Origin of the sequence: Bradyrhizobium sp. (assembly GCF_019242285.1) — a bacterium.
Taxonomy (GTDB): Bacteria; Pseudomonadota; Alphaproteobacteria; order Rhizobiales; family Xanthobacteraceae; genus Bradyrhizobium.
Map to the genome: position 1 here is coordinate 1 of NZ_JAFAVV010000539.1, position 42659 is coordinate 42659.

Sequence of the window (42659 nt, forward strand, 5' to 3'; positions counted from 1 at the left end):
AATCGCGAGGCACGCGAGCGCCTGCTCGCGTCGTTCGAGATCGTCAACGACCATTTCAAGCGGCTGTTCGTCGATCTGTTCGGCGGCGGCGAGGCCGCGCTGCACCTGATCGAGAGCGACGATCCGCTGGAGGCCGGGCTCGAGATCATCGCCAAGCCGCCGGGCAAGAAGCCGCAGACCCTGTCGCTGCTCTCCGGCGGCGAGCAGGCGCTGACGGCGCTGGCGCTGATCTTCGCGGTGTTCCTCACCAACCCGTCACCGATCTGCGTACTGGACGAGGTCGATGCGCCGCTCGACGACCACAATGTCGAGCGCTTCTGCAACCTCCTGCACGAGATGACCGGCTCGACCGAGACGCGCTTCATCATCATCACCCATAACCCGATCACGATGGCGCGGATGAACCGGCTGTTCGGTGTCACCATGGCCGAGCGCGGCGTCTCGCAGCTCGTCTCGGTCGCGCTCGACGAGGCGGTCAAGATTCTCGACCAGCACGTGGCGTGACGTTGCCTGTTGGAGGGTGACGACATGGTCGCCCCCTCCCTCCCCGCCGAGCTGAAGGCCTCGCTGGAGGCAAGCCTCGAGGGCATGTCCCGCAACGACGTGGCCGCGCGCGCCGACAAAATCTCCAAAAATTATCGCGAAGGTGGCGGCTCCAATGTCATCGCCTCCGAAGCCGACGCGCTGGCCTACGCGCTGGCGCGGATGCCCGCGACCTATGCCGCCGTCGCCGCGAGCCTGAATGCGCTGACCGGGGCGAGGCCCGACTTCGCGCCCGCGACGCTGCTCGACATCGGCGCCGGACCGGGCACCGCGAGCTTTGCCGCCGCGGAGGCGTTTCCCTCGCTCACCGCCTTCTCCCTGTTGGACGCCAACAGCCCGCTGCGCGCCCTTGCGCTGCAGCTCGCCCGGGGCCAGCCGCGCCTGGCGCAATCGCATTATGCGCAAGGCGACGCCTTCAAACTTGCTGCCGCGGCCGAGCCCGCCGACCTCGTCATCGCGAGCTACATGATCGGCGAATTGACCGCGACGGAACGAACCAGGCTCGCCACGCTCATCTGGGCCAGAACCCGTGACACGCTGGTCATCGTCGAGCCCGGCACACCTGCGGGCTACGCGCGGATCATCGCGCTCAGAACGCAATTGATCGCGGCCGGCGCGCATGTCGCCGCGCCCTGCCCGCATGACGGCCGCTGTCCACTCGTCCCGCCCGACTGGTGCCATTTCAGTCAGCGCCTGCCGCGCTCGCGCGCGCACCAGGCGATGAAAGGCGCGGACGTGCCGTTCGAGGACGAGCGCTTTGCCTATGTCGTGCTGACCCGCGCCCTGCCTGCTCTGCGTCGCTCGCGCGTGTTGGCCCAGCCAGCGGTCGGCAAAGCCGAGATCGCCGCAAAACTTTGCACCCCGGAGGGCCTGCTCTTCACAAAAGTTCCCCGCCGCGACAAAACAGGCTATGCCGCCGCTCGCCACTGGCGCTGGGGCGATGCCGTCCGAATGGGGCGTTGAACTCCGACCGTCTTGCGGCCGACCAAGGAAAGACCCACCTCGCGGGCGGCAGGCGCGTGCCCGCTCGAATGTCGCCTCACCAGGAGTTCGTCCATGTCCGGCTGGATCATCCTCGGCATCATCATCGTTCTCGTGATTGTCGCGTTCAGCGCCTACAACCGGCTGGTCGCGCTCGGCCAGCGCGTCAACCAGGCCTTTGCCGACATCGACGTCCAACTCAAGCAGCGCCACGACCTGGTCCCGAACCTGGTCGAGACGGTAAAGGGCTATGCCGCGCATGAGCGCGGTACGCTGGACGACGTCATCAAGGCCCGCGGCGCGGCGATGTCGGCGCAGGGACCGGCGCAAGTGTCTGCGGCCGAGAACCAGCTCTCCGGCGCGCTCGGCCGCCTGATCGCATTGTCGGAATCCTATCCGGACCTCAAGGCCAACACCAACTTCCAGCAATTGGCGGCCGAATTGTCCGATCTCGAGAACAAGATCGCAGCGAGCCGGCGCTTCTTCAACAACGCGGTCCAGGAATACAACACCGGCATCCAGCAGATGCCCGCCGCACTGTTCGCCGGCATGTTCGGCTTCACCCGGAAGGAATTCTTCGATCTCGGCGCAAGCCGCGCGGAGGTCGAGGCCGCCCCGGCCGTGAAATTTTAGCCTCCCGCGCTCCCGGTCGGGCAGTCCACCATGGCCGCGTACGGTCTCTACACCCACATCGCCGCGAACCGGACGCGTTCGATGGTGCTGCTGGGGGGCCTGTTCCTGTTGGTCTATGTCATCGTCTTCGCCGGCGCGCTGATCATCGAGGTGATCAGTTACAATGGCGCGTCGGCGGAATATTACCTGCGGGTCGCACTCAGCGACGTCATCCGCACGCTGCCTTTTTCCACCGGCGCCGCCGCGCTGTGGATCGTGATCGCCTATTTCTGGCACCAGCGGCTGATCGATGCCGTCACCGGCGGCCGCGACGTCACGCGGCAGGAGCAGCCCAGGCTCTACAATCTCCTGGAAAACCTCTGCATCTCGCGCGGCATCCCGATGCCGAAGCTGAAGATCGTCGACAGCGAGGCGCTGAACGCCTACGCGACCGGGCTCAATCAGAAACAATACGCCGTCACCGTCACCTCCGGGCTGCTCAACGCGCTGAACGACCAGGAGATCGAGGCGGTGCTCGGCCACGAGCTCACTCATATCCGCAATGGCGACGTGCAGATGATGGTGATCGCGGTCATCATCGCAGGCGTCGTCGGCTTCTTCGCCGAGCTGCTGTTCCGCATGTTTTCCAATTTCGGCTATTACGGCGGGAGCTGGGGCCGCGGTGGCTCCGGCAGCGGATCGTCCTCTTCCTCCTCGTCCTCCGACGGCAGCAGCGACCGCAAGAGCTCCGGTGGCGGCGCGATCCTCATCATCCTGCTCGCGGTCGCGCTGATCGCGCTGGCCTGGGCGCTGTCGCAACTGGTGCGGCTCGCCCTGTCCCGCTCGCGGGAGTTCCTGGCCGATGCCGGCTCGGTCGAGCTGACCAAGAACCCGGACGCCATGATCTCCGCGCTGCGCAAGATCGAGGGCCGCGGCGAGCTGCCCGGCGCGACCTCGGCGGTGATGGAATTGTGCGTCGACAATCCCCGCGAAGAATTCGCCGACATATTCGCGACCCACCCCTCGGTCGAGGCCAGGATCGACGCCCTGGTGAAATATGCCGGCGGTCGCTATCTGGGTCCGCTCGCGTTGCCGACCCCGGCCGATCAGCCGGGGACGATCCCAGGTCAGCCGGAAGACCCGCGAGCGCCGCCTCCGCTGCCCGCTCCCTGGACCCCTCAGGCCGGAGATGCCCAGGTCCCACAGGATACCTCCGAGGGCCCTTGGGGCACCCATCCGGCGGGCCCTTGGAACAGCCGTTAGGCAACATGGGCCGCCAGGAGCATCGGCGCCGGCTGGGGTTGAAGATACCCACATCAATGGCGATGACTGGACATCTAATAAATTGAATTCCCCCTTGTTTCTGCCATGTTCGCGCCCAAAGCAGGGTCCGGACATTCTTTCGCGGTCGCAACATGCGGCTGAACACGCGCTAAGGGGCTAACATGGCAAAGCCGGCAGTGATCGTGGTGGGTGCAGACAAGGGCGGGGTCGGCAAGACGACGGTGTCGCGCACCCTGCTCGATTATTTCAACGCCAATGGGGTCGCGACCCGCGCCTTCGACACCGAGCACCCGCGCGGCACCCTCAAGCGCTTCCATCCCGATATCACCGAGATCGTCGACATGACGGCGACCCCGGACCAGATGAAGATTTTTGATACCCTGAACACCGTCGCGCCGTCGGTTACCGTGATCGACGTCCGCGCCGGCCTGATGTCGCCCTCGCTCGCCGCGCTGCGCGACATCGGCTTCCTCGATGCCGCCCGCTCCGGCCAGATCACCTTCGCGGTGTTCCACATTCTCGGCTCCTCGATCGCATCGCTCGACGAGATCGCCGAGACCGCTAACTTCATGGTCGGCGCGAAATATTTCCTGGTGAAGAACTTCATCAACAACACGAGCTTCTTCGAGTGGGACCAGTCGACCTACAGCGCCTATTTCAACCGGATCAAGGACGCGACCGAGCTCACCATTCCGAAGCTCAACGAGATGGCGTTCGAGCAGGTCGAGGTCTCCTCGGTGCCGTTCCTGAAGTTCGTCGCCAACAAGGGCATCAACGACGAAGCCGCGAACTACTCCTTCGTGCTGCGGGGCTACGTCCGGCACTGGCTCGCCAATGTCTGGAGCGAGTACGACCGCATCAAGCTGACCGACATCGTCGGCTCGGCCAAGCCGGCGGTACGCGCGAGCGGCGAAAAATAATCTGGGACCCGGGCCGGAACGGTCTGGAAAGTCGGCCGAATTTCTCCTGATATAAGGGGAAATGGCCGTCACGCCCGTCTTCATCGTCTGCTCGCCCCGCCCCCATGTCGGGAAGACCGTCGTGGCGCGGCTGCTCAGCGAATTCCTGCTGTTGAAGAACGGCGACATCACCGCGTTCGACATCAACCTGCGCGAACCCTCGCTGCTCGACTATCTGCCCAACGTCACCGAGACCGCCGATATCAGCGACACCTACGGCAAGATGGCGCTGATGGACCGCGTCATCGTCGACGACGCCATGGCCAAGGTGATCGATCTCGGCTTCCACGCCTTCGAGGAGTTCTTCACGATGGTCGAGGAGATCGGCTTCATCAAGGAGGCGGCGCGGCGCCGCGTTGCGCCGCTGGTGCTGTTTCTGGCCGACATCGACCGCGTCTCGGCCCGCGCGCACCAGACGCTGCGCCGGATCATTCCTCCCGCCCAGCTCATCGTCGTCGACAACGAGCACGTGGTGCGCGGCGAATTGCCGGCGGCAATGGCGGAGGAGCGCGTGATACGGGTTCCGGCGCTGCCGACCTTCCTGAAGACCTATATCGACCGTCTGAGCTTCTCCTTCACCGACTACCTGCGGCAGGAGCCGGATTCGTCGACCGAGCTGCATCAGTGGATCCGCCGCAACTATTTTCACTTCCGCGAGCTCGAGCTGAACCTGATCCTGCAACGTTGATCCGCGATCAGTGCCCCTCGAAGGTCATCAGCGTCCGCACCGGCACCTCCATCGCACGCAGCTTGGCCGCGCCGCCGAGATCCGGCAGGTCGACGAGGAAACAGGCGGCCACCACATTGGCGCCGATCTGCCGCAACAGCTTGATCGCGCCCTCGGCGGTGCCGCCGGTTGCGATCAGATCGTCGACCAGGATCACCCGCTCGCCGGGGGGAACCGCGTCGACATGCATCTCCATCTCGTCGAGGCCGTATTCCAGCGAATAGGCGATCCGCACCGTCGTATGTGGCAGCTTGCCCTTCTTGCGGATCGGCACGAAGCCGGCCGAGAGCTGGTGGGCAATCGCGCCGCCCAGGATGAAGCCGCGCGCCTCGATGCCGGCGACCTTGTCGATCTTGGAGCCGGCCCAGGGATGCACCAGCTCGTCGACGGCGCGGCGGAAGGCGCGCGCGTCGGCGAGCAGCGTCGTGATGTCGCGGAACATGATGCCCGGCTTCGGATAGTCGGGAATCGCGCGGACGGTCGACTTCAGGTCGAGATCAAAGGTCATCGTTACGCTCGCTCTCTCCGTGTCGTCAGCTCAATTCGCCCCCAGCCGAAACGCGTTCTCGACGATGCGCAGGCCGACCTCTCCGGACAGCGACATCAGCGATTCCGGGTGGAACTGCACGCCGCCGACCGGCAGGCTCCTGTGCTCGATCGCCATCGCCACGCCATCCTCGGTCGACGCGGTGACGTCGAGCACCTCGGGCATGCCGTCGCGCTCGACGAACAGCGAGTGGTAGCGGCCGATCACGATCTCGTTCGGCAGGCTCCGCATCAACCGTCCGCCCTGGACCTGCACCCGCGACGGCCGGCCATGGGCGGGGTGGCCGAGCTGGCCGAGCTGGCCGCCAAAATATTCGCCGATCGCCTGCAACCCCAGGCAGACGCCGAACACCGGCAGGTTCTTCTCCAGCGCAGCACCGATGGTCTTCCTGATCGCAAAATCCTCCGGCCTGCCCGGTCCGGGCGACAGCACCAGAAGGTCCCATTTCCTCTTCGCGAGCATGTCGAGCGCATGCACGTAGCGGACCACGGTGACATCGGCGCCGACCTGGCGGAAATAGTCGGCCAGCATGTGCACGAAGCTGTCGTCGTGGTCGATCAGCAGCACCTGCTTGCCGCTGCCGGTGGCGTCGGGCGCGGTGCTCGACAACGGTTTTGGCGGATCGCCGCGCAGCGCCTGGAACAGCGCGGCCGCCTTGACCTGGCATTCGCGATCCTCGGCCGCCGGGTCTGAATCAAACAGGCAGGTGGCGCCGACGCGCACTTCGGCGAGGCCGTCCTTCATGCGGATGGTGCGGATGGTCAGCCCGGTGTTGATGCTGCCGTCAAAGTTCACGCAGCCGATCGCGCCGGCATACCAGCGCCGCGGCGAGCGCTCATGGTCCTCGACGAACTGCATCGCCCAGAGTTTCGGCGCGCCCGTCACCGTCACCGCCCAGGCATGGGTGAGGAACGCGTCGAGCGCGTCATAGCCCGGCCGCAGCATGCCCTCGACATGATCGACGGTGTGAAACAGTTTCGAGTAGGTCTCGATCTGCCGGCGCGCGAGCACCTTGATGGTGCCGGGGACGCAGACCCGCGCCTTGTCGTTGCGATCGACGTCGGTGCACATGTTGAGCTCGAACTCGTCCTTCTCCGAGTTGAGGAGCTGGCGGATCTGCTCGGCGTCGCCGATAGCGTCGACGCCGCGCGCGATGGTGCCGGAGATCGGGCAGGTCTCCACACGCCGACCGTCGGAGCGCACGAACATCTCGGGCGAGGCCGAGACCAGGAATTCGCCGTCGCCGAGATTCATCAGCGCGCCATAGGGCGACGGGTTGATCCGGCACAGGCGCTGGAACACTTCTGCCGGCGAGCGCTCGCACGGCTCGGCGAACAGCTGGCCCGGCACCGCCTCGAACAGGTCGCCGCGTGCGAACGCCGCGCGCGCGGTTTCCACCGTCGCCTGGTATTCGCCGGGCGCATGGTCGGCGAAGCCCTGCCGCGGCGTGTTCGCATAGACGCTGTCCGCGCCGTCGCGCGGCAAGCCCTCGGTCGATCGGCCCTTCCAGGCGAAGTCGTAGCTCACGACCACGCCGCGGCCGGTGGCGCGGTCATAGGCGAGCAGCCGGTCCGGCACGTAGAGCACGATGTCGCGCTGGTCGGCTTCGCGCGCGCGCTTCTGCACGATGTCCTCGATCTGAAACACGAGGTCGTAGGCGAAGGCGCCATAGAGGCCAAGCAGCGCGTCGTCGCCCATCGCGAAGGCCGCGACCAGATCGCGCACCAGCGACATGATGCTGGCGCGCCGGGTGCGCTGGTCCTCCTCCACGGGCGCCTCCCCGCGCAGGATGTGGCCGGCGAGCCGCGTCGCCGACTTTTCGGTGATGACGGCGCAGGGCTCGGAGAGCGTGTCGGCGAGGAAGGCGATCAGCACCTCGCCGCGCGCGTTCAGCGCGGTGAGCTGGAAATTCACACCGGCGCTTTCCAGCACCAGCGGCGGATCGGCAAAGCCGAGATCGAAGCTCTCGTAGCGGCCTGGCACCGTGGTGCCCGAGGACAGCACGACGCCGCGCCGGCGGTCGAGCAGGTCGATCAGGGTGTCGAGCCGGCTGGCGCCGCCGGTGAATGGCTCGACTGCGCGTGTGATCGCAAGGCCGGCGCGCGTCCGGGTGTCGCTCTTGGCGGGAAGCGAGAAGACGGTCCTGTTCATGTCGTTCCTCTTGGGCTCCTCTTACGGGACTTGCCGAGGGAACGCCACACAGGACAAACGGAAGGCCGCCGCGCTGCGATGGCGGCCCTTCGACGATTTGAATTGGGAAAATCGCACCGGCCACCTGTTAGGAGGTGGGCCACCAACGACGGGCTGGGGGTGAGGGGGTGCGCATGGGTTGCGTACAGACCATGACAACCGTGCGGCGTCAAGGGCGCCGGCGCCATGGACGAGGAGGAAAATCGGCGTAGGATTTGGGCAACCGGCGGATCGACCCAAAAGCCAAGGAAGCAACAAGGAACAACGAGGAAAACACCAGGGAGAACCACCATGCTGCGGGCACTGGGATATGCCGGGTTCGGATCGGACGCGCTGGAGGACTGGCAGCAGTTCGGCACCTCGCTGGTCGGCTGGCAGGCGGTCGAGCGCGGCAATTCGCTGCTCGCCTTCCGGATGGACGACCGCAAGCAGCGCGTCGTAATCGACCGCGGAATGGGCGACGGCACGCGCTTCTTCGGCTGGGAGGTCGAGGACGCCGCTGCGCTGGATGCGCTCGCGGCTAAACTCGAGGCGGCGAAGGTGAGGGTCGCGGCCGAGCCGCAGACGCAGGCCGACGCGCGGCGAGTGCGTGCGCTGATCTCGTTCACCGATCCTGCCGGCAACCGGCTGGAGGCGTTTCACGGCGCCGAGATAGACGACACGCCGTTCAAGCCCGGCCGCTCGATCTCCGGCTTCCGCACCGGCGCGCTCGGCCTCGGCCATGTCGTGCTGACGGTCGAGCACATCGAGGCAATGCTGCCGTTCTATGTCGACCTGCTCGGCTTCCGCCTCTCCGACTACATCGAAAAACCGTTCCGCGCCTACTTCTTCCACGTCAACCCGCGCCATCACTCGCTCGCGCTGATCGAGACCGGCAAGAACGGGATGCATCATCTGATGGTGGAGATGTGCGCCCTCGACGATGTCGGGCAGGCCTACGACATCGCGCTCGCCGAGGAGCGCGTCAACGTCACGCTCGGCCGCCACACCAACGATTTCATGACCTCGTTCTACGCGAAGACGCCGTCGGCGTTCCTGGTCGAATGCGGCTGGGGCGGCCGCGAAGTCGACGTCGCGACCTGGCAGCCGGTCGAGATGCATCACGGTCCGAGCCTGTGGGGCCACGAGCGGACGTGGCTCGACGACAAAGGGCGCGCCGCCGCACGCGAGATGCGCGCACAGGTGGTCCGCGACGGCCTCCGCGCACCGGTGCAGGTGATGGAAGGCAATTATCACGTGATGGCCGGCACCTGCGCGTGGTGGGACGGGATGAAGGGGAGTTGAGCGCCCTGCCCTCGTCTGCTCTTCCGTAACGCCCACTGTCGCGGCGAACTCGGTTCACCTCTCCCCGCCGGGGAGAGGTCGATTTGCGCAAGCAAATCGGGTGAGGGGCCGCAGCAAACAATGATAGCGCGCGCAAGCACCGGCAGAGAAACACCAGTTACTTCGGATTCAACGGTTCAAAGAACAAGACAAGCTGCGCGTCACCGCGGCGTGAAAACGCCCGGGGCGATGCTTTGACGTGACCCTCGAAACAAAGAGGGCGCAGGGAAGACCGGGTGCCCGTCGCACCCATGGTCCGCGTGCAACGTGGGTAGCACGCGGTACTCACCACAGGTACGGACGGATCAACCGGCCTTCCCTGCACGACGGTGTTAATAGCGTATTCCGTACTCTCCCCGGGGATCGGGCTCTCTTGCCCCCGTCGCTCGCGGAAGTGTTATGCCGCCGCCCGGTTGGGCTGTCACGGCCTTCCGCGATCTTGGCGCCAGCGTCGAGGCGTCAGGACCATACGGCTTAGCCGTCCGCGGATAGCGCCGTCGTCTGCACAGCCGTATGACTCACAAGTCCTCGCGGACCCGCCCTGTCACCGACACCGCGCCGACGCTGCCCGCGTCCATCGCATTCCATCCCAACGTCCGTGACGATCGCGATCCGCCCCTCAAGCGGAATGGAACAAAACGGGAACATATAGATGGAATCGGGGGCAGTCAAGCGTGGAGTTGCCGAACCGAACTAAACGTAGTCGAAATCAACTTCGCTACGCTCTTCTGCGGCAACGATCTCCCCATCGGGATGTTCAATCGCGAATCGGAAATGAAACCCCATCGCTTATTGCCGCGATCCCTTGACTATTGGGCGGACAAGCCGGCCTCGAAGGTAGAGGCTCGATCATCTCTCCCGGGTGCTGCCAACTCGGATAACGAAACATCCTTGGTAGGAAATCTGCAGGAGGAACGTACCGATCAGCGGCCTCACCCAAAATTGGCTGGATTATCAGCCCGCCGCGTCCAAGCAAAAGCACGGCATTTTTCGTTCTAAAGAGACCATCAATGTGTAGGTGTTTAGCTGAAGATCGAATGAGCTGGAAGATCGGAATTCCGCTTTCGTTGACCACCTCGATAGCACGTTCACTGGCGTTTACGTCCCAGTTCGGCGCTAAGAGGTTAAACCTGCCAGCCCGTAACGAAAAAGCTTCATAAACTTGGCCTGGCGCAAACAAACTTACATCAGCGGTGAGAAGTCCATCCTTTATATACGGCGAGATAACAGGTGTTTGGATTCCCCCGCGCGAGAAGGAAAGAAACGGATATGGTTCACCCTTATTGATGTGATCAAGGAGTCCCGTTATCGGCGCAAAGTTCATACACCCGATAGAGAAGATTGGATGCGCGTCCGTGTTCTCCGAAAAGATGGGGGACGATCCGTGGGAAGGCGCTGATGCAGAATAGAAGTTGTTGATCGTCCCGGCGACTTGTCCCCCGGAGACTGCGCCCGTTACTACATTATTATTACCACTCACCGTCATCGAAGGCGCAGAAGATGGGGCAACAATAGCAGATTGCAGGCCTAGGAGCGTACGGCCCTTCTCCACAATAGCGCTAAGATTTCCCATGAACGTGGCAAAAGCAGCGACGACAACAACCAAAATTCCCAACGTGCTCGCGAACCATTTCCGCTGGCGTACGAGCCATCTTTTCGCAGTTTTGGCGTCCAAGCATGATCCTCCTCTAGAGGTGCACCATCCCTGACACAATTCTTAATTGATTAGAAGGCGCCCATTGCCGTTGCCCACCGAGGGAGTGAGCGAACTCGTGGTTCGAACTACACGTTGTCCGCCACGACCGACCAGAAGGCAAAGCATGAGAACAATAGCAGCTCGTCGTAGGATGGGTAGAGCGTTCCATTCGCCGATGCTTCGGCAGGTCGAGGCTAGAGCGAAACCCATCATTCTCGTCGGCGTTGATGGGTTTCGCTCACAGCGCATGCTGGTTCAGCTCTGAGCAAGGAGTCGCTCTACCCATCCTACGAGCTGCTTCGGCAGCAGCGCGCGTCGCGCCCCCTCACCCGGCGCTTTGCGCCGACCTCTCCCCTTGTGGGCCCCGGCGGGGAGAGGTGAAACCGTGCTCGTGGCGGGCGATCCTGCTACCAACGCCCCTCAGCCCCACACCACGCTCAGAATCCGCACGATCGCGTAGATCGACAGCAGCGGACCGATGATGCGCAAGAGGCGGCCCCAGCGGGCGTGCCAGGCTTCCCACTCGTCCTGGCGGGGACCCTCCGGCACCGGGCGGAACGCGTACCAGCACGCGATCAGGCCGCCGGCGAGCATGATCCAGGAGCCGATGGTTTGCGCGAGGAACATCGTGGCGGCCTTCGTTCGATCAGACGGGTGTTTTCGGTGCGACCGGCATAGGCCGGATCAGGAGGGAATTGAAGCTCGGTGCCGCAGGCTGGCGCCGATTTCATGACGGCCTCGCGGCAGCGGCGTGCAACATTTGGCTGGAGAAAGGTCTGGTTGTTTCAGGCCGCGCTCTCGCCCGGCTTGGTGTCCTCTGGCCTCGGCAGGCCGAGCCGCGCGAAAATCTCTTCCGCGATCGCGAAGGCGCGGTCATAGACCCTGGCGCGCTCGACGAAGAAATGGAAATAGCCGGCCGGCGTCTCCGGCTCGATCTCGATCAGCTCGACCTGCTTGAATTTCGGGTCGGTGAGGTGGCCGGCCGCGATCAGGTCGTTGATGCGCCGCATCGCATCGACCTCGGCCTTGTAGCCGACCGAGAACCACATCTCGTAGCTCCAGTCCTGCACCTCGAACCAGTTCTGCGGCATGCGGCCGACCCAGCCATTGGCGAGCGGGCGGGCGACGAAGACGCGGTCGAAACCGTGCAGCTCGGAGACGATGCAGGAACGATGATAGGCGCCGTCCATCCGGCCATCGGGCAGGCCGTTGAAGCCGTAGAGCGACAGCCACAGCGCCGACCGCACCGCTTCCGCCGTGATCGGCCGGATCGGGCGCTCGGCACGCACGTCGGAGACGTAGCGCCGGTCGTAGGCGCGCGCGCGGCAGGCGAGCTTGGCCGCATGGCGGTTCGGCAGCGCCTTCTCCGAGGGCAGCAGCGCCCGCGCGGCGTCGTTGCCGTAGAGCACGCCGTCGCCGGACGTCGGATCGTAGCTGTTGAACACGACGCCGATCGGGCTCTCGTTGAGCGCGTCGGCGGCGTTGGCAAAGTCGGCCTCGGTGCGCACCGGCACATATTGCTGCGCCGGCAGCAGCCGGTCGGCCAGCATGTGGAGCGGGTCCTTGCCCCAATAGGGCCTCGCCAGCCGCGCCAGCGCTTCGCCATAGGCCGGCCGGAACACGCCGGGATAGCCGAGCGCGACGATCTTCGCTTGCGACAGCGGCGTGTCGTCGCCCGCGGGCGGCAACAAATGCGCGCGCGGATCAACGCCTGCGAGCCAGTCCGCCAGCACCAGGATCTGGCCGCTGGTCGCGGTCACGAGCTCGGGCCTGACGTCCCATCTGGTGGCGGCGGCGAGAAAGCCTGCGCCGTGGGCGTTGAAGCCGCCGAGGCCGGCGAGTGCGAAGGCGACACGCATGCGAAATTCCACGGCGGAGGTGTTGCGCGACCGCTACTGTAGATTGCAAAAATGGCGCAAATCAAGCGAGCGAGTAAAGCTGCTGAAGTTTCGGCCGACCCCTCCTCGCTCGCGCGGAGAGGTCGGATTGCATCGTCAGATGCAATCCGGGTGCGGGGTACAGGTCCAACAATTCACACCGCCCGTGCGTCGGCCCCTCACCCCGCCCTCTCCCCGCATCCGCCTTCGCCCCGAAGGCGGGCTTCGGGGGACAAGAGAACGGGGCGAGGGAGCGCACCTTCGCTGCTCCATCGAATCCGATATCGCCCTGCTCGACGCCCGCGCCGGACGACTGTCACTCACCCCAGGTGCTTCCGGAAGAACTCCGTGGCGCGGGTCCAGGCCAATTCGGCGGCCTCGCGGTCATGCACGGCCATGCGCTGCTCGTTGACGAAGCCGTGGTCGGCCTCATAGCGATGCAGCTCGAGCGGCTTGCCGGCGGCCTTCATCGCCTTCTCCCAGGCATTCACCGCCTCCGGCGTGCACCAGTCGTCCTTGTCGGCGAAATGGGCCTGCAGCGGGATCTTGACGTCGGCGGGCTTCACCGCGGCTTCCGGCGGAATGCCGTAGAACACCACGCCGACGGTGAGCTCGGGGATCTTCGCCGCCCCGATGACGGTCACCGCGCCGCCCATGCAGAAGCCGGTCAGCCCGACCTTGGCGCCGTTGCGGGCGAGATATTGCACGGCGCCGCGCACGCTCTGCGTGGTGGCGTCCATGAAGTCGAGCGAGCTCATCTGCTTGTTGGCGGCTTCGGTGTCGTGATAGGGCACCACCACGCCGCGGTAGAGATCGGGTGCCAGCGCGTCGAAGCCGGCCAGCGCGAAGCGGTCGCAGATGCCCTTGATCTGGTCCTGCAAGCCCCACCACTCCTGGATCACCACCACACAGGGCGCGTTGCCGCGCGCGGCATTGGCGAGATAGCCGGACGCTTCCTTGCCGTCCGGACGCTTGAAAGTGACTGACGTGCCCATATGGCTTCCTCCGGGAGTCGCTTTTTCGGTTGCGTTGCAAACCCCACCATCTTGTCCGCGCCGCGGGTCGGACGCAATCAAGACTGCGTCATTCCTGCTGCCCATATGGTGAGCAAACCCGCCAACGACGAGCCGACCATGAAAAAAGCCCCCGGAGCGGGGGCTTTCGCATTCACACCAGCTTCACAAAGGTCAGTGCGCGTCGGCCCAGACCTTCTTCTTGGTGAAATACATCATGCCGGCGAAGATGATCAGCACGACGAAGACCTGGAAACCGAGCCGCTTGCGCGCCTCCATGTGCGGCTCCGCCGCCCACATCAGGAAGGTAGCGACGTCCTTGGCGTATTGCGCGACGGTGGCCGGCGCGCCGTCGTCATAGGTCACTTGGCCGTCGGACAGCGGCTTCGGCATCTTGATGGCGTGACCGGGGAAATACTTGTTGTAATAGGAGCCGTCCGGGATCGGGACGTCCTTGGGCGGGCTGTCCTCGAAACCCTGCAGGATCGCCGAGACATAGTTCGGGCCCTGCTCCTGGAACTGGCTGAACAGGTCGAAGACGAACCAGGGGAAGCCGCGCTCATAGGAGCGCGCCTTGTCGATCAGCGACAGGTCGGGCGGCAGGCCGCCGCCATTGGCGACGCGCGCCGCCTGCTCGTTCGGGAACGGCGAGGGAAAATAGTCCGCCGGCCGGCCGGGCCGCTCGAACATCTCGCCCTGGTCATTGGGGCCGTCCTTGATCTTGTAGGTCGACGCCAGCGCGGCCGCCTGCGCGGCCGAATAGCCGGGCCCGCCGGGATCGGCGAGGTTGCGGAAGGCGACGTAGGACAGCGAGTGACAGTTGGCGCAGACCTCCTTGTAGACCTTGAGACCGCGCTGCAGGGCGGCGCGGTCATAGGTGCCGAACGGGCCGGAGAACGACCATTTCAGCGACGGCGGCGTGTCCACCTCCTCGGCCCGCGCATCGCGCGTCGAGCCGGCGAACAGCGCGGTCGCGATGCAGAGCGCGATCGCCGTCGAGACCATCGGCACCGGTCGGCCGTGGCTCTTGGCGAGCACGTCGTCGGCGATCGAGTTCGGCACCGGCCGCGGCGTCTCGATCACGCTGAGCAGCGGCAGGATGATCAGGAAGTAGGAGAAGTAGCAGACGGTGAGGATGCGGCCGGCGATGACATAGATGCCTTCCGGCGGCTGCGCGCCGAGATAGCCGAGCAGGATGCAGACGATGACGAACAGCCAGAAGAACTGCTTCGCCAGCGGCCGGTACTTGGAAGACCGCGTCCTGGCGGTGTCGAGCCAGGGCAGGAACACCAGGATCAGGATCGCCGAGAACATCGCGACCACGCCGGCGAGCTTGTTCGGGATCGAGCGCAGGATCGCGTAGAACGGCAGGTAGTACCACTCCGGCACGATGTGCTGCGGGGTCTGCGCCGGGTTGGCCGGGATGTAGTTGTCGGCGTCGCCCAGATAGTTCGGCATGTAGAAGATGAACCAGGCATAGAGCAGCAGGAACACCGAGACGCCGAACATGTCCTTGATGGTCGCGTAGGGCGTGAACGGCACGGTGTCCTTCTCGCTCTTGGCATCGACGCCCGCCGGGTTGTTCTGGCCCGCGACATGCAGCGCCCAGACGTGCAGCACGACCACGCCCGCGATCAGGAACGGCAACAGATAGTGCAGCGAGAAGAAGCGGTTCAGCGTCGGGTTGCCGACCGAATAGCCGCCCCACAGCAGCGTGACGATGCTGTCGCCGACATAAGGAACGGCCGAGAACAGGTTGGTGATGACCGTGGCGCCCCAGAAGCTCATCTGCCCCCAGGGCAGCACATAGCCCATGAAGCCGGTCGCCATCATCAGCAGGTAGATGATGACGCCGAGAATCCACAAGACCTCGCGCGGCTCCTTGTACGATCCGTAATAGAGGCCGCGGAACATGTGGACGTAGACCGCGAAGAAGAACATCGAGGCGCCGGCCGCGTGCATGTTGCGCAAGAGCCAGCCATAGTTGACGTCGCGCACCAGCAGTTCGACCGAGCGGAAGGCGAGGTCGGCGTTCGGCGTGTAGTGCATCGCCAGGATCACGCCGGTCAGGATCTGCATGCCCAGCATGAACGACAGGATGGCGCCGAAGGTCCACCAGTAGTTCAGGTTGCGTGGCGTCGGGTACGCCACGAACGAGGAATGCATGAGACCCAAAATCGGCAGGCGTCGTTCGAACCATTGCAAGGCGGGATGGCTCGGCTTGTAGTCGGATGGTCCGCTCATTTTGCGATCCTGAGGAAAAGGTAGACGATGCAATGGGTCGAAGGCGCGGGGAGGAAAGCCCCCGCGCTTCAGCCGATCTGGATTTTGGTATCGGAGACGAACTGATAGGGCGGCACCGGCAGGTTGGCGGGCGCCGGCCCCTGGCGGATGCGGCCGGAGCTATCGTATTGCGAGCCATGGCAGGGGCAGAAGAAGCCGTCATATTCGCCCTGATGGGCGATCGGGATGCAGCCGAGATGGGTGCAGATGCCGATCACGACCAGCCACTGGTCATGGCCGTCCTTGACGCGGGACTCGTCGGTGGCGGGGTCGCGCAGCGTGTCGACCTCGACCGCGCGCGCCTCCTCGATCTGCTTCTTGGTCCGGTGCATGATGTAGATCGGCTTGCCGCGCCAGAACACCTTGATGTCCTGCCCGTCGGCGATCGGCGCGATGTCGACCTCGATCGGCGCGCCGGCCGCGATCGTCGCGGCGTCGGGGTTCATCTGGGAGACGAAGGGCCAGAGTGAGGCCACCCCGCCGACGGCGGCGGCCGCCCCGGTCGCAACCAACAGGAAATCACGTCGGGTCGGATGATCAGCCGTAGTCGTTGTCACGATTCAAACCCTTTCCTAGTTGCAGCCGGTGGAACCGCCCCAAAGCGACGCTTCGCGCACGCTACGACTCGGGAGGCTCTGCCGGCGCCCGCGTCCCCCGCGGCGGCAGAACGGAGGGCTTTTCCTGCCTTGACCGGCGGAACAGGCCCCAGAATCGTTCTATTGGCACCCTTGCCGAAAGAGCGCAAGCCCGCTAACGGCCAGCTAGCGTGCAATGCACTGAATCGGCGCATAGCGTTGTTTTGTTCATACATTTCCGTGAGCCGGCGGGATTCGAATACAACATGCAGATCGCGCTCTTCCAGCCCGATATTCCCCCCAACACGGGGACGATTCTGCGGCTTTGCGCGTGCCTGGATGTGGCGGCCCACGTCATCGAGCCCGCCGGCTTTGCGGTATCCGACCGGACGTTCCGCCGCGCCGGCATGGATTATCTCGACCATGTGAAGCTGATGCGCCACGACTCCTGGGCGAAATTCGAGGAATGGCGTCGCGCAGGTGGGTATCGCCTCGTGCTGTTCACCACCAAGGGCGCCATCTCCTATCTCGATTTCCGCTATGACGCCGCCGATATCCTCCTGTTCGGGCGCGAGACCGCGGGTGTCCCCGAGGAAGTGGCCGCGGCCGCCGATGCGCGGCTGAAAATTCCGATCAGACCTGCCCTGCGTTCGCTGAACGTGGCGATGGCCGCGGCCATGGCGGTCGGCGAGGCGCTGCGGCAGACCGGCGGGCCAATGCAGGAGATGCGATGAGCTACGCGGTCAAGGAAATCTTCCTGACGCTGCAAGGCGAAGGCGCGCATGCGGGGCGGCCTGCGGTGTTCTGCCGGTTTTCCGGCTGCAACCTCTGGAGCGGCCGCGAGCAGGACCGCGAGGCCGCGGTCTGCCGCTTCTGCGACACCGACTTCGTCGGCACCGACGGCACGCTCGGCGGCCGCTATTTGACCGCCGACGCGCTCGCCGACACCATCGCCGCGCAATGGACCGGCGACGCCACTCACCGCTACGTCGTGCTGACCGGCGGCGAGCCGCTGCTGCAACTGGACAGCGCGCTGGTCGAGGCGCTACATGCGCGCGGCTTTGCGATTGCGATCGAGACCAATGGCACGCTCGAGCCGCCCGAAGGTCTGGACTGGATCTGCGTCAGCCCGAAGGCCGGCGCGGCATTGGCGTTGACGCGGGGGCACGAGCTGAAGCTGGTCTATCCGCAGCAAGGGGCCGCACCGGAGGATTTCGCGGGCCTTGCCTTCGAGCGCTTCTCGCTGCAGCCGATGGACGGTCCGGAGGTCGATGCGAACACCGCGCGGGCGATCGACTATTGCCTGCGCCATCCGCAATGGCGGCTCAGCCTGCAGACGCACAAGACGCTCGGCATCAGATAGGAACCGGATTTTTCGGACTCATGTGGGAATTGACCAAGGCGTTCCGCTTCGAGGCGGCGCATTCGCTTCGAGGAACGACGCTGGGCGCGGCGAGCGAGGAAATTCACGGCCATTCCTTTCGCGCCGAGATCGCGGTGCGCGGCTCGCCCGATCCCGTCACCGGCATGGTCGTGGATCTCGGCCTGTTGCAGCGCGCGATCGCCCAAGTGCAGGCGATGCTCGATCATAAGCTGCTCAACAAGGTGCCCGACCTCGGACCGCCGACGCTGGAAAACCTCTCGCGTTTCGTCTTCGAACGGGTGCAGCATGCCGGCCGGATCACGCGGGTGAGCATCTTTCGCGATAGCTGCAACGAGAGCTGCACCTATTTCGGTCCGGACCAATAGGAGTTTCCGATGGAAGCCATCGTCATCGAGGAGCGCAAGGCGCAGGCGAAGGCCTGGTTCGAGTCGCTGCGCGACCAGATCTGCGCGTCCTTCGAGACGCTCGAGGACGAGGCGCCCGCCTCTCTTTATCCCGGCAGCGCCGGCCGCTTCGTGCGCACGCCCTGGCCGCGCACCGATCACTCGGGCAGACCGGGCGGCGGCGGCGTCATGTCGATGATGCACGGCCGGCTGTTCGAGAAGGTCGGCGTGCACTGCTCGACGGTGTTCGGCGAGTTCGCCCCCGATTTTCGCGCCCAGATCCAGGGCGCCGAGGACGATCCGCGGTTCTGGTTCTCGGGGATCTCGCTGATCGCGCACATGCGCAATCCGCATGTGCCGGCCGTGCACATGAACACGCGCTTCGTCGTGACCACGAAAACCTGGGTCGCCGGCGGCGCCGACCTGACGCCGGTGCTCGACCGCCGACGCACCCAGGACGATCCCGACACGCAGGCCTTCCATGCGGCGATGAAGGGCGCCTGCGACGCGCAGGGAGACGGCGCGCTTTATGACAAGTACAAGAAGTGGTGCGACGACTATTTCTACCTGCCGCATCGCAGGGAGCCGCGCGGCATCGGCGGCATCTTCTACGACCACCACAATTCCGGCGACTGGGAGCGCGACTTCGCCTTCACCCAGGCCGTCGGCCGCGCGTTCGCCAAGATCTATCCCGAGCTGGTGCGCGCCAACTTCAACACGTCCTGGACCGATACCGACCGCGAGGAGCAACTGATCCGGCGCGGCCGCTATGTCGAGTTCAACCTGCTCTACGACCGCGGCACCATGTTCGGACTGAAGACCGGCGGCAATGTCGCCTCGATCCTGTCGTCGATGCCGCCGGAGGTGAAATGGCCGTAAATGCGATGAACCGACTGCCGCGCGCGATGCTGATCGACATGGACGACACCATCTTGTCGGCCCACGGCCAGCCCGAAATCGCCTGGACCATCGTCGCGGACGAGTTCGCCGACGAGCTCGCGCCGCTGTCGCCGAAGGCGGTCGGCACCGCGATCGCCCAGACAGCACGCCGATTCTGGCCGGCTGCGGCGCCGGAATGGCGCCTGAAGCTCACGGAAGCGCGGCACGAGGTGGCGAGGCGAGGACTTGCCTCACTGGCCAGACTCGATCAGCCGGCGCCGCCGGCCGATCTCGCCGTCAAGCTCGCCGACCGCTTCACGGCCTATCGCGACGAGCAGATGTTCGTCTTTCCCGGCGCGCATGAGGCAATCGACAAGCTGAAGACGCTCGGCGTCAAGCTCGCGCTGGTCACCAATGGCGCGAGCGCGGTCCAGCGCGCCAAGATCGAGCGCTTTGCGCTGGCGCACCGGTTCGACCACATCCAGATCGAGGGCGAGCACGGTTTCGGCAAGCCGGAGGAGCGCGCCTATCTGCATGCCATGGAGACGCTCGGCGTCACCGCGCCAGAGACCTGGATGGTCGGCGACAATCTGGAATGGGAGGTCGAGGCGCCGCAACGGCTCGGCATCTACGCGATCTGGATGGACATTCACGGCGAAGGGCTGCCGCAAGGCTCGACCGTCAGGCCCGACCGCATCATCCGCTCGCTCACGGAGCTGCTGCCGGAGGGAGGATGAGGCCGCACACGGTCACGAAAACGGCCGCAACGCGGAGGTGATCATCACCGCGCCGCCCACGATCACGGCGATGTCGAGGATCGCGGCATGGACATGCACCGGCATGCGCTCAACGAAGGCGCGCGCCAGGAACGCGCCCGGCACGCCGATCGCGCCGATCAGCAGCGCAAAGGCGAGCACTTGCGCGGTGAGGACACCGGCGAGCCCGAACACCGAGATCTTGATCAGGCTGGTCACCACCGAGATCACGGCGTCGGTCGCGATCACCGACGCGCCTTCCAGCCCCGCCGCCATCAACCGCGACAGCAGGATCACGCCCGCGCCCGCGGTGCCGCCGACCACGACGCCATAACCGACGGCGCCGGCAAACAGGCCGCCATCGCCGATCCGTGCGGCGCGGCGGCGCAGCACCCGGCGCAGCGGCACGCTCAGTATCAGCATGGTGCCGATCACGAGCACGGCGCCGTCGTTGGTCAGTCGCGTATAGCCATAGGCGCCGAGCGCCGTCGTGACCGTGGGGGCCGCGATCACGATCAGCGCGCGCCGGCGGTCCGCATGGCGGAAATAGGCGACGCTGCGGCTCATATTCGCAAACACCGCCGATATCGCGAGGATCGGCACCACCGGCTCGGCGCCGAGCATCGGCACCTGCACCAGCGGCATCAATGCGCCCGAGCCATAACCGGCAAGCCCGCCGATCAACGAGGCGAACAGCGCCATGGCCGCGACCAGGAGAAGCTGAAGCAGGGAGATGTCGGCGAAGCCGGAAATGAAGCTCACGTCCTGTCGCGGGAAAGGCGGCCGACCGCCTGGTCGGCGATGGATGCCAGCGCCGCCGGATCGAGCGGGAAGTCCGCCGCAAGCCAGGCGTCCTCGGCCAGCGTGAGCACTTGCCCGAGCATGGGGCCGGCATCAATTCCACGCGCGACGAAATCCGCCGCCTTCAGCGGGAATTTCGGCGCCTGCCAGCGTTGCGGCAGGGTCGCAAGCTCGCGCCAGCGCGCTTCATCGCCATCGCTGCCGGCACGCGCCCAGGCCAGCAGCATCCGGTCGCGGTAGCGCTCCGCGCCGAGACGATAGAGTCGCTGCCGCGCTCTGGCTTCATCCATTCCCGGAAGCCGCCACCAGCGATGGCCCATGGAATCGAGCGCCTTGGCCTCGGCATTCGAGAGCCGCAGCTTTGCTGCGATGCGCCTCGCATCCTCCGTCACCGCGACCGCGAGCGCCGCCAGCCTGCGGATCGGATCAGGCGCGAGATCGAGCGCGCGTTCGATGCCGATCATGGCCGCGAACGGGCCGGTATAGGTGATGCCGCCGATGATCGGCAGCAACAGGCCGCCATCCGCCATCGCCGTCACTGCGGCCACCGCGCCACCGGTCACCACCAGCTTCAGCATTTCCATCCGCAGCCGCTCGGCCGACAGGGCGGCGAGACCGGCACGGCCGGCGATGCAGGCGAGATAGCCCTCGCGATCGGGGGCGCCAGCGCCAAAGGCGGCGTGGATGCGGAAGAAGCGCAGGATGCGCAGAAAATCCTCGGCGATGCGCTGGGCCGGATCGCCGATGAAGCGCACATGCCTGGTTGCGATGTCGTCGAGACCGCCGACATAGTCGTGCACGATGCCATCGGCCGTCAGCGACAGCGCGTTGATGGTGAAGTCGCGGCGCTTCGCGTCGCCGACCCAGTCGCGGCCGAAGGCGACCTTGGCCTTGCGGCCGAAGGTCTCGGTATCCTCGCGCAAGGTCGTGACCTCGAACGGATGGGCGTCGATCACGAGCGTCACGGTGCCGTGCACGATGCCGGTCGGCACGCTCTTGATGCCGGCCGCCTTGGCGCGCCGTACCACCTCCTCCGGCAGCGCGGTAGTCGCGATGTCGATGTCGCCGATCGGAATGCCGAGCAGCGTGTTGCGGACGGCGCCGCCGACCACGCGGGCTTGCTCGCCATTCGCATTCAGGAGCGCCAGCACCCTCGCGACCGAACCAGATTTGAGCCACGGAGCATTCAGAGGCGCGTTCAGATCGCCGGCACGGCGCGCCCGCGTATCGTTCATCTCTCAACTCCGGGAACGAGCTTGCCGTTCTCGATATGGGCAGGGACGTAGGTGGAATAAGGCGGCTTGGCCGAATACTGCGCGAGCATCACGAAGCCGAGGACCACCAGCACCAGCGACCCGAGCGCGAGCCGCGCCACCAGGTGCAGCGGCCAGGACGACGGCACCAGCACGGCATTGCGCGTGGCCAGCAGCAATAGCGCATACACCGCGAAGGGAATGAGGAAGATCCCGATCTCGGTGAGCGCCGGCCGGATCATGAGAGACAAATCCGTTCATACAGGAGCCGCAGGATGCCCGCGGTCGCCCCCCAGATGAAGCGTTCCGCATAAGGCATCGCGTAATAGGTGCGCTCGATGCCGCGGAACTCCCGGCTGTGAAGCTCGTGGTTCGCGGGATCCATCAGGAAGGCCAGCGGCACCTCGAAGGCGTCGTCGACCTCCGACCGGTTGATGTTGAGGGTGAAGCCCGGCTTCACGCGCGCCAGCGTCGGCACAATGCGAAAGCCGAAGCTGGTACCATAGAGACCGAGATAGCCGACCGGCTCGACGAAGCCGCGGTCGAGCCCGACCTCCTCCTCCGCCTCGCGCAAGGCGGTATCGAGCGGGGATGCGTCGGTGGCGTCGATCTTGCCGCCGGGAAACGCGATCTGGCCGGCATGATCGGCGAGCAGCGGCGAGCGCTGCGTCAACAGCACGGTCGGCTGCGGATGATCGATGACGGGGATCAGCACCGCGGCGGGACGGATCGGCTGCTCGCGCGCGATGATCTCGAGCATCCGGCTGGTGCCGGAATCGCCGCTCTCCGGAATGATGCTCGGATCGAGCAGCCCCGGCGGAACGTCGAAGGTAAGCCGCCCGCGGGCGCGCTCGAAGAATTCCGCCGAGGAAATATCGGCCGCAGCAGCCCTCACCATCGGTTCGTTCAAAGCGCGGCCCTCACCTCGCCCGCATCGGCCATCGGAAAGAATTCCCCCGCCGAGATTACACCGAACATCGGATGGCCGTCGATCACGCGCTCCTCGCCCAGGTCGACAAGATCGTAATAGATCGCGCGCGTCACCTTCGCCCACAGGTCGCTCCGGACGTGAAGATAGGGCACGAGCCCGCCGTCGGCGGCCATCTCGAACCGCAGGCGGTGGGTGGCGTCGCAATCGACCCAGTCATCCACATTGGTGCGAAAGCGCAACAGCGGCCCGCGCGCATCGTCGTCCTTCGCCATCTCGACGGCGAGAAATGGTGCGTCATCGACGCGGATGCCGACCTTCTCCACCGGTGTGACCAGAAAATGCTTGCCGTCCTCGCGCTTGAGGATGGTGGAGAACAGCCGCACCAACGCCGGCCGGCCGATTGGCGTGCCCATGTAGTACCATGTACCATCGCTGCCGATTCGCATGTCGAGATCGCCGCAGAACGGCGGATTCCAGAGATGCACCGGCGGCAAACCTTTTTTTCCCGGCTCCGCCTTTGCGGCGTCGCCGGCGGCCTGCCTGGCAGCAGCCGTCAGCCCGTCGAGGCCCTGCTGCGTTTTCTGCCCTCGGTTCGCCATGGTTTGCCCTGACTTAACCTTTGATGGTTGGCACGATTGCTGCACGTTGGTGGTCTGAGGATGCGATTGGTTCCAGGTAGAAATACGTGGCACAGGTCGCCATATCGTGATGCCGTTCATACCCCGAAATGCCGATAATGTGGGGATAGTTTAATTCAACGAAACCATGGCCTTTGCCCAATTCTCGGATCGGCTCATGGAATGGTGGCGCACTCGGCGGCGTCACGAGCGGGAGCTTCAGAGGCATGGCGGACAACGTTGAGAAGCTTGAGGATGTGATCGTCCGTTCGGCCGAACAGGTCTCGGGCCAGGTCCGCGCGGCAAAAGAGGCGATCGCCGGCGTCATTTTCGGCCAGGACCGGGTGATCGAGAACACCCTGGTGACCATCCTGTCCGGGGGACATGCGCTGTTGATCGGCGTGCCCGGCCTCGCCAAGACCAAGCTGGTGGAGACACTGGGTGTCACGCTCGGGCTCGACGCCAAGCGCGTCCAGTTCACGCCCGACCTGATGCCGTCGGATATTCTCGGCGCCGAGGTGCTGGACGAGAGCACCGCCGGCAAGCGCTCGTTCCGCTTCATCGCTGGCCCCGTGTTCGCGCAACTCCTGATGGCCGACGAGATCAACCGCGCGAGCCCGCGCACCCAGTCGGCGCTGTTGCAGGCAATGCAGGAGCAACACATCACGGTCGCCGGCGCCCGCCACGACCTGCCGAAGCCGTTCCACGTGCTCGCCACGCACAATCCGCTGGAGCAGGAAGGCACCTACCCGCTGCCGGAGGCGCAGCTCGACCGCTTCCTGATGGAGATCGACGTCGACTATCCCGATCGCGACGCCGAGCGCCGCATCCTGTTCGAGACCACGGGCGCGGAAGAATCCGTCGCCAAGGCTGCGATGGCCGCGGACGCGCTGATCGCCGCGCAGCGGCTGGTGCGGCGGCTGCCGGTCGGCGATTCCGTGGTCGAGGCGATCCTGTCGCTGGTGCGCTCCGCCCGTCCGGGACCGGAAGGCGGCGAATCCGGCAAACTGATCGCCTGGGGACCGGGCCCGCGCGCCAGCCAGGCGCTGATGCTCGCGGTGCGGGCCCGTGCGCTGCTCGACGGGCGGCTCGCGCCCTCGATCGACGACGTGCTCGACCTCGCCGAGCCGATCCTGAAACACCGCATGGCGCTGACCTTCTCGGCGCGCGCCGAAGGACATTCCATTCCGGACGTGATCCGGCAATTGAAGACACGGATCGGTTGATGGCGGTAGCCGAGAAGCCCGCAGCCAGGGAGGTCGCAGCAGTCCGACGTGCAGATGGCGAAAGCCGAACGCTCGCCGCCTCACTGCCGCGCCTCGTGCTCGAGGCCCGCCGCATCGCCGCCAACGTGATCCACGGACTGCATGGACGGCGCCGCGCCGGCGCCGGCGAGAGCTTCTGGCAGTACCGCCGCTTCGTCTCGGGCGAGCCGTCGCAGAGCGTCGACTGGCGCCGCTCCGCGCGCGACGACCATCTCTATGTCCGCGAGCAGGAATGGGAGGCTGCGCACACGATATGGGTGTGGCCGGACCGCTCGCCGTCGATGGCCTTTGCCTCGCAGAAGTCGCGCGACAGCAAGCTGGAGCGCGGCCTGATCGTGGCCTTCGCGCTGGCCGAGCTCTTGGTCGCCGGCGGCGAGCGCGTCGGCATTCCCGGCCTGATGACCCCGACCGCGAGCCGCAGCGTGATCGACAAGATGGCGCAGGCCATCCTGCATGACGGCGGCGACCGGCTGAGCCTGCCGCCGTCCTTCGTCCCGTCGGCACTCGCCGAGATCATCGTGCTGTCGGACTTCTGGTCGCCGATCTCGGAGATCCGCGCCATGCTGGCCGGGCTGTCGTCCTCCGGCGCGCACGGCACGCTGGTGCAGGTCGTCGATCCGGCGGAAGAGAGCTTCCCCTATTCAGGCCGCGTCGAATTCGTCGAGCCGGAAGGGTTCGGCCAGATCACCGCGGGCCGTGCCGAGAGCTGGACGACCGATTATGTCGCGCGGCTCGCGCTGCATCGCGACCAGATTCGCGCCGAGACCAACAAGCTCGACTGGCTGTTCGCGACCCACACGACGAGCCGCTCCGCAGCCGAGCTGCTCTTGTTCCTGCACGGCGGCATGATGGCGAGCAAGGGCAGCGGACGCACCGGAGTGAAGGCGGGGCGCAGCCTATGATCGCAGGCCTGCCGCTCTCCTTCGCCGAACCGCTGATGCTGATCGGGCTAGTGAGCCTGCCGGTATTATGGTGGCTGTTGCGGGTCATGCCGCCGCGGCCGCGCCGGATCGAGTTTCCGCCGACCCGGCTGCTGTTCGACATCGCGCCGAAGGAGGAGACGCCCTCGCGCACGCCATGGTGGCTCACTGCGCTGCGGCTTGCGGCCGCAGCCCTCGTCATCCTGGCGGCGGCCGGACCGATCTGGAATCCGCGGACCAGCCTTGCCGGCGGCAGCGCGCCGTTGCTGCTCCTGTTCGACGACAGTTGGAGCGCGGCCTCGAACTGGGATGCGCGTGTCCGAGCCGCCGACGAGTTGATTGCCAAAGCCGACTCCGATCGCCGCGGCGTGGCGCTGGTCTCGTTCGCGGAGCCCAACAAGGACATCACCATGATGCCGGCCGGCGCAGCAAGGGTGGCGCTGCGGCAGCTTGCGCCCAAACCCTACACGATCGACCGGACCGACATCCTGCCTGCCATCGACCGCTTCCTCAAAGCCACCGGCGACGTCGAGATCGCCTTCCTGTCCGACGGCGTCGACGCCGGACACGGCGCGGACTTCGTCTCCGGCCTCGGCAGGATCATCGGCGACCGCACGCTGACGATCTTCGAGGGCGGCACGCCCTCGCCTTTGGCGCTGGCCGGCGCCGAGAACGCGGCCGCCAACATGACGGTCAAGGTGCTGCGCGTCGACTCTAGCGTCGGAGGCGGCACGGTTCGCGCGCTCGACGCCAAGGGCTCGCCGATCGGCGAGGCGCGCTTCGGCTTCGCGCCACAGGCGCGCGAGACGGACGCGACCTTCGATCTCCCGGTCGAGCTGCGCAACGACATCACCCGCCTGGAGATTTCTGGCGAACGCTCGGCCGGCGCGGTGCAGCTCCTCGACAAGCGATGGCGCCGCCGCGCGGTCGGCATCGTTTCCGGCGCAACCATCGATACCGCGCAGCCGCTGCTCGCACCGACCTTCTATTTGACCCGCGCGCTCGGTCCGTTCGCCGACGTCCGGCTCGGCGATCGCGGCGCGCCGCAACAGGTGACGACGCAGCTCCTGGACCAGAAGCTGCCGCTGATCGTGATGGCCGATGTCGGCACGCTGTCTCCGGACATGCGCGACCGCCTCGCCGCCTGGATCGATCAGGGCGGCGTCCTGGTGCGCTTCGCGGGTCCAAGGCTCGCCCAGGGCGATGATGATCTCGTGCCGGTGAAACTCAGGCGCGGCGGCCGTACGCTCGGCGGCAGCCTGACCTGGGAGAAGCCGCAACACCTGACCGCCTTCACCGCGGATGGGCCATTCGCTGGCCTCCCCGTGCCGGCCGACGTCACCGTGAGCCGGCAGGTGCTGGCCGAGCCGGATGCGACGCTGTCGTCGCGGAGCTGGGCCTCGTTGGAGGACGGCACCCCGCTCGTCACCGGCGAGCGCCGCGGCAAGGGCATGATCGTGCTGTTCCATGTCAGCGCCGACATGCGCTGGTCGGATCTGCCCATGTCGGGCACCTTCGTTGAGATGCTGAGACGGATCGTCGACATGTCAGGCTACACGTCAACTCCAGGCGCCGGCGTCGCCGGCGAAGCGGGCAAGAAGACGGTGGCCCCGTTGCACACGCTCGACGGCTTCGGCGCGTTCGGGCCGCCGCCCTCGACCGCCAAGCCGCTGCCGGCCGACTACCGGGACCGCGCCTCCGTCGACCATCCGCCGGGCTTCTACGGCCCCGCCGACGGCCCACTCGCGGTCAACACGCTGGCCGCCTCCGACCGCATCGTGCCGCTCGACACCACGGCAATCAACGCACGCCGCGCCAGCTACACCAACGCCGAGCCGCGCGATCTCCGCGGCATGCTGTTGACCGCATCGCTCGCGTTGTTCCTGATCGACGCGGTGATCGTCGCGATTCTCGGTGCTGGGATCGCCGGGCTGTTGCGGCGCCGCGCCGCACCGGCGGCGCTCGCCTTCCTCGCGCTGGTGCTGGCCGGAATGCTGGCGATGCCGTCGGCCCGCGCCGGGCAGGCCAGCGACGATTTCGCCATGCATGCGGTGTCGCAGACCAGACTGGCTTACGTCGTCACCGGCAACGCCGACGTCGATTCGATCGTCAAGGCCGGCATGGCCGGGCTCACTCTGTTCCTCGCCCAGCGTACCGCGCTCGAGGCCGGCGATCCCATCGGCGTCGATCCTGCGCATGACGAGCTTGCGTTCTTCCCGCTGATCTATTGGCCGATCGTGCCCGGCGCGCCGAAGCCGCCGCAGGATGCGCTCAACCGCATCGACGCCTACATGAAGCAGGGTGGCACCGTGGTGTTCGACACCCGCGACGCGGTCGAGGCCCCGCCAGGCGACAATGGCGCCTCGCAGACCTCGGGCATGCAGACGCTCCGCGACATCCTGTCCTCGCTCGACGTTCCCGAGCTCGAGCCGGTGCCGCGGGACCACGTGCTGACCAAGACGTTCTACCTGCTGCGCGATTTTCCCGGCCGCTTCGCCTCCGGCCAGACCTGGGTCGAGGCGCTGCCGCATGAGGACGACGAGGAGGCGCAAGCAGCGCGGCCGGCGCGTGGCGGCGACAGCGTCTCGCCGATCATCATCACCTCGAACGATCTTGCCGGCGCCTGGGCGATCCGCCCCGACGGGCAGCCGATGCTGCCGATGACCCCGGGCGAGCCGAAGCAGCGCGAATACGCCTTCCGCGCCGGCGTCAATATCGTGATGTACACGCTGACCGGCAACTACAAGGCCGACCTGGTTCACGCGCCGGCGTTGATCGAGCGGCTGGGGCAGTAAGGCAGCGACATGCAGTACGGAATCGCGTTCACCCCGCTCGTTCCCTCGCTGATCCTCTGGATCGCGATCGCCGCAATCGTCATGATCGCGGCCCTGCTGCTGCTCACCCGATCCCGCGGCGCCGCGGTGCGGGTGACTGCGCTCGCGCTGATCGTGCTGGCGCTCGCCAATCCATCCTTCACCCGCGAGGACCGCGAGCCGTTGAGCTCGGTCGCAGCCGTCGTGGTCGACAAGAGCCCGAGCCAGGATTTCGGCGACCGCAGCAGGCAGACGGCCCGGGCGCAGGCTGCGCTGGTCGACAGCCTGAAGAAGGTCAGGGGGCTCGAGGTTCGCGTGGTCGAGGCCGGACAGGCCGATGGCGAGACCGACGGCACCCATCTGTTCAGCGCGCTCTCATCGGCATTGTCGGACGTGCCGGTCGATCGCGTCGCGGGCGCCTTCCTGATCACTGACGGCCGAGTGCACGACATCCCCGCCAGTGCGTCCGCGCTCGGCTTCCAGGCGCCGGTGCACGCCCTGATCACGGGGGCCACGAACGAGCGCGACCGCCGGATTGCGATCTCGGCGGCGCCGAAGTTCGGCATCGTCGGCCAGATCCAGACCGTTACCTATCGGCTCGACGACCAGGGGGTGACGGGCGAGCGCGCGAAAGTCGTGATCCGGCGCGACGGCGAGACCATCAGCGAGCGTACGCTGCAAAGCGGCCAGACCTCCAGCGTCGACATCGACATCAAGCATGAGGGGCCGAACATCGTCGAGATCGAGGCTTCCCCGCTCCAGGACGAACTCACCCTGGTCAACAATCGCGCCGTGGTCTCGATCGAAGGCGTGCGCGACAAGCTGCGCGTGCTGCTCGTCTCCGGCGAGCCGCATTCGGGTGAGCGCACCTGGCGCAACCTTCTGAAGTCGGATCCCAGCGTCGATCTCGTGCACTTCACCATTCTGCGGCCGCCGGAGAAGCAGGACGGCACCCCGATCAACGAATTGTCGCTGATCGCGTTTCCGACCCGGGAATTGTTCCAGCAGAGAATCGGTGAATTCCAGCTCATCATCTTCGACCGCTATGCGCGCCAGGGCGTGCTGCCGATCGCCTATTTCGACAACATCGCACGCTACGTGCGCACCGGCGGCGCGGTGCTGGTGTCTGCGGGTCCCGACTACGCCTCGAGCACCAGCATCTGGCGGACGCCGCTCGATTCGGTTCTTCCCGCCGAGCCCGTCGGCGTGACCGAGAAGCCGTTCTATGCCGAGCTCAGCGACGCCGGCAAACGCCACCCGGTGACGCGGGGCCTCGAAGGCTCCAACAGCGAGCCGCCGCACTGGAGTCGCTTCTTCCGCACCGTCGATACCCGCAACGCGATCACGGCCCCGGTGATGACCGGCGCCAATGGCGAGCCGCTCCTGTTGCTGTCGCGCTTCGGCGAGGGCCGCGTCGCATTGCTCCTCACCGATCACATTTGGCTATGGGCGCGCGGCTATGAGGGCGGCGGCCCGCATCTCGACCTGTTGCGGCGGATTTCGCACTGGCTGATGAAGCAGCCCGATCTCGACGAGGAGGCGCTGCGGCTGCAGGTGCAGGGCAAGAACCTCGAAGTGATCCGCCAGACCATGGCGGACAGCGTCGCGCCGGTGACGGTGACCTCGCCCTCCGGCGCCACCCGCGAATTGACCTTGAGCCCGGGCGAACCCGGCGAATGGCGCGCGACGATTCCGGCCGGCGAACTCGGCCTGTGGCAGGCCACCGATGGCACGCTGAAGGCGCTGATCAATGTCGGGCCGACCAATCCGAAGGAGTTCTCCGAGGTCACCTCGACCACCGACACGCTGAAGCCGCTCGCGCAGGCGACCGGCGGCGACGTGCAACGTGTCGCTTCGGGATCAACCGTCGAGCTGCCGCGCATCGCGCCGGTGCATTCGACCAACGTGTTCCACGGCGAGGGCTGGATGGGCGTGAAGATGCGCGACGCCAGCGTCGTCAAGGGCGTCGGCGTACTGCCGGTGTTCGCCGGCCTGATCGGCCTGTTGCTGCTGCTCGGCGCCTTTGGCGCCACCTGGCTGCGCGAGGGACGCTGATGACATGCGAGATGCTTCGGCGCGGGGCGCGGTTGTCGCTTTTCGGGCTGGCCTTGACGTGTGCGCCCTCGCTGGCACAGGCCGCGCCGCCTGTTCCGGCTGAAGCATCCACCAAGCCGATCGGCACCTGCACCATCTGCGCGATGCTCTCGCTCGCCGACGACGTGATCTTCGCGCCTCCGCCGCTCCTGCGGCTGCCGGAGGCGGTGGAGTTCCTGTATCGGACGACCGGTGCTGAATTCGTCCACCTCAGGTCGACCGGCTCTGCGCCGCCGCACGTCGCGCAGCACAATTCGTGACGGCCGGCTCTACTGGGCCAAGCTCCAGTCGGGGCGGATCGGCCCCGAGACGCCATCGAACGCGCCGTCCGCCAACTCGGCGACCAGCAGCCGGTCGTAGTCGACCGGACCCGGCATGGTCGCTCTGCCCTTTGGCACGCGCTTGAAGCCGACGCGGCTGTAATAGGTCTCGTCCCCGACCAACAGCACCAGCCGGTGGCCCTTGGTCTTGGCGTCGGCGAGCGCGCGCTCGATCAGCGCGCGGCCGATGCCGTGCTTGCGGAATGGCGGCTCGACCGTCAGGGGCCCGAGCAGCAGCGCCTTGGTGTCGCCGACGCAGATCGGCAACTGCCGCACCGATCCGACCAGCAGCGTCCCGATATGCGCCGTGAAGGACAGGTCGAGCAGATGATCGACATGCTCGCGCAGCCGATAGGCCGAGAGCACGAAGCGGCCCGGCCCGAAGGTGCGCTCATGCAGCCGCTCGATCGCCTGCGCGTTGCCGGCGGCTTCCGGCAGGATGGTGAGGGAGAGGTCGTTCATGACGTCAATCGCGTTTTCGGCTCGGACGCAGGCATAAGCGAGGCGAACAGCAGCGTCCATAGCGAAAGCATGGCGATCGGCACCGTATAATAGGGCGTGACCACGGTATGGCTCATGAAGAAGGCCATGTTGACCAGGAGGTTCAGACCCACCACCAGCGCTATTCGCCTGGTGCCAGCCCCGCCGCCCGGCCGTACCAGCCATACGGCGCAGCCGATCGCAAGCAGCAGCAGAAGCGATTGCTGGTCGCCGGCATATTCCCGGATCACGCTGAAGGAGAAGTCCGGCGGGGCGACATCCTGCCCGCCATAGGTGGTGGCGAACGGGCTGCCGGCGTTGATGGCGTTCGCCACCAGTGTCGGCGCCAGTCCGACCAGGAAGGCGGCGCCGAACAGCCCGCCTTGACCGGCGAACGCGATCTTTCGCGTCCAGAGCAAGGCGATGGGGAAGAACAGAAGGCAACCGGCGCCGAGGAACAGGTTCGGCAGACGGAAATTGACGGACACTCCAAGCACCAGGCCCAGCGCGGCCGTCAGCCACGGCCGATGTACCGCCTGCGCGCCACCGAACAGGCGCGCGGTCAGCCAGCCGGCCACGGCGCAGACCATCATGGTCGGCGCCATCGAGTAGCTCGCCTTTGACGGATTGATCATCAGGTAGATCGCAAGGCAGCCGAAGGCGCCAGCCAGCACGACCGACACCGTCGTTCGCGCGGCGGCGATCGCGAGGATGGCGAAGGCGAACAGCAGGGTCGACGCCAGCACGTAGAGCGGGATGACCTGATGGCCTTCCGGAAACAATGCGAGCGCGAAACCGGTGCCGGGCGGATACTGGATCACCTGCTTCCCCGACGCCATCCTGGTGTGGCAGGGCGCCGTGGTGACGTCGGCCGCGGTGGGAAAGCCGATCTGCTTCAGTTTCGTCGTCAGGTAATGATCGTCGTCGCGCGAGATGTCGGTGTCGAGACCGGAGATGCCGAAACGCTGGAACAGATGCGCCTGCCTGAGATAGCAGACGTCGTCGAACACGCCGCGCGCCTCGTTCCAGCGCGACATCGACCCGACATTGCTTGCCAGCATCAGGAAGCACACAACGCCGCAGAGGAGCTTCAGGTGCTTCATGCCGACCTCAGCGCCAGGTCACGGTCGGCGCGCGGGCGTCGAGCACCTCGGCGATCCGCAACCGCGTGCCGGCGGTCGTATCGGGCGGCAGCGCGTCGGTTTCGAAAAAGCCGCAGGCGACGATCTCGCGATTGGGCTCCGGCAATCGGTCCTGCCGAAACTGCCGGACGACGAAGACGGCGACATGATCGCGGCGGGACGCATAGCTGTTGAAGAACAGGCCGTGCAGGGCCGGCGTGCCGGCAAGCTCGATGCGGCCCTCCTCGATGAGCTCGCGCTTCAACGCTTCCATCACGCTCTCGCCGACCTCGACGCCGCCGCCCGGCAGGTGCCAGCCCGCCACATAGCTGTGCTTGACCAGGAACACCCGCTCGTCCCTGTCGAGCACGACGGCGCGGACGCCCAGCGTCATGCCGCGGGCGAACCGCCAATAGAGATGAAAGAACCGGCGCAGCACCGGCTCCAGGCGGGACCGCCAGCCGGACATGGTCATGGAAAGCGGCGGCCCATCGCGTTTGATCCTTGCGCGGGCCCGGCGCTTGCCAATAGATGGGCGCGTCCTCGCGCGAGCATCGCAGGACCATCGTGCCGTGACGCACGGGCAATCGGGCGGGATCGCGCATCATGACAGTCTTCACGCTTGCCCATTTGTCCGATCCGCATCTGCCGCCCTTGCCGAAACCCCGCGCCTCCGAGCTCGTGGGCAAGCGCGCGCTCGGCTATCTGAACTGGACCCGCAACCGCCACATCCATCATCGGCGTGAGGTCCTGGATGCGCTGGTCTCCGACCTGCAGGCGCAGGCCCCCGCTCATATCGCCGTCACCGGCGACCTCGTCAACCTCGCGCTTGAAGCCGAGTTCGCGCCGGCTCTGGAATGGCTGAAAGGCGTCGGCCCTCCGGACCACGTCACCGTCATTCCCGGCAACCACGATGCTTATGTCCGTGCCACCCGCCACCGCTTCGCCCAAACCTTCATAGATTACCTCCAAGGCGACGACGGCTCCGGCGCCACCGGCTTTCCCTCGCTGCGACGGCGCGGTCCGCTCACGCTGATCAGCCTCTCGACTGCGGTGCCGACGGCACCCTTCATGGCGACGGGAACGCTCGGGTCCACCCAGCTTGCCAAACTCGAGCCGTTGCTCGCGCAATCCTCCGTTGAGCAGACCTTTCGTGTCCTCCTGGTTCATCACCCCCTGCGTTCGACTTCGCGAATCAAGCGACTGACCGACGCCGACCAGTTGATCGCATTGCTGCGGCGGCACGGTGTCGAGCTGGTGCTGCACGGCCACGACCACGTCCATTCCACGATCCGGATCGACGGCCCGAACGGCGCGATCCCGGTGATCGGCGTGCCGTCGGCGTCGGCGCGCCGGCATGGGCGCCATCCGGCCGCCGCCTACAACCTCTACCAGATCGCGCGCGACGATGCCGGCTGGCGCTGCGAGCAGATCGTGCGGGGGCTGGACGACAAGCTTCAGATGCGCGAGCTGAGCCGGGCGCGGCTCTACTAGAGTCCATCAAACCAGGCTCGCGACCAGCGCCACCGCGAACAGCGCGAGCGCGCCGAGCAGAAAGCCGAGCGCGAACGTCAGGAGCCTGCCGCGACGCCGCGGCTTCTCGACCTTGACCCGCTCGCGTGCGGGCAGCACCGACAGCGCGTGCTCGCGCTCGATCATGCGACGGGCGACATAGTCCGTCACCGCACCGACGATCGCCGCGACGTCATGCGATTCCGCGAGCACGATGCGACCGAACCGCGTGTCCTGCACGAAGCGGTAAATGCGCTTGTCGCGCCCCATCACGATGTGGGCCACGACGTCGATCCACAGCCTCGGCGTCTCGCCCTGGCTGAGCGCGCGGTCGAACAGGTCGACCTCGCCGGGCACCTGCGCGAACAGGGGATCAAGCGCCTCGTGCAGGATCTCGAGCCGCGCCACCTCGGCATCGCGCAGGTCGACCACGACGCCGGTGCGGTCGGCGGCCTCGATCCGTGCCTGCCGCAGCGCGTCGCGCAGGCGGATCGGACCCTCGCCACCCTTCGCACCCGCACCGTCACTTCGCGCCTCTGACATCGGACGGCCTTGTTTCTGACAGGCTTTGGCCCGGATTAACCTAGCAGCAACCGCGTGCGTCGCAAAGGCCGTTCATTTCCAATAGCTTGTCACCTCATCTCACAAAGATGGGCGGCTCCCTCCGGCAAACCGGATGGAGCCGCCCTCCCCTTGGGCCTTCTTCTAACCTTTTCGCGGTTCAGGCAGCGGAGCGGTTCGGCTCCTCGACGATGGAGAAGCGCACGCCGGCCTGGTGGCGGTGCTCCTCCGACACCTCGCGCCAGCAATCCTCGGCTTCCTTGCGCGTCTTGAACGGGCCTCTGACCTGGGCCGAGCCTTCCACGAGCTTGTGGAAGTTCATCGAGCCGAACTCACCGCCAATCACCCAGAAATTGCTGCCTTTGATCATCGTCAGTCTCCTGTTAGCCGAGCTCTTCGTTTGAGCATGATCTTTTCGGAAACCGGTTTCCACTTTTCCGCATCATGCTCTAGCCGAACTGGTTCATCGTGTTGTGGGCGCCGCCCGCCTTCAGCGCGGCTTCACCTGCGAAATACTCCTTGTGCTCGTCGCCGATATCGGAGCCGGCCATGTTCTGATGCTTGACACAGGCGATACCCTGGCGGATCTCCTGGCGCTGGACGTTCTTCACATAGCCGAGCATGCCCTGCTCGCCGAAATACTCCTTGGCGAGATTGTCGGTCGACAGCGCTGCCGTGTGATAGGTCGGCAACGTGATCAGGTGATGGAAGATGCCGGCACGCTTGGCTGAATCGGCCTGGAAGGTGCGGATGCGCTCGTCGGCTTCGATAGCCAGCGGCGTATCGTCGTATTCCGCCTTCATCAGCTCGGCGCGGTTGTACCTGCTGACATCCTTGCCGGCTTCCTTCATCGCATCGTAGACCTGCCAGCGGAAGTTGAGCGTCCAGTTGAACGACGGCGAGTTGTTGTAGGCCAGCTTCGCGTTCGGAATCACCTCGCGGATCCGATCGACCATCTTGGCGATCTGATCGATATGCGGCTTCTCGGTCTCGATCCACAACAGGTCGGCGCCGTTCTGCAGCGAGGTGATGCAGTCGAGCACGCAGCGGTCTTCACCGGTGCCGGGACGGAACTGATAGAGGTTGCTGGCGAGCCGCTTCGGACGCATCATCTTGCCGTTCCGGCTGATGATGACATCGCCGTTCCGGGCGTTCGCAGCCGTCACTTCCTCGCAATCGAGGAAGCTGTTGTACTGATCGCCGATGTCACCCGGCTTGTGGCTCACGGCGATCTGCTGCGTCAGGCCGGCGCCGAGCGAGTCGGTGCGGGTCACGACCACGCCGTCTTCGACGCCGAGTTCGAGGAAGGCATGGCGGCAGGCCCGGATCTTCGCCAGGAACACCTCGTGCGGCACCGTCACCTTGCCGTCCTGGTGACCGCACTGCTTCTCGTCGGAGACCTGGTTCTCGATCTGCAGGGCGCAGGCGCCCGCCTCGATCATCTTCTTGGCGAGCAGGTAGGTCGCCTCGGCATTGCCGAAGCCGGCGTCGATGTCGGCGATGACCGGCACGACGTGGGTCTGGAAGTTGTCGATCCTTTCGATCAACGCCTTTTCCTTCGCCTTGTCGCCTGCCTTGCGGGCCGCGTCGAGGCTGCGGAAGATGTCGTTGAGCTCGCGGGAATCGGCCTGACGCAGGAAGGTATAGAGCTCCTCGATCAGCGCCGGCACCGAGGTCTTCTCGTGCATCGACTGGTCGGGAAGCGGCCCGAACTCCGAGCGAAGCGCGGCGATCATCCAGCCGGAGAGATACAGATAGCGGCGGTCGGTCTTGCCGAAGTGCTTCTTGACCGAAATCAGCTTCTGCTGCGCGATGAAGCCATGCCAGCAGCCGAGCGACTGGGTGTACTTGGTGGGATCGGCGTCATAGGCCGCCATATCGGCGCGCATCAGCGCCGCTGTGTACCGGGCGACGTCGAGACCGGTCTTGAATCGGTTCTGCAGACGCATGCGCGCCACGGCCTCGGCGGTGACGCCGTTCCAGGTCGGCTTGGTCTTGAGCAGCGCCTCGGCGGCTGCAATCTCGCTCAAATAGGAAGCCGGCCCCTGGATAGCCTGGTCACCGATCCCGCGTGGCTGGTAGGTCATCTGCTTGATCCTTTTCGTGGCACTCGTCTTCGCCTTCCCATCAACATTCTTGACAGTGCAATGCGAAATGCGTGTCAGGAGCTAAACGCCGGATTCACGAAGGAGTACATATAGCTTGAATTTGAATGGTGATGCCATGTAACATTAATACTTGTCTTAAATGTCGTTTTGTAAACTATGTCACAAACTAGGTCAGCAATCCTGCCATGCCCGGCAATTCCGCGAAGAAACTGTTCGTTGGCCCGAGATTCCGGCGCGTCCGCCAGCAGCTCGGCCTGTCGCAGACCCAGATCGCCGAGGGGCTCGGCATCTCGCCGAGCTATGTCAACCTGATCGAGCGCAACCAGCGCCCGGTGACCGCACAAATTCTGCTGCGGCTCGCGGAGTCCTACGATCTCGACCTGCGCGACCTCGCCACCGCCGACGAGGACCGCTTCTTCGCCGAGCTGAACGAGATCTTCTCCGATCCGCTGTTCCGCCAGATCGACCTGCCGAAGCAGGAATTGCGCGACCTCGCCGAGCTCTGCCCCGGCGTCACCCACGCACTGCAACGGCTCTACGCGGCCTACACCGAGGCACGACAGGGCGAGACGCTCGCCGCGGCGCAGATGGCCGACCGCGAGGAAGGCCCGCGCTTCGAGGCCAACCCGATCGAGCGGGTGCGCGAATTGATCGAGACCAACCGCAATTATTTCGCCGAGCTCGAGCAGGCCGCCGAATCCCTGCGTGACGAATTGAACGCGCCGGCCGAGGGGCTGTTCGCGGCGCTCGCCGCCCGCCTGCGGGAAAAGCACTCGATCACGACCCGGATCATGCCGGTCGACGTGATGCGCGAGACGCTGCGCCGCTTCGACCGCCACCGCCGCCAGCTCCTGATCTCCGAGCTCGTCGATGCTCCGAGTCGCGTGTTCCAGCAGGCGTTCCAGCTCGGCCTCACCGAATGCAATGGGCTGATCGAGGCGATCATCGCCCGCGCCGGCAAGCTCGACGACGCGCCGCGCCGGCTCTACCGCATCACGCTCGCGAACTACTTTGCCGCCGCCGTGATGATGCCCTACCAGGCCTTCCACACCGCCGCCGAGGCACTGAGCTACGACGTGCACGTGCTGGCGCAGCGCTTCAACGCCGGCTTCGAGCAGGTCTGCCACCGCCTCACGACTCTCTCGCGGCCGAACGCGCGCGGCATCCCGTTCTTCATGCTGCGCGTCGACAACGCCGGCAACGTCTCCAAGCGCTTCTCGTCGGGCACGTTTCCATTCTCCAAGTTCGGCGGCACCTGCCCCTTGTGGAACGTGCATTCGACCTTCGACACGCCCGACCGCCTGCTCAAGCAGGTGATCGAGCTGCCCGACGGCACGCGCTATTTCTCGATCGCGCAAATGGTGCGGCGGCCGGTGGCGCCGCATCCTTTGCCCGAGCCGCGCTTTGCGATCGGGCTCGGCTGCGAAATCCGCCACGCCGCGCGCCTCGTCTATGCCGCCGGCATGGATCTGGAGAAGACCGAGGGGACGCCGATCGGCGTCAACTGCCGGCTCTGCGAGCGCGAAAACTGCAGCCAGCGCGCCGAGCCGCCGATCACGCGCACGCTGATCCTCGACGAAAACACGCGGCGGGTGAGTTCGTTTGCGTTCTCCAATGCGAGGGAATTGTGAGGCGGCCGCTGTCGTCATTGCAAGAAAAGTTGGTAGGATGGGTAGGGCGAAGCGAAACCCATCACGAGCCCATCACATGATCGTCGCCGATGATGGGTTTCGCTTCCAGCCTTTGCTGCTCGGGTATCGAGCAAGGAGTCGCTCTATCCATCCTACGAGGCTCAACCCACCTTGCGCGCGACCGCGTTCTCGCGACGGGAATCGTCCGAGCTTTGCAAAGAGATCACCCTCAATAAAGCAAGAGGGCGCAGGGAAGACCGGGCACCGGCTGGTGCCCATGGCCCCCGTGCACAAGGAAAGCACGGGGTAGGAACCACAGGCTCAGCCGAGAATACCCGGCCTTCCCTGCGCGATGGTTTACGGCTTATACGTGATCTCCCTGGTGCGCCGGGCTTGCTGGCCACCATCGCCTCGCAGCTCATCGATCCTACGAGACTTGATATCAGCGTCGGGATATCAGGACCACACGATTTCGCCGTCCGCGCGGACGCTGCTCGTCTGGCAGCGCCACTCGCGTCCACCGCATCCTCGCCTCGCGTCTCGTGACGATCGCGATACGCCCTCACATCGAGGCGGGACGGGCGGATTATGCCTCTGATTTGGGGTCGGCGTCAAGCGTCCTTCCGATAATCGGAAACAATCCACCGCGACAGATTGGCACGACGGGCAGCTTACGCCTGGCGCGCATGCGTTTGCCGCGCGCCGAGCCCGGCCACGAAATCGCGCAGCGCAGCGCCGATTTCGGCAGGCGCATCTTCCTGAACGTAGTGAATGCCCGAAACGGTGACCTCGTGCTGGTTCGGCCAGTTCCGGCAGAACTCCCGCGCCCTTCCGATCAGGAGCGAACCCGGATCGACGTTGATAAAGAGCTTTGGCAGCGGCGAACGCGAAAGCCAGGCACCATAGTGCTCGACGATGGCGACGACGTCGGCCGGCTCGCCCTCGATCGGCAATTCACGCGGCCAGACGAGCGTCGGCACCCGCGCCTCGCGCTGCCGGAACGGCCGACGGTAGGCGTCCATTTCGGCATCGCTCAAGCCGCGGATCACGCTCCTGGGCAGCAGGATTTCGACAAAGAAATTCTCGTCCAGCACGAGCCGCTCGCCGTCCGGCGAGCGGAGCGCGCGGAAGAATTTGTCGCGGCCCGCGGGCAAATCCTCCCAACGCCGTGCAGCCACGATCGCTTCCATGTAGGCGATGGCGCGGATCTGTTCCGGGTAGCGGCAGGCGCGGTGGAAGCCGAGCGCCGAGCCCCAGTCATGCAAGACCAATGTCACATTTGCGGTGAGCCCCAGCTTCTCGAACCAGGCGTCGATATAGCGTGCGTGATCGGCGAACCGATACGCGCCCGACGGTGACGGACCCGATTGTCCCATGCCGATGAGATCGGGGGCGAGGCAACGTCCCAGCCCGCTGACATGGGGGATGATGTTGCGCCACAGATAGGATGACGTGGGATTGCCATGCAGGAAGACGATCGGATCGCCTTCCCCTATGTCGACATAGCTGATCTCGCTGTCCAGCACCTTTATCCACCGTCGCGGGTGCGGATCGTTGGCCGTGATCGGCATGTTCTTCGTTTCGGTCATCGCAGAACTCCGTTGCTGCTTTCAGACAGGCACAGACATAGGCTCTCGCGGCCTGCGCATGAATTCGCTAATCTTGCGCCATGGCCGATCGTTTTCGCACAGATGGAACCCGACGGATGGACTGGGAGGACGTCCGGTTCTTCGCGGCGCTGGCGCGTCACGGCAGCCTGTCGGCCACGGCGCGCGCATTGCAGGTCAACCACGCCACCGTCGCGCGCAGGATCGCCGCGTTGGAGCAGACCCTGCGGATCAAGCTGTTCAAGCGCCAGCCGGGCGGCTACGAGCTCACCGCCGCCGGCCACAAAGCGCTGGAAGCCGCCGACGGCATGGAGAGCGCGGCGACGGCGCTGTCCCGACTCGAACCCGAGCAAACGCTGACGGGCCTCGTGCGGATCACCGCCACGCCGAGCTTCGCGGAGACGTTTCTCATTCCGCGACTCGGCTTGTTCCATCGGGAGCATCCACAGCTCGACCTGGAGATCATGGCCGAGCGCCGTCCGCTCAGCCTCAAGCGCTACCAGTCCGACATCGCACTGCGCTTCGGCCGGCCTGAGCACGGCGAGCTCCTCGCCCGCCGCGTCGCCAATCTTGCCTATCGTTTCTATGCGACGCCTGCCTGGCGCGACCGACTCAAGAACGGCGCCGTCCCCCGCTTCGTCGGCTTCGACGAGGCGGGCGCCGAATTCGCGGAGGCATTGTGGCTGGCGCGTCAGTTCGGCAACCCGTCGCTGGCGCTTCGCTGCAATAACCAGACCGGTCAGATCGTGGCGGCGCGTGCCGGCTTCGGCATCGCGATGCTGCCGCACTTCCTGGCGGCCGGCGATCCGAGCCTGGTCGAGGTGCAATTGCCGAAGGCGCCGCTGATCCGCGAGCTGTGGCTCGTGACCCGAAGCGAGAGGCAGGTGAGCCCGCGCATCCGCGTCGTCAGCGATTTCCTGGTCGAGCTGATCAGGCGGGAGCGGCCACTGTTCGAGGGAGTGTGAACGGTCGCCGAAACGGCTTTGCTTGCGGCTGATGACTCCGTTAGGGTCCGACGTAAGCTGGCGTGCCTGCTCCTCCCGGGTCCATCGCGATGACTGACACTGCTCTCGTGGCTCTGATAGGGGCGATTGCCGCCGGCGACCAGGCGCTGGCGCTCGGCATGCTCGGGACAACGCCGGCGCTCGCACGGGCCACGCTCGCGCGAGGTGCCAGTCGCAAGAGCGCAAGCGATCACTACATCGATGAGATCGCCCACTATGCTTATGGCGGCGACACCGCGCTCCATCTTGCGGCTGCGGCCTATCGGCGAGACGTCGCGCAAAAACTCGTCGGCCTCGGCGCCGACATCCGGGCGCGGAACCGTCGTGGCGCGGAGCCGCTGCATTATGCCGCCGACGGGCTGCCGGGGTCACGCGGGTGGAATCCGGCCGCACAGGCCGCCATCGTGACATGGCTGATCGCGGCGGGCGCCGATCCGAACGCAATGGACGGAAGCGGCGTCGCTCCGCTGCATCGCGCCGTGCGCACGCGGTGCGCGTCGGCGGTCGCGGCCCTGCTCGAGGGCGGCGCCAACCCCTTGGGCAGAAACAAGAGCGGCTCAACTCCGATGATGCTGGCGCTCGCAAACACCGGGCGCGGCGGCTCGGGCACCGCCGCAGCGAAAGCGGAGCAGGTGAAAATCGTGCAGTTGCTTCAAAAACATATCGCCGAACGCAACTAGCTCGGCTTTCGATCGCTTGCGCTGCTCGTCACGCCATCCGGTTGACAGAAACGACCTTATCGATTTGATAGAACATCGTGCTTTGAACATTTAAATCGTCCAAGGATTAGCAATTGCGGACACTATTTTCAGCTGGATTCGCATTCCTTCTGGCGGCCTGCTTCGCCGCCGTCTGGCTTCTCTACGATCAGCAACATGCAGCCGGGATGCAGGACGGTATCAGGCAGGCTCTGACAGCGGTTGTCATCGGCTTCGCCGTCAATCTCGCTGCCGCCGGTTATGCCGTGTTGTTTGGAGTCTCGCGGCTGGAGCTACGGCTTCAGCGCGCAGGAAACATCCGCGAGTTCGGGCCGGTTGTGGATTTCTGGACCGTTCCCTCGCCAGGAAAGCCATGGTTCATTCTCTTTGGAGGCCAGCAGACGAACGACCTCAAAGACTCGGAGTTCCGCGTTAGTTTCTCGACGGTGTTCGCCTTCGCTCGCATCAGCGAGATAATCAAGCAGCTTTATGGAATGGAGACTTTGATCGTCCTGAAGTGCATCCGTGACATCGACGATTGGGATCTGGTTTCATCCTCGAACGTCGTACTCCTCGGCGGCGTGGTCAGCATACCAAAAATGTCGGATGTGTTCGGTCTTCTGCCCTTGCATGCACGACAGGAAATACGCCGGGGAGCCCGGCAAATCGTCTTGTCGGATGGCTATGCCTCGACGGTATTCCTGCCGAAACTGATAAACAACCTGGTGGTCGAAGACCACGCACTGGTTACGCGGACCATCAACCCGCACAATCGGTCATCGCTATTCACCATTTCCGGCTGCCGCGGTGCCGGCACAGGCGCCGCTGCGATGGCGATCACATCGAAGGCTCACTTCAACGCCAGTGGCTTTTCCAAAGGCGCTTCGTTTCATGAAGTTGTCGTCAGCGCCA

42 protein-coding genes are annotated in these 42659 nt (G+C 65.6%); 22 read left to right on the top strand and 20 right to left on the bottom strand.

The features are described 5' to 3' along the window. The 6 genes from JOY90_RS21560 to JOY90_RS21585 all read left to right on the top strand — a co-directional run. Positions 1-504, top strand: a 504-nt coding sequence (locus JOY90_RS21560; RefSeq protein WP_291693132.1) for an AAA family ATPase, incomplete at its 5' end; no start/stop codon positions are given. Positions 505-528: 24 nt separating this feature from the next. Next, on the top strand, positions 529-1506 hold the full coding sequence (locus tag JOY90_RS21565; protein ID WP_291693133.1) for a small ribosomal subunit Rsm22 family protein: 978 nt from the start codon (positions 529-531) through the stop codon (positions 1504-1506). Positions 1507-1599: 93 nt separating this feature from the next. Beyond that, positions 1600-2157 (top strand): LemA family protein, encoded by a 558-nt coding sequence (locus tag JOY90_RS21570; RefSeq protein ID WP_291693134.1) that lies wholly within the window; start codon positions 1600-1602, stop codon positions 2155-2157. Between the two features lie 30 nt (positions 2158-2187). Further along, on the top strand, positions 2188-3399 hold the full coding sequence (locus JOY90_RS21575) for a M48 family metallopeptidase (protein ID WP_291693135.1): 1212 nt from the start codon (positions 2188-2190) through the stop codon (positions 3397-3399). Between the two features lie 182 nt (positions 3400-3581). Then, entirely contained in the window at positions 3582-4340 is a 759-nt protein-coding gene (locus JOY90_RS21580) for a hypothetical protein (protein ID WP_291693136.1), read from the top strand. 61 nt (positions 4341-4401) lie between these two features. Next, positions 4402-5067 carry a hypothetical protein gene (locus JOY90_RS21585; protein ID WP_291693137.1) on the top strand — a complete coding sequence of 222 codons (666 nt, stop codon included), beginning with the start codon at positions 4402-4404 and terminating at the stop codon, positions 5065-5067. Positions 5068-5074: 7 nt separating this feature from the next. On the opposite strand, the gene JOY90_RS21590 is transcribed toward JOY90_RS21585, so the two are convergent. Both JOY90_RS21590 and JOY90_RS21595 read right to left on the bottom strand, forming a co-directional pair. Further along, positions 5075-5614, bottom strand: a complete 540-nt coding sequence (locus JOY90_RS21590) for an adenine phosphoribosyltransferase (RefSeq protein ID WP_291693138.1) — start codon at positions 5612-5614, stop codon at positions 5075-5077. 30 nt (positions 5615-5644) lie between these two features. Further along, on the bottom strand, positions 5645-7804 hold the full coding sequence (locus JOY90_RS21595; protein ID WP_291693139.1) for an anthranilate synthase component I: 2160 nt from the start codon (positions 7802-7804) through the stop codon (positions 5645-5647). Positions 7805-8134: 330 nt separating this feature from the next. Between JOY90_RS21595 and JOY90_RS21600 the strand changes: the two genes are divergently transcribed. Beyond that, entirely contained in the window at positions 8135-9127 is a 993-nt protein-coding gene (locus JOY90_RS21600; RefSeq protein ID WP_291693140.1) for a VOC family protein, read from the top strand. Between the two features lie 796 nt (positions 9128-9923). Here the strand turns inward: JOY90_RS21600 and JOY90_RS21605 are convergent. From JOY90_RS21605 to petA, 6 genes are all read right to left on the bottom strand, one after another. Further along, the gene (locus JOY90_RS21605) at positions 9924-10841 is read right to left on the bottom strand and encodes a hypothetical protein (RefSeq protein ID WP_291693141.1); all 918 of its coding nucleotides are present in this window, start codon (positions 10839-10841) and stop codon (positions 9924-9926) included. A 441-nt stretch (positions 10842-11282) separates the two neighbouring features. Beyond that, positions 11283-11489 carry a hypothetical protein gene (locus JOY90_RS21610; RefSeq protein ID WP_291693142.1) on the bottom strand — a complete coding sequence of 69 codons (207 nt, stop codon included), beginning with the start codon at positions 11487-11489 and terminating at the stop codon, positions 11283-11285. Positions 11490-11647: 158 nt separating this feature from the next. Further along, positions 11648-12721: a hypothetical protein gene (locus JOY90_RS21615; RefSeq protein WP_291693143.1), complete on the bottom strand. Its 1074-nt coding sequence runs from the start codon at positions 12719-12721 to the stop codon at positions 11648-11650. Positions 12722-13059: 338 nt separating this feature from the next. Further along, positions 13060-13734, bottom strand: coding sequence for a dienelactone hydrolase family protein (locus JOY90_RS21620; protein WP_291693144.1), 675 nt, complete (start codon positions 13732-13734; stop codon positions 13060-13062). A 192-nt stretch (positions 13735-13926) separates the two neighbouring features. Then, positions 13927-15996 (bottom strand): cytochrome c1, encoded by a 2070-nt coding sequence (locus JOY90_RS21625; RefSeq protein ID WP_291693145.1) that lies wholly within the window; start codon positions 15994-15996, stop codon positions 13927-13929. Between the two features lie 68 nt (positions 15997-16064). After that, the gene (gene petA, locus JOY90_RS21630; protein ID WP_291693172.1) at positions 16065-16595 is read right to left on the bottom strand and encodes a ubiquinol-cytochrome c reductase iron-sulfur subunit; all 531 of its coding nucleotides are present in this window, start codon (positions 16593-16595) and stop codon (positions 16065-16067) included. A 281-nt stretch (positions 16596-16876) separates the two neighbouring features. On the opposite strand from petA, the gene JOY90_RS21635 reads away from it, so the two are divergent. Genes JOY90_RS21635 through JOY90_RS21655 form a run of 5 tightly spaced genes read left to right on the top strand, consistent with a single transcriptional unit; the run spans position 16877 to position 19993 of the window. Further along, a complete protein-coding gene (locus JOY90_RS21635) occupies positions 16877-17344 on the top strand; it encodes a tRNA (cytidine(34)-2'-O)-methyltransferase (RefSeq protein ID WP_291693146.1) in 468 nt (155 codons plus the stop codon). Further along, complete coding sequence (queE, locus tag JOY90_RS21640) at positions 17341-17973, top strand: 7-carboxy-7-deazaguanine synthase (RefSeq protein ID WP_291693147.1); 633 nt, start codon at positions 17341-17343, stop codon at positions 17971-17973. The genes JOY90_RS21635 and queE overlap by 4 nt, the downstream gene beginning before the upstream one ends. A 20-nt stretch (positions 17974-17993) precedes the next feature. Continuing rightward, entirely contained in the window at positions 17994-18359 is a 366-nt protein-coding gene (locus tag JOY90_RS21645) for a 6-carboxytetrahydropterin synthase (RefSeq protein ID WP_291693148.1), read from the top strand. 9 nt (positions 18360-18368) lie between these two features. Then, positions 18369-19256 (top strand): oxygen-dependent coproporphyrinogen oxidase, encoded by an 888-nt coding sequence (gene hemF, locus JOY90_RS21650; RefSeq protein ID WP_291693149.1) that lies wholly within the window; start codon positions 18369-18371, stop codon positions 19254-19256. After that, a complete protein-coding gene (locus tag JOY90_RS21655) occupies positions 19247-19993 on the top strand; it encodes an HAD family hydrolase (RefSeq protein ID WP_291693150.1) in 747 nt (248 codons plus the stop codon). Before hemF ends, JOY90_RS21655 begins: the two co-directional genes overlap by 10 nt. A gap of 12 nt (positions 19994-20005) precedes the next feature. Here JOY90_RS21655 and JOY90_RS21660 read toward each other — a convergent pair whose 3' ends face one another. Genes JOY90_RS21660 through JOY90_RS21680 form a run of 5 tightly spaced genes read right to left on the bottom strand, consistent with a single transcriptional unit; the run spans position 20006 to position 23595 of the window. Further along, positions 20006-20773, bottom strand: coding sequence for a TSUP family transporter (locus JOY90_RS21660; RefSeq protein WP_291693151.1), 768 nt, complete (start codon positions 20771-20773; stop codon positions 20006-20008). After that, on the bottom strand, positions 20770-22047 hold the full coding sequence (locus JOY90_RS21665; protein WP_291693152.1) for a CCA tRNA nucleotidyltransferase: 1278 nt from the start codon (positions 22045-22047) through the stop codon (positions 20770-20772). The genes JOY90_RS21660 and JOY90_RS21665 overlap by 4 nt, the downstream gene beginning before the upstream one ends. Continuing rightward, complete coding sequence (locus JOY90_RS21670; RefSeq protein ID WP_291693153.1) at positions 22044-22307, bottom strand: DUF6111 family protein; 264 nt, start codon at positions 22305-22307, stop codon at positions 22044-22046. The genes JOY90_RS21665 and JOY90_RS21670 overlap by 4 nt, the downstream gene beginning before the upstream one ends. After that, the gene (locus JOY90_RS21675; protein ID WP_291693154.1) at positions 22304-22975 is read right to left on the bottom strand and encodes a CoA pyrophosphatase; all 672 of its coding nucleotides are present in this window, start codon (positions 22973-22975) and stop codon (positions 22304-22306) included. The genes JOY90_RS21670 and JOY90_RS21675 overlap by 4 nt, the downstream gene beginning before the upstream one ends. Next, positions 22972-23595: a DUF1285 domain-containing protein gene (locus tag JOY90_RS21680; RefSeq protein ID WP_291693155.1), complete on the bottom strand. Its 624-nt coding sequence runs from the start codon at positions 23593-23595 to the stop codon at positions 22972-22974. The genes JOY90_RS21675 and JOY90_RS21680 overlap by 4 nt, the downstream gene beginning before the upstream one ends. Before the next feature lie 245 nt (positions 23596-23840). Between JOY90_RS21680 and JOY90_RS21685 the strand changes: the two genes are divergently transcribed. Genes JOY90_RS21685 through JOY90_RS21705 form a run of 5 tightly spaced genes read left to right on the top strand, consistent with a single transcriptional unit; the run spans position 23841 to position 30965 of the window. Next, positions 23841-24839 (top strand): MoxR family ATPase, encoded by a 999-nt coding sequence (locus JOY90_RS21685; RefSeq protein WP_291693156.1) that lies wholly within the window; start codon positions 23841-23843, stop codon positions 24837-24839. Beyond that, on the top strand, positions 24839-25780 hold the full coding sequence (locus JOY90_RS21690; RefSeq protein ID WP_291693157.1) for a DUF58 domain-containing protein: 942 nt from the start codon (positions 24839-24841) through the stop codon (positions 25778-25780). The genes JOY90_RS21685 and JOY90_RS21690 overlap by 1 nt, the downstream gene beginning before the upstream one ends. Then, positions 25780-28593 carry a DUF4159 domain-containing protein gene (locus JOY90_RS21695; RefSeq protein WP_291693173.1) on the top strand — a complete coding sequence of 938 codons (2814 nt, stop codon included), beginning with the start codon at positions 25780-25782 and terminating at the stop codon, positions 28591-28593. The genes JOY90_RS21690 and JOY90_RS21695 overlap by 1 nt, the downstream gene beginning before the upstream one ends. A gap of 9 nt (positions 28594-28602) precedes the next feature. Continuing rightward, on the top strand, positions 28603-30666 hold the full coding sequence (locus tag JOY90_RS21700; RefSeq protein WP_291693158.1) for a hypothetical protein: 2064 nt from the start codon (positions 28603-28605) through the stop codon (positions 30664-30666). After that, complete coding sequence (locus JOY90_RS21705) at positions 30666-30965, top strand: hypothetical protein (protein WP_291693159.1); 300 nt, start codon at positions 30666-30668, stop codon at positions 30963-30965. The genes JOY90_RS21700 and JOY90_RS21705 overlap by 1 nt, the downstream gene beginning before the upstream one ends. Before the next feature lie 9 nt (positions 30966-30974). Here the strand turns inward: JOY90_RS21705 and JOY90_RS21710 are convergent, their stop codons facing one another. Genes JOY90_RS21710 through JOY90_RS21720 form a run of 3 tightly spaced genes read right to left on the bottom strand, consistent with a single transcriptional unit; the run spans position 30975 to position 33101 of the window. Then, positions 30975-31487, bottom strand: a complete 513-nt coding sequence (locus JOY90_RS21710) for a GNAT family N-acetyltransferase (RefSeq protein WP_291693160.1) — start codon at positions 31485-31487, stop codon at positions 30975-30977. Then, the gene (locus JOY90_RS21715) at positions 31484-32608 is read right to left on the bottom strand and encodes a hypothetical protein (protein WP_291693161.1); all 1125 of its coding nucleotides are present in this window, start codon (positions 32606-32608) and stop codon (positions 31484-31486) included. The genes JOY90_RS21710 and JOY90_RS21715 overlap by 4 nt, the downstream gene beginning before the upstream one ends. 7 nt (positions 32609-32615) lie before the next feature. Beyond that, entirely contained in the window at positions 32616-33101 is a 486-nt protein-coding gene (locus JOY90_RS21720) for an NUDIX domain-containing protein (protein ID WP_291693162.1), read from the bottom strand. Between the two features lie 131 nt (positions 33102-33232). Between JOY90_RS21720 and JOY90_RS21725 the strand changes: the two genes are divergently transcribed. Beyond that, on the top strand, positions 33233-34120 hold the full coding sequence (locus JOY90_RS21725) for a metallophosphoesterase (protein ID WP_291693163.1): 888 nt from the start codon (positions 33233-33235) through the stop codon (positions 34118-34120). Positions 34121-34126: 6 nt separating this feature from the next. Here JOY90_RS21725 and JOY90_RS21730 read toward each other — a convergent pair whose 3' ends face one another. The 3 genes from JOY90_RS21730 to JOY90_RS21740 all read right to left on the bottom strand — a co-directional run bounded on the left by JOY90_RS21730 (position 34127) and on the right by JOY90_RS21740 (position 36786). Further along, a complete protein-coding gene (locus JOY90_RS21730) occupies positions 34127-34681 on the bottom strand; it encodes a hypothetical protein (RefSeq protein ID WP_291693164.1) in 555 nt (184 codons plus the stop codon). Positions 34682-34859: 178 nt separating this feature from the next. Continuing rightward, positions 34860-35069, bottom strand: coding sequence for a hypothetical protein (locus tag JOY90_RS21735; protein ID WP_291693165.1), 210 nt, complete (start codon positions 35067-35069; stop codon positions 34860-34862). Between the two features lie 79 nt (positions 35070-35148). Further along, a complete protein-coding gene (locus JOY90_RS21740; protein WP_291693166.1) occupies positions 35149-36786 on the bottom strand; it encodes an isocitrate lyase in 1638 nt (545 codons plus the stop codon). Positions 36787-36992: 206 nt separating this feature from the next. On the opposite strand from JOY90_RS21740, the gene JOY90_RS21745 reads away from it, so the two are divergent. Then, entirely contained in the window at positions 36993-38438 is a 1446-nt protein-coding gene (locus JOY90_RS21745) for a short-chain fatty acyl-CoA regulator family protein (RefSeq protein WP_291693167.1), read from the top strand. 671 nt (positions 38439-39109) lie between these two features. Here JOY90_RS21745 and JOY90_RS21750 read toward each other — a convergent pair. Then, the gene (locus JOY90_RS21750; protein WP_291693168.1) at positions 39110-40027 is read right to left on the bottom strand and encodes a haloalkane dehalogenase; all 918 of its coding nucleotides are present in this window, start codon (positions 40025-40027) and stop codon (positions 39110-39112) included. A 116-nt stretch (positions 40028-40143) separates the two neighbouring features. Between JOY90_RS21750 and JOY90_RS21755 the strand changes: the two genes are divergently transcribed. From JOY90_RS21755 to JOY90_RS21765, 3 genes are all read left to right on the top strand, one after another. Then, entirely contained in the window at positions 40144-41010 is an 867-nt protein-coding gene (locus tag JOY90_RS21755; RefSeq protein WP_291693169.1) for a LysR family transcriptional regulator, read from the top strand. Positions 41011-41099: 89 nt separating this feature from the next. Continuing rightward, positions 41100-41729, top strand: coding sequence for an ankyrin repeat domain-containing protein (locus tag JOY90_RS21760; protein ID WP_291693170.1), 630 nt, complete (start codon positions 41100-41102; stop codon positions 41727-41729). Between the two features lie 113 nt (positions 41730-41842). Beyond that, the coding region (locus JOY90_RS21765; protein ID WP_291693171.1) for a hypothetical protein at positions 41843-42659 on the top strand (817 nt) is incomplete at its 3' end.

Coding starts and splice junctions, on each gene's coding strand:
- JOY90_RS21595 (WP_291693139.1), bottom strand. CDS start 7,804: ATGAACAGGACCGTCTTCTCGCTTCCCGCCAAGAGCGACACCCGGACG.
- JOY90_RS21750 (WP_291693168.1), bottom strand. CDS start 40,027: ATGACCGAAACGAAGAACATGCCGATCACGGCCAACGATCCGCACCCG.
- JOY90_RS21760 (WP_291693170.1), top strand. CDS start 41,100: ATGACTGACACTGCTCTCGTGGCTCTGATAGGGGCGATTGCCGCCGGC.
- hemF (WP_291693149.1), top strand. CDS start 18,369: ATGGAAGCCATCGTCATCGAGGAGCGCAAGGCGCAGGCGAAGGCCTGG.
- JOY90_RS21620 (WP_291693144.1), bottom strand. CDS start 13,734: ATGGGCACGTCAGTCACTTTCAAGCGTCCGGACGGCAAGGAAGCGTCC.
- JOY90_RS21570 (WP_291693134.1), top strand. CDS start 1,600: ATGTCCGGCTGGATCATCCTCGGCATCATCATCGTTCTCGTGATTGTC.
- JOY90_RS21735 (WP_291693165.1), bottom strand. CDS start 35,069: ATGATCAAAGGCAGCAATTTCTGGGTGATTGGCGGTGAGTTCGGCTCG.
- JOY90_RS21580 (WP_291693136.1), top strand. CDS start 3,582: ATGGCAAAGCCGGCAGTGATCGTGGTGGGTGCAGACAAGGGCGGGGTC.
- JOY90_RS21685 (WP_291693156.1), top strand. CDS start 23,841: ATGGCGGACAACGTTGAGAAGCTTGAGGATGTGATCGTCCGTTCGGCC.
- JOY90_RS21600 (WP_291693140.1), top strand. CDS start 8,135: ATGCTGCGGGCACTGGGATATGCCGGGTTCGGATCGGACGCGCTGGAG.
- JOY90_RS21615 (WP_291693143.1), bottom strand. CDS start 12,721: ATGCGTGTCGCCTTCGCACTCGCCGGCCTCGGCGGCTTCAACGCCCAC.
- JOY90_RS21575 (WP_291693135.1), top strand. CDS start 2,188: ATGGCCGCGTACGGTCTCTACACCCACATCGCCGCGAACCGGACGCGT.
- JOY90_RS21705 (WP_291693159.1), top strand. CDS start 30,666: ATGACATGCGAGATGCTTCGGCGCGGGGCGCGGTTGTCGCTTTTCGGG.
- JOY90_RS21565 (WP_291693133.1), top strand. CDS start 529: ATGGTCGCCCCCTCCCTCCCCGCCGAGCTGAAGGCCTCGCTGGAGGCA.
- JOY90_RS21720 (WP_291693162.1), bottom strand. CDS start 33,101: ATGACCATGTCCGGCTGGCGGTCCCGCCTGGAGCCGGTGCTGCGCCGG.
- JOY90_RS21755 (WP_291693169.1), top strand. CDS start 40,144: ATGGACTGGGAGGACGTCCGGTTCTTCGCGGCGCTGGCGCGTCACGGC.
- JOY90_RS21680 (WP_291693155.1), bottom strand. CDS start 23,595: ATGGCGAACCGAGGGCAGAAAACGCAGCAGGGCCTCGACGGGCTGACG.
- JOY90_RS21730 (WP_291693164.1), bottom strand. CDS start 34,681: ATGTCAGAGGCGCGAAGTGACGGTGCGGGTGCGAAGGGTGGCGAGGGT.
- JOY90_RS21610 (WP_291693142.1), bottom strand. CDS start 11,489: ATGTTCCTCGCGCAAACCATCGGCTCCTGGATCATGCTCGCCGGCGGC.
- JOY90_RS21690 (WP_291693157.1), top strand. CDS start 24,839: ATGGCGGTAGCCGAGAAGCCCGCAGCCAGGGAGGTCGCAGCAGTCCGA.
- JOY90_RS21645 (WP_291693148.1), top strand. CDS start 17,994: ATGTGGGAATTGACCAAGGCGTTCCGCTTCGAGGCGGCGCATTCGCTT.
- queE (WP_291693147.1), top strand. CDS start 17,341: ATGAGCTACGCGGTCAAGGAAATCTTCCTGACGCTGCAAGGCGAAGGC.
- JOY90_RS21655 (WP_291693150.1), top strand. CDS start 19,247: ATGGCCGTAAATGCGATGAACCGACTGCCGCGCGCGATGCTGATCGAC.
- JOY90_RS21740 (WP_291693166.1), bottom strand. CDS start 36,786: ATGACCTACCAGCCACGCGGGATCGGTGACCAGGCTATCCAGGGGCCG.
- JOY90_RS21590 (WP_291693138.1), bottom strand. CDS start 5,614: ATGACCTTTGATCTCGACCTGAAGTCGACCGTCCGCGCGATTCCCGAC.
- JOY90_RS21700 (WP_291693158.1), top strand. CDS start 28,603: ATGCAGTACGGAATCGCGTTCACCCCGCTCGTTCCCTCGCTGATCCTC.
- JOY90_RS21665 (WP_291693152.1), bottom strand. CDS start 22,047: ATGAACGATACGCGGGCGCGCCGTGCCGGCGATCTGAACGCGCCTCTG.
- JOY90_RS21745 (WP_291693167.1), top strand. CDS start 36,993: ATGCCCGGCAATTCCGCGAAGAAACTGTTCGTTGGCCCGAGATTCCGG.
- JOY90_RS21715 (WP_291693161.1), bottom strand. CDS start 32,608: ATGAAGCACCTGAAGCTCCTCTGCGGCGTTGTGTGCTTCCTGATGCTG.
- JOY90_RS21635 (WP_291693146.1), top strand. CDS start 16,877: ATGCAGATCGCGCTCTTCCAGCCCGATATTCCCCCCAACACGGGGACG.
- JOY90_RS21710 (WP_291693160.1), bottom strand. CDS start 31,487: ATGAACGACCTCTCCCTCACCATCCTGCCGGAAGCCGCCGGCAACGCG.
- JOY90_RS21585 (WP_291693137.1), top strand. CDS start 4,402: ATGGCCGTCACGCCCGTCTTCATCGTCTGCTCGCCCCGCCCCCATGTC.
- JOY90_RS21670 (WP_291693153.1), bottom strand. CDS start 22,307: ATGATCCGGCCGGCGCTCACCGAGATCGGGATCTTCCTCATTCCCTTC.
- JOY90_RS21625 (WP_291693145.1), bottom strand. CDS start 15,996: ATGAGCGGACCATCCGACTACAAGCCGAGCCATCCCGCCTTGCAATGG.
- JOY90_RS21725 (WP_291693163.1), top strand. CDS start 33,233: ATGACAGTCTTCACGCTTGCCCATTTGTCCGATCCGCATCTGCCGCCC.